Genomic DNA, 55,156 nt, shown 5'->3' with positions numbered 1-55,156 from the left:
GGGGCGTCCCCGCACCGGGCCGGGGCCGCCCCCCTGTGCCGGGTGGGCCTGGGTGGGCCTGGGTGGGTCGGACTGGTCGTCAGGACTCGTCCTGGCCGGTGCGCCGCCGGGTCCAGTAGTACGCCGTGCCGAGGACGCCCGCGATGAGGGCGCCGCCGAGGGCGAGCTGCTGGCCGTCGAAGCCGCCGGAGCTGCCGCCGACGCCCGCCTTCACCCCACGGGTGTGGTGCGGCGTGGGGTGATGCGTGGGGTTGCTGCTGGAGTGGCCGCCGACGATGGTCAGGTCGGTCGTGCCCGACTCCTGGCCGCAGGTGAACGTCACCTCGTACATGGCACCGGGCTTGGCGTCCCAGAAGACCATCGCGGTCGCCGACGACTGGCCCTTGGGGATGGTCACGTCGTCGAAGACGCCCGACGTCACCTTGGTGTTGTGCTCGCAGCCGTCGACGCTGAGCGTGACCTGGCCGCCCGCGGCGATCGTGGACGGCGTGACCCGGAAGCCGAACGACGTGATGTTCTCCTCGCCCGCGACGGCCGCGGACGCCGGGGGCGCGGTGAGGGCGAGGGCGGTGGCGGTGAGCAGAGCGGCCGAAGCGACGCGTATCGCGCGCATGAGCAATTCCTCCGGGTCCCCGAGGAGCAGCCGCGGACCTTCTTCCGCTTGCGCCTGATATGCACCTCGATGCCCCGAACGCTAGGCAGGGCCCGGTGCACCCGCGATCGGTGTCGTGCGAACGGGGCATTCCTGTGGGCCGGACAGGCGAACGGGGCGGCGCGGCGCGACGGCGCGGGCGCGGGGATGTGGCAGAGCGTCAGGCGCGGACCGGAACGGAACACGGACGTCCGGCGGTCGCGGGTCCGTGCGGGTCACACGCCGTGTGCGCGCCGCGCACACATTGGCCCGGCGCACACACTCCCCGCGGGGCGGGGTCGGGGGGTTTGATGACGCATATGCCGCACGGATGGAGCGCCACGGGGGAACACGGGGGCGTCCGGCGGCTGGGCCACCGGTACTTCCCCAGGGCCGGTGGCCCCCGCGGCCGCCGGGCGGGATCGGATCCGTGCCTCCCGAAGGATGATGCCCGCCCGGCCCGACGGGCCCTAGCCGCGCACGTCGGGGAACAGCGTCTCGAACGGCTCAGCCGTCGCCGCGATGCCGCGGCTGTAGGGCGCGTCGAAGTCCCAGATCAGGAAGAGCAGGAAGGCGATCAGGGCCGAGAAGAGCCCGGCGAGGATCAGTTCGCGGGCGGTGCGGCGGATCTGGAGGGCGAAGATGAGGCCCACCGTGACGAGGCCGCCCGTGATGAGGCCGAACCAGACGACACCCGGCATGGTGGCCTCCGCGCTGTCGGCGCGGGCGCCACGGGCGTCGTCGGCGAGCGCGACCTGGTCGATCAGGGGCTGGTAGGCCTGGGCCTGGAAGTCGGACTTCGGTTCGTAGTCGGTGACGTCGTTCCGCAGCCGGGCGAGCAGTTCGTCCCCGCGCTCGGTCACCTCGCCGCGCTCGGTCATGGTGTCCCACTCCGTGGTCACGACATGGCCGACATACGCCCGTACATCGTCACGGATCCGTTCCCGGGCCTCCTGCGGGTACACCCGGACCCGCTCGTGGACCTCGTGTAGGGCCTGGGCCTCGGCACGCACATGATCCTGGGCGGCGCTGCGGGCCTCCCACACCCCGGCGATGGCGAGGCCGAGGACGATGGCGTACACCACACCGATCATCATCGTCATGTACTCCATGACATCCGGAGTTTCCGAAGTGTCGTAGTCCGTGGAGGTTCGTCGGTGCCGGAGCACCACGATGACGAGGACGACGGCGCACGCGGCGGCCATCGCGAGGGTGAGAACAAGCCATTCCGACAAGAGTTCCTCCGGCGGTCAGCGCGGTCGCAGGGCGGCGACGGCGAACACTGCGGGCGCGGTGACGAGCAGGGTGAGCGAGACCAGGGACGGCCCGCCGCGGGGCGGTTGTTTGCGCGGTGGCGCGTGGTACACGGGGTAGGCGACGGGCGGGGGTGACGGGGCGGGGCGGCGGGTCTTGGGGGTGGCCGGGGGAGGGGGTTTGACCTGGGGTTCGACGGTCGGTGGGGGTGTGAGGGGCGGGCGGGGCGCGGGAGGTGCGGGGGCCGCGCGGGGCGGTGGCGGCGCGGGCGCCGGGGATGGTGGCGGCTCGGGTGGAGGCGTCGGCTCGGGGGTCGGGGCTGGAGTGGGCGCGGGGGTCGGCTTCGGGGGTGTCGGCCTGGGGGTCGGTGTGGGTTTGGGGGGAGGTGTCGTCTTGGGGGGCTTCGGGGAGGGTTTCGGCGGCGTGGGCTTCGGCTTCGGCGGGGGTGTGGGCGGCGGCGTGCACCCCGGGCCGCTCCCAGCGACGACGGCTCCGCCCTGACCGGTCGAGGCGTACGCGCACGCGTCGGCGGGGGCCGCCGCGGCACCCGCCGGTGCGCCGAGGAGCCAGGCCAGGGTGAGCAGCGCGAGGGCGCGCGTGACGGGGGCCGTACGGCCCCTGGAGGATCCGGGCACGATCGAGATCATGGACCGCGCCCTCCCTCGCGCGGGCGTGAGCGGGCGGCCAATCGTCCGAACGTGGGACCGGCCGCACGCGGGTTCGCGCGCCGGTCGCGGGGCGCGCCGCGGCGACCGTTCCCGCGGCGCCGGAAACTTTTTTAGGCCGCGTTGAACGCTTCGCCCGGTCCCGCCCGTACCTAGGGCCATGCGTGACGCAGCAGGCGTCGCCGGGACGCTACTGGCGTCACAACAGCCAAGCACAAAGCGGGAGTTGAAGATGCAGCATGTATCAGGGGGTTCCCCCAGGGCCTGGCGGAGCGCCTCTCTCGTAGCGGCAGCTGCGGCCATGCTGGCGCTGACGACGGCGTGCGGTCAGGAGAAGGGGGAGCAGACCCCCAAGGGCCAGAACGTGGGCAACGAGGCCCCGGTCAAGGACGGGGCGGGCGCGGGCGACGGCTACGGCTCGGGCAACGGCTACGGCTCGGACTCCGGGAGCGGCGCGAGCAAGGCGAAGGCCGCCGGGCAGCTCGCCGTGTGGGACAGCAAGAAGCTCGGCAAGGTCGTCACCGACAGCGCGGGCTTCACGCTCTACCGGTTCGACAAGGACACCGCCGAGCCCCCCAAGTCCAACTGCGACGGCGCCTGCGAGACCGCCTGGCCCGTGGTGGCGGCCAAGGGCGCCAAGGCCGCCCCCGGCGTCGACAAGTCGCTGCTCGGTGAGGTCACCCGGTCCGACGGCACCAAGCAGTTGACCATCGACGGCTGGCCGATGTACCGGTTCGCCAAGGACGCCAAGCCCGGCGACGCCAAGGGGCAGGGCGTGGGCGGCACCTGGTACGCCGCCGCGCCCGACGGGAAGAAGGCCGCGCCCGCCGCCGACTCGGGCGCGGACTCCGGCGGCGACGCCGCTCAGCCCGCCGACCTGGCCGGACTCTCCACCCGCAACGACCCCAAGCTCGGCGAGATCGTCGTCGACAAGAACGGCATGACCGTCTACCGCTTCACCAAGGACTCCGCCTGGCCCATGAAGTCCGCCTGCACCGGCGCCTGCCTGGAGAAGTGGCCCGTGGTCAAGCCGGTGGCCAAGAACGACACCAAGGGCATCCTGAAGAAGGGCTTCGTCACCTTCAACCGCCCGGACGGCCTCAAGCAGCAGACGATCGACTGCTGGCCGCTCTACACCTTCGCGGGCGACAAGAAGCCCGGCGACATCAACGGGCAGGGCGTCGGCGGCACCTGGTTCGCCGCCGCGCCCACCGGGAAGGCGGTGGGCGCCACGAAGTAGTCAGCGCGGTTCATCGGGTACGGCAGCCTCCCCCCACGCCGACCGGTCCGTTCCTTCCGCACCAAAGGGAAGGAATGGACCGGTTCTTTGGGCTGTGTGCGGCACTTGCCAAAGGCAGTGACCGAGAACGGACGGCCAATTTCCGTTTTGACTCGCTCCGTTGGCTGACGATCAGTAGCCTCACCTTCGAACACCGGCTCGCCTTGACTACGCCTAAGCCTTGGAGTGTTGATGGAGCGTCCCGACTGGGCCCCGCCGGGCATCGACATCACGATGCCGAGCGTGGCCCGGATGTACGACCACTATCTGGGCGGCTCGCACAACTTCGAGGCGGACCGGGAGGCCGCGCGCAAGGCGATGGAGTTCATGCCGGGGCTCCCCAAGATCACTCAGGCGAATCGTGCCTTCATGCGCCGAGCAGTGCGTTTCTGTGTCGACGAGGGCGTCACGCAGTTCCTCGACATCGGCTCCGGGATCCCCACGTTCGGCAATGTCCACGAGGTCGCGCAGCGGGCCGACAGCGCCGCGCGCATCGTGTACGTCGACCACGACCCGGTCGCCGTCGCGCACAGCCGTACGGTTCTCGAAGACAATGACCAAGCCGCGGCGGCCTACGCGGATCTGCGGAAACCCCGCGACATCCTGGGGAGTTCCGAGGTCGGAAGCCTCCTGGACCTCGATCGGCCAGTGGCGCTTTTACTGGTGGCCATACTCCACTTCGTCGAGGACGCGTACGATCCCTACGCGGCGGTCGCCGAACTGCGGGACGCGCTGCCGCCGGGCAGCCTGATCGCCGTGACGCACGCCTCGTACGAAGGGATACCGGTCCCGCAGGAACAGGCCGACGGGACCGTCGGTGTGTACAAGGACATCCGCAATCCATTGATCATGCGATCGCGTGCCGAGATCGCGCGGTTCTTCGAGGGATACGACATGGTGGAACCCGGCCTCGTGCCGATGCCGCACTGGCGGGCCGACACGGAGCTCGCGGAGGAGGACCCCTGGTCCTTCTCCGGGTTCGCCGGCGTGGGGCGCAAGCGTTGAGCGCGGACCAGGACGGGCCGGAGGACAGACTGCGCAGGTTCGCCACGATCTGGAGCCGCGCGCTGTTCCCGGTGACCGCCACCTCGCTCACCCGCCCCGAGTTCGAGAATCAATTGCTGCCGCTCGCCCGGCAGTTGCGGACGGCCCTGGGTGAGCGGGTGTTCCGCGCCGCCGGGAGCGAGGCCGTGGGCGCCGCGCTCGTCGAGGCGCACTGCACCGAGCCGGAGGCCCTGAGCCGCACGCTCGACGTCGTCGAGGCCTATCTGGTGCTGTACTGCGGCGCGGCCGCCGACGACGAGGGCGCGGCGGCCGAGACCGGTGACCGCGAGGAGCTGCGGGCCCGCTGCTCCCGGATCCAGCACGCCGTCGCCGCCGGGTTCGCCCGGGCGCTGCGCGAGCGCACCCGTGCCGAGCAGGAGGCCATATCCCGGGCGGCCCTCGACGCGCGCGGCACCGTCGCCGAGGCCCTGCACGCCAGCGAGGCGCGGTTCCGGGCGGTCTTCCACGGCGCCGCCATCGGCATCGGCATCGCCGACCTCAGGGGCACGGTCCTCGAGGTCAACGACGCCCTGATCCGCATGTTCGGCGGCCTGGAGCACCAGCTGCGCGGGCGCAACGTGGCCGAGTGGACGCACCCCGACGACTCCCCGCACGTCTGGCGCCTCTACGAGGAGCTGGTACGCGGCGACCGTGAGCACTACCGCGTCGAGAAGGCCTTCTACCGCCCCGACGGCACCGTCCTGTGGACCAACCTGACGGTGTCCCTGCTGCGCGACGCCGACGGCGTGCCGCAGTACCAGCTGGCCCTGATGGAGGACACCACCGAGCGCCGCCTGCTCAATCTGCGCCTGCGCTACGAGGCCACGCACGACGCGCTGACCGGCCTGCCCAACCGGACCCTGTTCTTCGAGCGTCTGGAGAAGGCGCTCTCGGCGGGCGGGGGCGCCCGCTTCGGCCTCTGCTACCTGGACCTCGACGGCTTCAAGACCGTCAACGACAGCCTCGGGCACGCGGCCGGCGACCGCCTCCTCGTCGAGGTCGCCGACCGCCTCCAGGCCTGCGCCACCGCCCCCGGTGAGATGGTCGCGCGGCTCGGCGGCGACGAGTTCGTGGCGCTGACCACGGGCCCCGACACCGAGCACGAGGTCGACGAGCTGGCCGGACGCATCATGAACGCGCTCGCCACCCCGATCCGCGTCGACGGCCGCGAACTGACGGTGCGTGGCTCCATCGGCATCGTCGAGGGACCCGCGGCCGAGCGCGGCGCCGCCGAGGTGCTGCGCAGCGCCGACATCACGATGTACCGCGCCAAGCACGCGGGCGGCAACCGCTACGAGCTGGCGGACCCGGAGGCCGACGCCCGCGCCATCACCCGGCACGGCCTGACCACGGCGCTGCCGGTGGCCCTGGAGCGCGGCGAGTTCTTCATCGAGTACCAGCCGCTCGTGCACCTCGGCGACGGCAGCGTGCGCGGTGCGGAGGCCCTGGTGCGGTGGCTGCACCCGCAGCACGGCGTCATCAGTCCGGACCGCTTCATTCCGCTCGCCGAGCACACCGGTCTCATCGTGCCGCTCGGCCGCTGGGTCCTGGAGCAGTCGGTGCGTCAGGCGCGCGCCTGGGAGGCGGCGACCGGGGCGGAGCAGGGCGCGGGCCCGGTGCGCGTCAACGTGAACCTGTCGCCGTGCCAGCTCACCCACCCCGGCCTGGTCTCCGACACCGTCGAGATCCTGGAGCGCGCGGGCCTCGCGCCCGGCTCCCTGTGCCTGGAGGTCACCGAGTCCGCGCTGATCGGCGCCGACGACGACCTGCTCAAGCCGCTGCGCAGGCTCGCCGAGATGGGCGTGGACATCGCGCTCGACGACTTCGGCACGGGCTACTCCAACCTCGCGAACCTGCGCCGCCTGCCGGTCAGCGTCCTCAAGCTCGACCGCGCCTTCACCCAGGGCATGCAGCACTTCCCCGCCGACCCGGTCGACCTGAAGATCATCGAGGGCATCGTGTCCCTCGCGCACAGCCTGGACCTGGCCGTCACGGTGGAGGGGGTCGAGACCGGTGCGCAGGCCGACCAGCTGCGCGAGCTGGGCTGCGATACGGCTCAGGGCTGGTACTACGCCCGGCCCGGGCCGCCGGACCGGCTGCATGAGCTGGCGCTCGCCGACGCCACGGGGTAGCTGGCGGGGGCGCCTTGGGCGGGGGTGGGTTTCCGTTTCCCCGGAGCCGCGAGGGGGCGTGGCTTTGGCGCTGCGGGGTGCCTGCTGAGCTTGTGGGCGCGGCTGCGGGTGGTTTGTGGTTGAGCGCGCCGTTCCCCGCGCCCCTTTGGGGCCGCCATGGGGTGCCTCCTGATCTCATCGACGCGGCTGCGGGTGCTCTGTGGCTGAGCGCGCCGTTCTTCGCGCCCCTTCGGGGGCGCTCCCCCCCGGTCATGGTTTTTCAGGTGCCGATGACGTCGCCGATGGGGACGGGCTGGGGTTCTCCACGGGGGACGTGACGTTGTTCGCCCAGGTCGTCGCCAGCACCGTGGCGACCGCTGCCATCGTCGCCACCAGGATCGCGCTCAGAGGCGTGGCCAGTGACGACAGGCGGCGGAAGTTGCGGATGTGGCCCCAGAGGAGGTCCGCTCGGCGTACCAGGCGAATCTCCCAGTACAGGGCGAGGCCGAGGGCGAGGACGGTGCTCTGGGCGAGGAGCAGGAAGACCGAGAGCGCGACTGGTCCCTGCGGCACCCTCAGTCGGGGCACGAGCAGCAGCACTTGTACCGCCGACATCACGGTCCACATCCAACCCGCCTTGGCCACGGGGGTGTTGCCCCGCAGCCATGGATAGAGGTACCCGTACACGAAGCCGTGCGCGAGCCACACGCAGGTCGGCGCGCCCGCGACGGTCACCGCCTCCGGCACCCCGCTGTAGCCCTGGGCCTGCCACGCCGTCCACGCCGTCCACGGCAGCGTGAGCAGCGCCGTCGCGGCCACCGCGGTCAGGCCGTTGGACCAGGCGGTGCGGCCCCCGGAGCCGCCGAGCGCCACGGCCTTGAGCCGCGCCGTCTCGCGCGCCGCGTCCGCCGGGGTGGGTCTGCGCAGGCTCTGCCACTTGTCCTCCCAGTCGTCGGCGGGCAGGGACGTGTCGGCGAGGGTGCCGCGCGACGACGTCAGGAAGCGGTGGCGGCCCTCGGCGAACAGCAGGGCGCGGGCCAGGGAGTTGAGCAGCCGGGCGTGCGCGGCGCCGGTCACGCGATGCAGCCTCTTCGCGTGTTCCGCGCGGGCGGGCGGAAGCAGCAGATGGGCGCCCGCCCAGGCCATGAAGAGCGCGGCGGCGGTGGTCCAGTAGGGCAGCCAGGTGTCCGGGCGGCCGATCACGGTCGCGGCCGCGGCGAACAGGAGCAGGGTGACGCAGTCGCGCCGGGCGCCGGGGCCCAGGCGGCGCGGTTCGGTGCCGGTGGCGTAGAGGTGCGCGACCAGCACGACCACGGCAGCGCACCACATGATCTGGGCGCCGGGCGCGATGGTGCGCACGCCGTAGATGAGGTCGTCTCCGGGCCACTGGCCCACGAGTTGGGCGAACAGGTCGCTGGTGGGAGGGCGCTGCGGCTTGCGCAGGGTCGTCCACCAGGGGAGCAGGGCGGTGACGAACACGGCGCCGAGGGCGAGGCGGCCCCGCCAGCCGGGCCGGATCACCGGCGGAAGGAGCGGGCAGGTCAGCAGCAGCAGGGCGATCACCCAGGGCACGGGCAGCAGAAAGGCCAGCGGCCAGGAGACGCCGACGGTGCGGTCGTCGATGGTCCAGGCGTTGTCGGTGGGGGACCACTGGAAGTCCCAGGGCAGGACCTGCAGGACGACGGAGGTGGCCACGGCCGTCCAGGCCGCCACGGCGAGCGGCGCCGCCCAGGGCCGCGCGCCGCTCCCGAGCAGGCCGAGCCGCAGCGCCCCGTACACGGTGGCGGCCGCGAGGGACGCGGTGACCAGACAGGTCACCACCGCCCGGGTCCAGCCCTCGGCGCCCATGAGCCAGGCCATCAGGACGAGCGCCACGGCGGGGGAGGCGAGCATGCACAGCTCCCAGCGGCGCGGGAAGCGTCCGCCGCGCAGATGCAGGGTGACGGTGACCGCGAGCACCGGCAGGACGAACAGGGTGGTGCCGAGGAGCGTGCCCTGGGTGCGGGACTCCATCGGCAGGGTGTTGGTGATCAGCGCGTTGAGCGGGTAGCTGACGGATCCCCAGAGCCAGAACAGGACCCGCCACTTGGTGGAGTAGGTGTGCAGGAGCAGGGCCGCGACGGAGAGGAGGAGCGCGGTGACGGTGACCGTGATGGCGGCACGGGTCCGCCGTGGGCTCGCCGCGGAGCCGCCCGGCGCGGTGAGGAAGGCCGTGAGCGCCCCACCGGCGACGGCGCCGAGGGCGAGCAGGGACAGCAGGGCCTCGGGGCTGCTGCCGGGGCGGACCTGCCAGACCGGTGGGCGTGCGTCCTTCTTCGGTGCCGCGGGGCGCACGAAGTCGGCGCTGACGAACGTCGTCTTCTTGGGCGGTCCGGGAAGGGCGTACTGGACGGTGCGAGCCGTCTGGAGGGAGGGCTGGCCGATGGCGCTGAAGCCCCAGCCGTGCGGTACGTCCAGGCTCCAGCGCCAGCGGCCCGGCGGGTCGGGCACCGGGCGCTTCTTGCCGTCGGGGGCCCGGGAGCTGAGGTGGAAGGAGAGCTGACGGCCGGGCCGGACATCGGCGAAGGTGACGGTGTACTCGGCCGTGACGGTCACGGTGCCGCGCCCGGACGCCTGGCTGACCGTGCAGCGCACGGGGTAGGCGGCGCCCTTGGCGGCGGGCTGCATCGCCAGGAGGGTGCCGTATCCGCCCGGGATGACGTTGGACACCTGGCTGAAGAGGCTCGGCGTGGCCCGGAGGCTCGTGACGAGCGGGTCCGACTCGCGCAGGCGGAGCCGGTAGCGCGAGGTGACCCGCCAGTCGTCCCCCTTCGCCCGGCTGACGCGTACGGCGATCTCGCCGCTGCCGCCCTTGCCAGGCCGGAAGCTCGCCGCCGCCACGGGCACGCCCGTGTTGGCCGGCGGTGGGACCACCCCCGGCCGCGGCTGCGCGCGTTCGCGCAACTGCGCGGCCACCTGCCGCCGCGTGGTGTCCCCCCACTCGTCCGACGCCCACGCGGCACACCCCACGACCACCGCGCACAGCAGCACCACCACCGCCCTCCGGGCCGCGGTGACCGCCCTGTCGCGCCTCGTCGCCGTGCCCCCGCCCGCAGCTGTGGCCATGGGCGCCCCCTCCCGCTCACGGACGGCCAGGTTAGAGCCGGGCGCACACCTGGGGGGACCCGTCGGATGGCGTGAAATACCCAGCGCACAGGGCACTTTGGGGGGCGCGCGTGCGCTCCTGCGCCCCTTTCGGGCGCCCCAACGAGGGGCGCCTCGGCCGGGCTACCTCGCCAGCAACATCCGTTGCAGCTCCCGCGCCGCCCGCGGCGGCGCGACGTCGCTGCGGTGGGCCAGCGCGATGGTGCGGCGCAGCCGGGGCCGGGACAGCGGGGTCATGCGGAGGCCGCTGCCCGCCCGCTCCGCGACCATGCGGGGGACGACGGCGACGCCGAGCCCCGCCCGGACGAAGCCGAGCACGGCGTCCATCTCGCCGCCCTCGACGGCGAATTCGGGCTCGAAGCCCTCCGCGCGGCACGCGGCGACCGTCAGCTCCCGCAGGTCGTAGCCGTGCCGGAACATCACGAGGCGCTCGCCCTGGAGGTCGGCGACGCGCGCCGACGCGCCGAGGCCGGGCGCGTCCGGCGAAGACACCACCACCAGGTCCTCGCGCAGCAGCTCCACCGTGGTCAGGGCGGGCGACGGCGTCGGCAGCGGAAGCACCACCAGGGCCAGGTCCAGGGCCCCGCGTGCGAGCTGGCGTACGAGGTCGTGGCTGCCGCCCTCCTCGATCAGGAGCTGGATGCCGGGGTGCCGGTCGTGGAAGTCGCGCAGGACCTGCGGAAGGAGACCCGTGCAGACGCTCGGCGTCGCCCCGAGCCGCACCCGGCCCCGGCGCAGCTGCGCCAGCTCCTGCACCTCGATGCGGGCGGTGTCGGCGTCGGCGAGGATGCGGCGGGCCAGCGGGAGCAGCGCCTCGCCCGCGTCGGTGAGCGCGATGTTCCCGCGCGCCCTGCTGAACAGTTCGGCGCCGAGCTCCTTCTCCAGCGCCCGCACCTGCTGCGAGAGCGACGGCTGGGAGACGTGCACCTGCTCGGCGGCCCGGGTGAAGTGCCGGGTTTCGGCGACCGCGACGAAGTAGAGGAGCTGCTGGAACTGCATGCGCACCACGATAGGCCATGCATAGGGCGTGCCTATGGAGATGAGCGAAACCATCTCTTGGACTGATCGGGACCTTCGGCCGTAGCGTCTCTGACATGGCTCTGGCAACGCGGACGGACCGACGGCCGTCACTACCGCGCACGGTGTGGGACTCCACCGTGGGCAAGAAGACCGTGATGGCGGTGAGCGGTCTGATCATGCTGCTCTACCTGGTCGCCCACATGATCGGGAACCTGAAGATCTTCTTCGGCCCGGGGGACTTCAACCACTACGCGCACTGGCTGCGCACGCTCGGCGAGCCCGTCATGCGCTGGGAGTGGACCCTGTGGGTCGTCCGCTTCGGCCTCGTCGCCGCCGTCGTCGCGCACGCCGTGTCCGCGTACCAGCTCAGCCGCCGCGACATCAGGGCCCGCCCGAGCAAGTACGTGCACAAGAAGCCGCGCTCCAGCTACGCGACCCGCACCATGCGCTGGGGCGGGATCATCCTCGGCCTGTTCATCGTCTGGCACATCCTCGACCTGACGACGGGCACCGTGCACCCGGGTGAGTACCAGCACCTGCACCCGTACCAGAACGTGATCGACACCTTCTCCACCTGGTACGGCAACGTCATCTACATCACGGCCGTGGTCGCCCTCGGCTTCCACGTCCGGCACGGGTTCTGGAGCGCCGCCCAGACCCTCGGCGTGGGCAACGCGGCCCGCGACCGCTTCCTGAAGATCTGCGCCAACGGCCTCGCGCTGCTGCTGACCGTGGGCTTCGTCTCCGTACCCGTCGGTGTCATGACCGGAGTGGTGAGCTGACCGATGAACAACTACGCCGAGTACACCACCGGGGAGCCCGTCGTCGACGCCAAGGCGCCGAAGGGCCCCGTCGCCGAGCGCTGGGACACCCGCCGCTTCGAGGCCAAGCTGGTCAACCCCGCCAACCGCCGCAAGCACACCGTGATCGTCGTCGGCACGGGCCTCGCGGGCGGCTCCGCCGGTGCGACCCTCGCCGAACAGGGCTACCACGTCGTGCAGTTCTGCTACCAGGACTCGCCGCGCCGCGCCCACTCGATCGCCGCGCAGGGCGGCATCAACGCCGCGAAGAACTACCGCAACGACGGCGACTCCGTGCACCGCCTCTTCTACGACACCGTCAAGGGCGGCGACTTCCGGGCCCGCGAGTCCAACGTGCACCGCCTCGCGCAGATCTCCGTCAACATCATCGACCAGTGCGTGGCGCAGGGCGTGCCGTTCGCCCGCGAGTACGGCGGCCTGCTCGACACCCGCTCCTTCGGCGGCGTCCAGGTGTCCCGCACGTTCTACGCCCGCGGCCAGACGGGCCAGCAGCTCCTCCTCGGCGCGTACCAGGCCCTCTCGAAGGAGATCGCCGCGGGGAACGTCGAGATGCACCCGCGCACCGAGATGCTCGACGTGATCGTCGTCGACGGGCGGGCGCGCGGCATCGTCGCCCGCGACCTGATCACCGGCAAGATCGACACGTACTTCGCGGACGCCGTCGTCCTCGCGTCGGGCGGCTACGGCAACGTCTTCTACCTGTCGACGAACGCCATGAACTCCAACGCGACGGCCGTGTGGCGGGCCCACCGCCGCGGCGCGTACTTCGCCAACCCCTGCTTCACGCAGATCCACCCCACCTGCATCCCGCGCACCGGCGACCACCAGTCCAAGCTCACCCTGATGAGTGAGTCGCTGCGCAACGACGGCCGCATCTGGGTGCCGAAGGCCAAGGGCGACACCCGCCCGGCCAACGAGATCCCCGAGGACGAGCGCGACTACTACCTGGAGCGCATCTACCCCTCCTTCGGCAACCTCGTGCCCCGTGACATCGCGTCGCGCGCCGCCAAGAACGTCTGCGACGAGGGCAGGGGGGTGGGCCCCGGCGGCCAGGGCGTGTACCTGGACTTCGCCGACGCGATCGCGCGCATGGGCCGCAAGGCGGTCGAGGAGAAGTACGGCAACCTCTTCGACATGTACGAGCGGATCACCGCGGAGAACCCCTACGAGGTGCCGATGCGGATCTACCCCGCCGTGCACTACACGATGGGCGGCCTCTGGGTCGACTACGACCTCCAGACCACCGTGCCGGGCCTCTTCGCGATCGGCGAGGCCAACTTCTCCGACCACGGCGCGAACCGCCTCGGCGCCTCCGCCCTGATGCAGGGCCTCGCGGACGGCTACTTCGTCCTGCCCTCCACCATCAACGACTATCTGGCGCGCAACCCGCACAAGGACGAGGTCGACGACGGGCACCCGGCCGTCCGCGAGGTCCTCGCGGAGACCGAGGACCGTCTGAACCTCCTCCTCGCCGTCGACGGCGACCGCACCCCGGACTCCTTCTACCGCGAACTCGGCGAACTGATGTGGGAGTTCTGCGGCATGGCGCGCACCGACAGCGGGCTGCGCAAGGCCCTGGAGCGGATCCCGCAGATCCGCGAGGAGTTCTGGCGCCGCATCAAGGTCCCCGGCACCGGCGAGGAGTTCAACCAGTCCCTGGAGAAGGCGAACCGCGTCGTCGACTATCTGGAGCTGGCCGAGCTGATGTGCCTCGACGCGCTGCACCGCGCCGAGTCCTGCGGCGGCCATTTCCGCGAGGAGTCCCAGACCCCGGACGGCGAGGCCGAACGCCGCGACGAGGAGTTCTCGTACGCGGCGGCCTGGGAGTTCTCCGACACCGGCACCGCACCCGTCCTGCACAAGGAAGACCTCGTCTTCGAGTACGTCCACCCCACTCAGCGGAGCTACGCATGAAGCTCACCCTGCGCGTCTGGCGCCAGAAGAACGCCGACGCCGACGGCGCGATGTCCACGTACGAGGTGGACAACATCTCCTCGGACATGTCCTTCCTGGAGATGCTCGACACCCTCAACGAAGAGCTCATCATCAAGGGCGAGGAGCCGGTCGCCTTCGACCACGACTGCCGTGAGGGCATCTGCGGCGCCTGCTCGCTCGTCATCAACGGCGACGCGCACGGACCCGAGCGCACCACGACCTGCCAGCTGCACATGCGGTCCTTCAACGACGGCGACACCATCGACGTCGAGCCGTGGCGGGCGGCCGCCTTCCCGGTCATCAAGGACCTGGTCGTCGACCGCTCCGCCTTCGACCGCATCATCCAGTCCGGCGGCTACATCAGCGCCCCTACCGGCGCCGCGCCCGAGGCCCACGCGACCCCGGTGCCGAAGCCGGACGCCGACTTCTCCTTCGAGCACGCCGAGTGCATCGGCTGCGGAGCCTGCGTCGCGGCCTGCCCGAACGGCTCGGCGATGCTCTTCACCTCGGCGAAGGTGAACCACCTCAACGTGCTGCCGCAGGGCGCCCCCGAGCGCGAGACCCGCGTCCTCGACATGGTCGCGCAGATGGACTCCGAGGGCTTCGGCGGCTGCACCCTCACCGGCGAGTGCGCGACGGCCTGCCCGAAGGGCATCCCGCTGCCGTCGATCGCGGCGATGAACAAGGAGTGGCTGCGGGCGACGCGCAAGGCGCGCGGCTGAGCGCCCCTGTGAGGTTCGCCGTTCCTCAGCGGCGGGGCCGTACGTCCGCCCCGTACTCCGTCGCGTAGTCCGGCACCACGAGCCGTGAGGCGGGGCTCGTGTCACGGACCTGGGTGAGGAAGTCGTCCAGGTCCGTGCCGACCTTCCGGGGCGGCTCCGTCAGCGGCCGCTCGAAATCGTCCCAGTGCACGGGCACGATCACGCCGGGCCGCTCCAGTGCGTCGAGCAGCCGTGGCACGTAGTGGTGCGTGGTCGCGGCCGACGCCACCGCGAGCATCGCGATGTCCGGCGCGAGGCCCCGGAAGGACCGCTCGTCGAAGTCGCTCGCCCCCATGAACAGCGCGGACGGCGCTCCGTCCGGCGTCACCTTGAAGGCCAGTGTGTCGCCCTCCGGCAGGTCCGAGATCGTCCGGGGCGCGGTCGCGGGCGGCGCGTTCAGGGTGCCGGGCGCGAAGTAGGAGTACGAGGCGTTGCGGCTGTGCCGCGAACTCGCGACCTCCACCACGTACCCGTCGAAGTCCAGCACCTCGCCGCCCTTGACGACGACGAGCTGCTTCGTGTCCACGCCGAAGGACCGCAGTACTTGGTACGTCGTCTCGGTACCGATGACCCGGGCGCCCGTCGCCTTCGCGAGGTAGGGCACGTCGTTGAGGTGGTCCCAGTGGGTGTGCGTGACGCAGATGATCTCCGGCGTGCCCGCGTGCCTGCGGACCAGCGGCTTGTCGGTGCGCAGGCGCGTGCCGGGGTCGAAGTCACCTGTGAACAGGCCGGTGTCGAAGCGCGTGACGTAGGGGTCGACGAGCACGGTCGCCGTGCTCGGCTGCCGCCGCGCCTCGTCGCGCTTCGCCCGCTGGATGTCGATCCGCCACCCCGAGGTGCCGAGCCAGCGGTACGTGACGGTGCCCGCGTCGCGCGTTCGACGGGCCGCCGACCCGGTGTCGGCGGCCGCGGTGCCCGCGAGCATCGGTGCGGCCGCCCCGAGTGCGGCGCCGCGAAGAAGGGTGCGGCGGCCGGGGCTTGTGGTTCTCCCGTTGGTGTTCATGACGGTAGCGAAGCAGGTGACGCGTTGTCATGTCCAAGAGTGAATGAGGCGCGGATTGATATGAGTTGAGATATCACCGCAGGTCAGGTGTCTCCTCCACGGCGTGCTCGGTCAGTTCGGCGGCCCAGGCGACGGACCAGTCCACGAGAGGGCTGAGTGCCGTGCGGGCCTGCCGCCCCAGCGGGGTGAGGGCGTAGTGGCCTTCGGGGGTCTGGTGCACCAGGCGTGCCTCGATCAGCTCGACGAGGCGTTGGCGCAGCACGCTGGACGACATGTCGCCGCAGCGTCGGCGCAGGGCGCGGAAACCCAGGGCGCCTTCGTGCAGTTCCCACACCACGCGCAGGCTCCACCGGCGGCCGAACAGGTCGAGCGCGGCCATGAGGGGGCTTCCGGTGGCCGAGCCGCGCACCGGCCGTCCTGGTGTCGGTGTGGTCACCGCGCCCCTCCCGTGGTCCTGGAGCCCTGCGCTCGTGGAGGTCCGTGCTCGTGGAGGCCTGCGCCCCTGGTGATTCGGATTTCGAAACACTAGCATCGCCGGGTGATTCGGAAACCGAACCACCCTGTGCGAGCTGTGCGAGGAGGACCGCATGACGACGTTGACCACGCCACTGTGCCGACGACTGGGCATCGAGGTGCCCGTGGTGCAGGCACCCATCGGGTCCGCGGTCACCGTGGACCTCGTGGCGGCGGTGGCCGGCGCGGGAGGGCTCGGCAGCCTCGCGCTGACCTGGGTCACCGCGGATGAGGCGGTGCGCAGGATCCGGCAGGTCCGGCGCCTGACGCCGAAGCCCTTCGCCGCGAACCTGGTCCTCGACTTCCCGGTCGACGAGCTGCTCGACGCGTGCCTGGCGGAAGGCGTCCCGGTCATCTCGACGTTCTGGGGCGATCCCTCCGCAGTCGCCGGACGCGTGCACGCGGCCGGTGCCCTGCACGTCCACACGGTCGGCTCCGTCGCCGAGGCCGAAGCCGCGGTCACCGCGGGCGTCGACGTGATCGTGGCCCAGGGCTGTGAGGCGGGCGGGCACGTGCGCGGCGAGGTCACCACGATGGCGCTCGTGCCCGCGGTCGTGGACGCGGTGCACCCGGTGCCGGTCGTCGCGGCGGGCGGCATCGCCGACGGGCGCGGGCTCGCCGCCGCGCTGATGCTCGGGGCCCAGGCCGGATGGCTGGGCACCCGCTTCCTCGCGGCAGCCGAGGCGGCCACCCACGAGGTGTACCGGCAAGCCGTGATCCGGGCGGCGCCACAGGACGCCGTGCGCACGCGGTGCTTCGACGGCGGCTGGCCCGACGCCCCGCACCGCGCGCTGCGCAACTCCACGCTCCACGCCTGGGACGCCGCGGGCCGTCCGGCCGTGCCGAACCGCCCGGGGGAGGGCGCGGTCGTCGCCCGGAGCGCCGACGGCCGGGCCTGGTCGCGCTACGACGACATGGTCCCCGTGCCCGGAATGACGGGCGACGTGGAGGCGCTCGCGCTCTACGCGGGCCAGAGCGCCGGACTCGTCCACGACATCGCCCCGGCGGCCCGCATCGTGGCGGACATCGCCGCCGACGCGGCGACCCTCCTGAGGCGTACGCGGACCCCTGACGCGGTGGCCTCTCCGCACACCAGGGCATAGGGCGGCTCACCCGCCGGGGCCCCGCTATGCTCCCCGCACGCCAGGGCTCAGGTCCGCTCCCCGTGCGCCAGGGCTCAGGTCGGCCCCCCGGACACCAGGCCCTGGACCTGCCCCATTGGTCGGGCCCGTCGCCCCCCGGCCCCGGGCCGACTCGCGCGCCGCTGGTCCAGAACTCCGGGCTACCGCCCCAACGCCCGCGCCAGATAAGGCCCCGTCCGGCTCCCGGCGACCCCGGCCACGTCGGCGGGCGTCCCCGCGGCGACCACCCGCCCCCCGGCGGCACCGCCCCCGGGCCCGAGGTCCACCACCCAGTCCGCCCCGGCCGCCACGGCCATGTCGTGCTCGACGACCACCACGGAACTGCCCCCGTCCACCAGCTCGTGCAGCCGCCCCACAAGCACCTCGACATCCGCCGGGTGCAGCCCGGTGGTGGGCTCGTCGAGGAGGTAGAGGGTGTGCCCGCGCCGCACCCGCTGCAACTCGCTGGCCAGCTTGATCCGTTGTGCCTCCCCGCCGGACAGCTCCGTGGCGGGCTGCCCGAGCCGCAGATAGCCGAGGCCGACGTCGAGGAGCGGGCGCAGGCTGCGCAGCACGGCGGGGGTGTCGGCGAAGAAGTCGGCGGCGGCCTCGACGGTCAGGTCGAGGACCTGGGAGACGGTGAGGCCGCCGTGGGTGACCTGGAGGGTCTCCGGGTTGTAGCGGGCGCCCGCGCAGTCCGGGCACGGGGCGTACGTGCTGGGCAGGAAGAGCAGCTCGACGCTCACGAACCCCTCGCCCTGGCACGTCTCACAGCGCCCGCCCGCCACGTTGAAGGAGAAGCGCCCCACGCCGTAGCCCCGCGCCCGGGCCTCGTCCGTCCCGGCGAAGACCTTGCGGACGACGTCGAAGAGCCCGGTGTACGTGGCGAGGTTGGAGCGCGGCGTGCGGCCGATCGGCTTCTGGTCGACGCACACCAGACGGTCCACCCCCGCGAGGTCCTCCGCGCTCTCTCCGAGCTCCCCGATCAGCGTGGACTTGCCGGAGCCCGAGACCCCCGTGACGGCGGTGAACGCGCCGAGCGGGAACTCCACGGTGACGCCCCGCAGGTTGTGCCGCGTGACCGGGCCCACCTTCAACCAGCCGTGCGGCTCCCGCACCTGACGTACCGTCATCGGCGTCCGGTCGAACAGGAAGCGTGCCGTCGCCGACTCCGCCACCTGCTCCAGCTCCGCCACCGGCCCGCTGTGCAGCACCTGCCCGCCGTGCTCGCCCGCCCGCGGCCCCACGTCGACCAGCCAGTCCGCGTGCCGCATCACGTCCAGGTGGTGCTCGACCACGAACACCGAGTTGCCCGCCGCCTTGAGCCGGTCCAGGACGGTGAGCAGCGACTCGGTGTCGGCGGGATGCAGTCCGGCCGACGGCTCGTCCAGGACGTACACGACACCGAAGAGCCCCGAGCGCAACTGTGTCGCGAGGCGCAGGCGTTGCAGCTCGCCCGCGGAGAGGGTGGGCGTCGCGCGGTCGGGGGAGAGGTAGCCGAGGCCCAGCTCGGTGATCGTGCCGATGCGGGCCAGGAGGTCACCGGTGAGCACTCCGGCCGTCTCCGCGCCTGCCGTGCCCGAGCCCGCACCGGCCGCTCGTTCGAGGCACGTGGCCAGCTCGGACAGCGGCAGCGCGGAGAGCTCCGCGATGGTGCGGCCCGCGAAGGTCACCGCCATCGCCTCCGGACGCAGTCGGCTGCCGCCGCAGGCCGGACACGGCTCACTGGCCAGGAAGCGCTCGGCCTTCGTGCGCAGCGTCTGGCTCTTGGAGTCGGCGAACGTCTTCATGACGTAGCGCCGGGCGCTCATGTACGTGCCCTGGTAAGGGCGTTGGATGCGGTCCGCGTCGCGCACGGGGTGCACGGTGACGACCGGCTGTTCGTCGGTGAACAGGATCCAGTCGCGGTCGGCCTGCGGCAGCTCGCGCCACGGCCGGTCCACGTCGTGCCCGAGGGTGTCGAGCACGTCGCGCAGGTTCTTGCCCTGCCAGGCCCCCGGCCAGGCGGCGATCGCGCCCTCGCGGACGGACAGCGAGGGGTCGGGGACGAGCAGCTCCTCGGTCGTGCGGTGCACCTTGCCGAGACCGTGGCACTCGGGGCAGGCCCCGGCCGCCGTGTTCGGCGAGAACGCGTCCGAGTCGAGCCGCTCGGCCCCCTCCGGATACGCGCCCGCGCGGGAGAACAGCATCCGCAGCGAGTTCGAGAGCGTCGTGACCGTGCCCACCGACGAGCGGGACGTGGGCGCCGCGCGCCGCTGCTGGAGCGAGACCGCGGGCGGCAGGCCCGTGATCTCCCCGACCTTCGGCGCGCCCACCTGGTGGATCAGACGGCGCGCGTACGGGGCGACCGACTCGAAGTAACGCCGCTGCGCCTCCGCGTAGATCGTCCCGAAGGCGAGCGAGGACTTCCCAGAGCCGGACACCCCGGTGAAGACGGCGATGACGTCACGCGGAACGTCCACGTCCACCCCGCGCAGATTGTGCTCGCGGGCACCCCGGACGCGTACGAAAGGATCGTGGTCGTGGGCGGCGCTGCTGTGCATGGGGCGGGCTCCGTACGCGGATCGGGGGCAAACCCCACGATTCTAGGTCCGGGCCCGTTCCGCACCCCGGGGCCGGGTCAGTCCCCGGGCGCGGGCGCCCCGGGAGCCCGCAGGCCCGCGACCCGCGCGAGGCGCCGGAAGGAGTCGCTCAGGCCCTCGCGGTCGTACGTGCTCGTCGTCACCAGGACCTCCTGCGCGCCGCTCTCCTTGAGCAGCGTCTGCAGCTCCGCGGCCACCTGGTCCTCGGTGCCGTGGATGTGCCCGCGCAGCCCCGATTCGTAGAAGCCGCGCTCCTTCTCGGTCATGGCACCCGTCGCCACGAGCTCCTCGACGCGCTCGGCGGGCGGCAGCGGCGGGAACGTGCCGTGGGTGCGGGAGTACGCCATCGACCAGGCCTCCGGTATGAGCAGCCGCCGGGCCGCCTCTTGCGAATCCGCGACGGCGATCGTGCCCGAGATGACCACGTACGGCTCGTCCGACCAGGCGGAGGGTCGGAACGCGGCGCGATAGCGCTCGACGGCGGCGAGCATCTTCTCGCGGCCCCGGATGTCGCCGACGACCATCGGAAGCCCCGCCTCCGCGGCGATGCGGGCCCCTTCGCCGATCGCGAGGACGTACGGCGGGACGGGCAGGCCCTCGGCCGGGCGTGCGTGCACGCCGGTGTCCGACGTGCCCCGGAACCAGCCGAGCAGTTCGGTGAGGTGCGCCGCGAAGTCGTCCGCGTCGTGCTTGTCGCGGCCGAGCGCCCTGCGCACCCCGTCCGTGAACCCGACCGAACGCCCGAGCCCCATGTCGATCCGCCCCGGGAACAGCGCCTCGAGGACCCCGAACTGCTCGGCCACCACCAGCGGCTGATGGTTCGGCAGCATCACGCCGCCCGTGCCCACCCGGATCGTCCGCGTGGCCGCGGCGACCGCCGCCGCGAGCACCGTCGGCGCGGAACCGGCGACTCCGGGCACGCCGTGGTGCTCGGAGACCCAGAAGCGGTGATAGCCGAGCGCCTCCAGTTCCCGGGCGAGGGCGACGGTGTCCCGCAGGGGCTCCGTGCCGTCGTGTCCCTCGCGGGTGCGGGAGCGGTCCAGCACGGAGAACCGCATACCTCCGGCGCCCAAGACCGCTCCCTGCGGCACGTCAGTCTGCTGCTGCTCTCGCACGGTTGCTCCGGGGAAGTGGGATCCGGCTTTCACCCGGCTGGTCTCCGCTGCAGCTTCCATGATCCGCCAGGTGCACGGGGTGGGCAAAGTGATGTGGATCTCCCCGGTGGCCGGGCTCTCGTGCACGTCCCCGCACCGCACGCGGTAGCCACTTTTTTGTGGGTACTTGGCGGTGTCCGGCAGCGGGGTGATCCTGATGAGGGGCGGCCGAGGGGTCGCCGGAACCGGGTGAGGAGCGGGGTGATCGTGCGATGCGTCAGGAAGCCGACCGGACGTCGGTGAGCTTCTGCAGGCGGCGGTGGCCCCAGTCGGAGACGGGACCCAGCGCCTCGGAGAGTTCCCGGCCGAACGTGGTCAGGGAGTAGTAGGTCTTCAGCGGCAGTGTGTCGTGCACCTCCCGGTGCACGAGCCCGTCGGTCTCCATCTCGCGCAGCGCCTGCGTCAGCACCTTCTCGCTGAGGCCCGGCAGCCGTCGGCGCAGCTCGCCGGGGCGGTGCGGACCGGATTCGAGCTGCCAGAGCAGCGTGGTCTTCCACTTGCCGTCGATCACGGCGATCGCGGCGGTCACCCCGCAGACCTCCGGGTCCTGAGCACGGCTGCGCGTCATTTTCGTCCCCACCATCCCTCGGTCAAACAGTCGTCAGTCAGACGCCAGTCGTCAGACAGGCGTCAGCCAGTCAGTAAATCTTGTCGATAAATCTACGGAGTTGAATCATGTCCGTACACACGGAACAGTCTGCCGTCACCGTCCTCGGCCTGGGGGCGATGGGTCGGGCCCTCGCGGGTGCCTTCCTCGACGCCGGGGTGCGCACCACGGTCTGGAACCGGACGCCGGGCCGGGACAAGGAGCTGGTCGCACGGGGCGCGGTCAGCGCCGGGTCGGTGGAGGAAGCGGCCGCCGCGAGCGACCTCGTGGTGGTCTGCGTCGTCAACTACGACGCGGTGGACTCCCTGCTGCGCCACGAGGAGGTCACCGACGCGCTCAAGGGGCGCACGGTGGTCAACCTCACCGCGGACACACCGGACCGGGCCCGGGACACCGCGGCGTGGGCGGCCGAGCACGGCGTGCGCTACCTGGACGGCGCGATCATGACGCCGACCGTGACCATCGGCACTCCGGCCGGGGTGTTCATCTACAGCGGCCCGGAGGACCTCCACCGCGAACACCAGCCCGTCCTGGACGCGTTGGGCGGCACCCACACCCACCTCGGCACGGACATCGGCCGGGCGGCCGCGTACGACGTCGCGCTGCTCGACATCTTCTGGACCGGCATGACCGGCTTCGCCCACGCCGTGGCGGTGGCACGGGCGGAAGGGATCACCGCGCGCGAGCTCGCCCCGTTCGCGAAGGGGATCGGCGAACTGTTCCCGCCCATCTTCGCGGGGCTCGCCGACGAGGCGGACGACGGCATGGCCTCCGACGAGGGCAGCCCGCTCACCTCGGTCGCCTCATCCATGGCCCACATCGTCCACACCTCCGAGGCCCACGGAATCGACGCGGGCGTGATGCGCGCGGCGGAAGGCCTGGCCCGCCGGGCCATCGGACAGGGCCACGGCGCCGAGGGGTTCATCCGGGTCGCCGAACTGCTGGGGCGTCGCTGAGGAAACGCCCCGCCCCCTTCCCGTCCCGGTCGCGGGCGGCCTCGGCGCAGCGCGTGGCCAGGCGGGCGAAGGCCGCCTTGAGTTCGGGTGGGCCGATGACTTCGATGTCGGTGTCGAAGCGGACGACGGCGGCGGCGAGGCCCGTCCACGACCAGGCGCCCAGGGTCAGTCGGCAGTGGCGCGGGCCGAGTTCCTCGACGATTCCGTCCCGGGCGAAGGGGGCCACGGCGCCGGCGGGGAGGCCCAGGAGGACATCGCCTCGGCAGGGCCAGTCGGTGGTGGTGCCGTCCAGGCCGCGGAACCGGCTCGTGACGAAGGCGGCCACGTCGCCGCCGGGGACCTCGCGTGCCGCGAAGCGGGGGCCGTTCGGGGTGCGGGGCCGGATGCGGTCTACGCGGAAGATCCGCCAGTCCTCGCGGTCGAGGTCCCAGGCCACGAGGTACCAGCGGCCTTGGCGGGTGACCAGGTGGTGGGGCTGCACCCGGCGGCGGTGGCCCTCGGGCCGGCCGTCGGGCGCGGAACCGTCGGCGGCGTGGTCGAAGCGGAGTTCCTCGTGCGTGTGGATGGCGGCGCTCAGGTCGGTGAGGACCTGGGCGTCGACCTGCGGGGCGTCGCCCGCGTCCAGCGGGTGGAGGGCCGTGACGCGCAGCGCGTCGATGCGGTGGCGGAGCCTCGGCGGCATGACCTGGCGGATGGTGGCGAGGGCGCGGGCCGCGTCCTCGGCGAGCGTGGTGCCGGTGGCGGCGGTCTGCAGGGCGACGGCCAGCGCGACGGCCTGGTCGTCGTCGAACAGCAGGGGAGGCAGCTCCGTGCCCGCGTCCATGCGGTATCCGCCGGCGGGTCCCTTGAGCGCCCTGACGGGGTAGCCGAGTTCGCGGAGCCGGTCCACGTCACGGCGCACCGTACGCGGGGTGATGCCGAGCCGCTCGGCGAGTTCGTCGCCGGACCAGCCGCGGCGGGTCTGGAGCAGGGAGAGCAGCGCGAGCAGTCGCGAGGACGTCTTGTGCATGCCGCCCAGTCTGCCCGTAGTACAGGACACAACCTGTCCGCTACCACTGCGAACGTGGAGCCACAGCCGCCAAGAGGCACGCGAACAGAGGAGCAGTCATGTCCGTCACGACCACCACCCATCTGAACTTCCGGGGCGAGGCGCGTCAGGCGCTGGACTTCTACCAGTCCGTGTTCGGCGGGCGCACCGTCACCGTGACCTACAAGGACGCCGGCAACGTGCACAGCGAGAACGAGGCGGACTGGGTGATGTGGGGCGAGGTGGCCGGTGACGACGGCTTCCACGTCATGGCCTACGACGTCCCGTCCCCGCTGCCGTGGAGCCGGGGCGAGAACCCGTTCTTCGTCTCCGTGCGCGGCGACGACGCCGACGAGATCAGCGCCCTGTGGCAGCGCCTCGCGGAGGGCTCCACGGTGGTGCGGCCCTTGGAAGCCGCCCAGTGGGCACCGTTGTACGGCATGCTCACCGACCGCTTCGGCGTCACCTGGGTCCTCGACGTCGCCGCTCCCTACAGCGGCTGATCGAGCACCGAGGGCCGCTCACCTCCGGGCCGCCGTCGCGGAGGGGAGTTCGCCGAAGCGGTCGCGGTACGCGGCGGCGAAGCGGCCCAGGTGGGCGACGCCCCACCGGTAGGCGATCTCGCCGACCGGGTCCGTGGAAGCGAGGATGTCCGCACGGATCCGGTCGAGCCGCAGGCCGCGTACGTACGAGAGGGCGGACAGGCCGAGCCGGTCGCGGAACGCCGAACTGATGCTCCGGGGGCTGCAGTTGGCGGCCCGGGCGATGTCGGTGAGGCTGATGTGCTCGCCGATGTTCTCCTCGACGAACGCGAGGGCCGCGCGCAGGGAACGGGGGTGGCCGGGCGGGGGGCCGTCCCGCAGCTCGCCGGTGTGCGAGTGCGGCTGGGCCAGGAGCAGGGCGGTGACGATGGCGCGAAGCTGGCTGCGCCGCAGCTCGGCCCGCTGGAACAACGGGTCCCCGGAGTCCAGTTGCTCCAGAAGGGAGCGGACGAGGAGCCGCACGGCACGGCCCTTGGGCCCGGCCAGGTCGAGGGCGAAGTCGAAGCGCACGCCGGACACCGGCGGCCGCCCGGTCAGCGCGGTGAACTCCTGGTCGACCAGGGAGGCCGCGATCCGCAGACCCAGGAACCGCGTCCTGCGGGCAGGCAGGGGCCGCAGTTCCTGGGTCTCGCCGGGGTTGACGACCCCCGCCGTCGTCTCGTCGAGGGTCGCCCGCAGACCGCCGCACCTGGCTGAGATCGCGCCGGAGACACCGATGTTGACGAAGTAGGACCCGCGTCCCCCGGTCGAGGCGACCCGCACGTCCAGCGGCGAGGCGAAGCAGCCCACGGCGAAGTCGTGAGCGGCGACGCCGCGCAGCTCGTGGTCCCCGCCGCGCAGCTCGTCCAGGGGAGACGTGGCGATGGCGCCGCCGAACAGACGGCTGGCGGCGTTGAGCAGGTCTGCGGGGTTGTGGGACTTGGTGATCAGGTGGTTCTGCAGGGGCGTCGGCACGTTCAGGGGCGTCGGCACGTTGGCGGGCTCACCTTCGCTCGCAGGCTTCCCTCACGAGTTTCCCTCATGGGTTTCCCTCACGGGGGAGGGGCCACGAAGGGGCCGGGGGCGCTCACGCGGGCTCGGCCATGAGCCGGTGGCATGCATCGATCAGTGGATAGGCCTCGTGGTGGCGCCCCGACCGCTCCAGGCCCACGACGGCCACCGAGGTGTCCACGAGCGTGCGGCACCGCCGCGCGCGCCGGTTCACGAACGCCCCGAGCCCCGCCGCGGTCGACTCGTGCCGCTCCAGCTCCTCGGCGAGCAGCAGACCGTCCTCGATGGCCAGGGCCGCGCCGCTGGCCAGCTGCGGCGCGGGCGCGTGCGCGGCGTCACCGATGACCACGGTGTTGCCCCGGCTCCAGGGGCCTTCCAGGTACGCGGTCAGGACCGGGCGGCGTACCACCGACTCCGCCCCGGACACCGAGGAACCGACCTCCCGCACCCGGTCGGGGAAGCCGTCCAGCAACTCCCGCAGGCGCGGCGCGAGTTCAGGCCCGGGCAGGACGCTCTGGGCCACGCCGTTCTCCGTCAGGAACACATACGCCCCGCTGTCCGAGACGGGCACGAGGCCCGCCGAGTCGGTCTTCCCGGCGAAGTGGTGGATTCCGGTGGCCCACGAGGGGCGGGGCACCAGGGCCCGCCAGACCATCTGCCCCTGATAGCCGACCGGGCTCTCGAAGCCGAGCAGACGCCGCACCGTCGAGCGGATCCCGTCCGCGCCCACCAACAGCGCGACCTGCCGGACCGTGCCGTCCGACAGCCGCACGCGGACGAGCCCCCCGTCCCGCTCCGACCCCTGCACCCCGTACTGCCCTTCGTCCTGCTCCGAGCCTGGCCGCCCGTCCTGCTCCGAGCCCTGCTCCCCGCCCCGCGCCCCGCCTTCTTGTTCCACGGCCGTGACAGTCAGCCCGTGGCGCACCACCACCCCGCACCGCTCGGCCTCCGCGTACAGGACGCCGTGCAGCAACGGGCGCGCGATCCCGGCCGTCGCCGGTCGCCGCGCACCGATCAGACGCGGCAACGCCACCTCGCCCGCGGGCTCGCCGTCCACGTCCACGTGCGTGATGACACCCATGCCGTAGCCCTCGGCCAGACACGCGTCCGCGAGGCCCAGCTCGTCCAGTGCGCGCAGTGCGGGACCGGTCAGGCACAACCCCCACCCCGACGTCGCCCTCGCCGGGCCGAGCTCGACGACCTCCACCTGCCAGTCCCTGCGTGCCAGGGCCGTGGCAGCCGTCAGACCCGCCATGCCCCCGCCCACGACCACGGCCGTCCGTGTGCCGCGATACCTGTCCATGTACGCCTCCAGAGCGCTGATTTCCTGGAGACCGTAGGAGGCGTCGGGGCCGTGCCCTGTCCACATCCGGCGACGAACGTCCGCCGTCGGCAACGGGCTCCCCGAGGGGCCGGGCCCTTGAGGCGGCGGTCCCGCAGGCCTCCGTGCGGCAGTCCCCGGCCTCCGTGAGGCGTCCCTAAGGTGCCTTCGCCCCGGGCCTAAGGCAGCCCGCGTGCGGCCGGATGCGCAAGCCTCCCGATGTGGCGCCCCCACCTGGGTGACGACGCTGGAGGCACAGCACGTGACCAGCCCGAAGTGACCGGCTCGTTCAAGGAGGCCGCCGTGATGCACCACGAGTTCCAGACCGCCCGCCAGGCCGAGATCCTCTCCCGGGCCGCGCGCCGCCGCCTGGTCCGCCGGGCCGAGGAGGCCGCGAAGGCGACCCGTACCGCAGCCGAGAGCGCACCCGGTCCCGAGAGCGCCCCCGGCCCGGACAGCGCCCCGGGCCCGGACAGCCGCGAGCGCTACGCCCGCACCGCGTGACGGAGCAAGGGAGCGGCGGGGCCGGGCACCCGGCCGAGGAGGCCCCCGCCGACGTCGACATGGTTGCCCCGCAGGTCACCCGGCATGCGATGCTCGGCACCATGCAGAGCAGGCACACCAGCCCCGTCTTCGTCGGCCGCAGCGCCGAGCTGACCGCCCTCGGCGAGGCCCTGTCCCGGGCGAACGCCGGTCAGCCCCGCGCCCTCTTCGTGGGCGGCGAGGCCGGCGTCGGCAAGACCCGGCTGATCCAGGAGTTCCTCGGCCGGGCCGCCGCGGACGGGGCCGTCGTCGCCCTCGGCGGCTGCGTCGAGATCGGCGCCGACGCCCTGCCGTACCACCCGGTCTCCACGGCGCTGCGCTCCCTGCGCCGCCAGCTCGGCGACGAGCTCGACGCCGCCGTCGCCGGTCAGGAGGGCGAGCTCGCCCGACTGCTGCCCGAGCTCGGCGAGATGGACCGGGGCCACCTGGAGACCGACGGCCGCGCCCGGCTCTTCGAACTCACCGTCCGCCTCCTGGAGCGCCTCGCCGCGGACCGCACCCTCGTCCTCGTCCTTGAGGACCTGCACTGGGCCGACCGCTCCACCCGCGAACTCCTGAGCTATCTGCTGCGCGCCCTCACCGGCAGCCGCATGCTCATCGTCGCCACCTACCGCGCCGACGACCTGCACCGCCGCCACCCGCTGCGGCCCGCCCTCGCCGAGTACGAACGCCTCGGCACCGTCACCCGCGTCGAACTGCTCCGCTTCGACCGCGCCGAAGTCCGCCGCCAGCTCGCCGCGATCCGCGGCGAGGCCCCGGCCGAGCAGGTCCTCGACCGGGTCTTCGACCGCTCCGAGGGCAACGCGTTCTTCGTCGAGGAGCTGGCCTGCAGCATCCTCGAAGGCTCCCCGGGCGGCATCAGCGACTCCCTGCGCGACCTCCTGCTCGTCCGGGTCGAGGCGCTGCCGGACGAGGCGCAGCGCGTGGTGCGGATCGCCGCCGAGGGCGGCTCCGAGGTGGAGTTCCGGCTCCTCGGAGCCGTCACGGGCCACACCGAGGACGAGCTGATCGAGATCCTGCGCACCGCTGTCGGCGCCGCCGTCCTGCAGCCCTGCGACGAGGGCGAGTCGTTCCGCTTCCGGCACGCCCTGATGCGCGAGGCGGTCGCCGGTGACCTGCTGCCCGGCGAGCGCTCCCGGCTCAACCGCCGCTACGCCGAGGCGCTGGAGGCCGACCCCACGCTCGTACGCTCCGAGGAGCGGGCCGGACGCCTGGCCGGGTACTGGTTCGGCGCCCGCGACCCGGCCCGGGCCCTGCCCGCAGTGATCGCCGCGGCGGCCGCCGCCCGCGGCCGGCACGCGTTCGCCGAGCAGCACCGGCTCCTCGAGCGCGCCCTTGAACTGTGGGACGACACCCCCGAGGAGTTGCGCCGCCGGACGATGCGGCAGGGCGTCGAGGACGGTCTGGGCCTGGCCATCTCCCCGGACATCCCCGGGGACTTCGTGGACCTGCTCGCCGCGGTCACCCTCGCCGCGCGCCTCGCGGGGGAGGGGGAGCGGGCCCTCGCACTCTGCAAGCGGGCGCTGCGCACGCTGGAGGGTGCCCCTTCCCTCGGCTCCCGGCCTCACCCGGACGGGGAGGATCCCGTTCGGGCGGCCTGGTTCTGGGCCGAGCGCCACCGGCTGATGCGCGCCCTCTCGCGCTCCGACGGCTGGGACGAGATCGCGCACGCCCAGGAGCTGGTGAAGGGCCTGCCGCCGTCCGTCGTCCACGCCGAAGTGCTCATGCACGCGGCGTACTGGTACGCGGTGCACCAGCCGGGGCCGACCGCGCTCAAGACCGCCCGACAGGCGGTGGAGCTCTGCCGGTTGACGGGCGCCGAGACCACAGGACTGGCCGCCCAGCAGACCCTCGCCTGGCTCATCATGGACACGGGCGACCTGGAGGCGGGGCTCGACCTGGCCCGCGACGTGTGCGCCCGGGAGCTGACGCCCGGCAACACGGACGTCGTGCTGCGCGGCTACGGCAACGTGGCCACGGCCCTGCACGGCATCGGCCGCTTCGGCGAGGCCGTCGGGGTCGCCGAGGAGGGCACCGTCCTCGCCGACCGGCACGGGCTGCCGGACATCGCCTCGTTCATCGACGGCAACCTCGCCGAGTCCCTCACCCAGCTCGGCCGGTGGGCCGAGGCCGACACGGTGCTCCGGCGGGCCGTCGGCCGCCGCGGGGTGAGCGCCCGCACCTGGGGGCAGGTCGCGGAACAGCGCGCCGAGCTGGCCCTGGCCCAGGGCGCGTACGAAGACACCCAGCGGTTCCTCGACGAGTCCGACGGCTGGACCAGCGGGCCCTACCCGGAGCCGCAGCACACCCTGACCGTGGCCCGGATCGCCATCGCCCTCGCTGCCGCCGACGGCCGGATCCTCGACGTCCGTTCCCTGCTCGGGGCGGAGGTCGGCGAGGGCATCCCGTCCGGCCACCAGCGTTACGGCTGGCCGCTGTTGTACGAGGCAGCCGCGGCGGAGGCGCGGGCCCTCGGGCAGGCCGTGGCCGAGCAGGGGCGCGAGGAGGCGCTGGAGCGGATCCGCGGGGCGATGCGGGGCCAGCCCGATTTCGTACCGCTGTGGGCCGCGCAGGCCCTGATGATCAAGGCCGAACTGGTCACGGCCGAGGGCGGGGACGCCACCGCCCCCTGGACGGAGGCCGTGGCCGCCACGGAGCAGTTGGAGGCCCCGCTGCTCCTCGCCACCGCCCGGCTGCGACTCGCGGAGGCCCTGACCGCCCACGGTGGCACCGGGTCCCGCGAGGCGGCCGGTGAACTGCTGCGGCTGGCCGATGCGGTGGCGCGCGAGCTGGGCGCGGCGCCGCTGGAGGCGGAGATCGCGACGCTGGCGGGCCGCGCCCGGATTCCGCTGCGGCAGGCCGACGGGGAGGCGACCCCGCCCCCGGCACCGGCGGCGGCGCTCGGGCTGACCGCCCGGGAGCGGGACGTGCTGCGTCTTGTCGCCGCCGGGCGGAGCAACCGGCTGATCGCGCAGGAGCTGTTCATCTCGCCGAAGACGGCGAGCGTGCACGTCTCCAACATCCTGGCCAAGCTGGGCGCTTCAGGGCGGGGGGAGGCCGCGGCCATCGCGCACCGGCTGGGGGTCTTCGACGAGTAGCCCTCCGGTCGCGGCCCTCCGTGGACGGCCGGGCGTAGGGAAACCCACCCCATACGGACGGTCCTGTCCAGATAACGGCCTGTCGGGCGTGGGGGAAGGCGAGTACGCTCAGTAGCAGTCCGTGGTGGGTTGTCGTTGTTAGCGCGACTGTGGCTCATCGGCGATCTCTCGGGCCGGAGTGGCCCCTTCCGCCAGCGGCTGCCTTCAGCGGGAGCCTGGGCCCGCCCTTCATCGCACCGCGCCAAGGATGGCCTCAGCGGGCTCCCCTACACCGCCAAGCCCATTCCGCCGTGCACCATCGTTCCTGGACTCGACATGCGTGGCTACTTCGTCGACGATCTCCTACTCATCATGCCCAGCACCGACAGGCCCGGCGTGCGACTGTCCGGCGAGGTCGTCAGTTCGCACCGTGCGCCGCTGGCCCTCGCCCTGACCGATCAGGCCCAGGAGGACGAGATCCTTCTCGACCTCACCGGGGTGCACTACCTGGCCAACAGCGCCCTGGAAGTCCTGGTCGCCTTCGCACGACACCTGAATCCTCCCGAGTGCCTGCTGGTGCGCGCAACGGACGAACTGGGCCTGCGGCAACGGCTCGCGGCTCGGGGCTGGGACCAGCTGGACACGTTGCGGCTCGTGGTGCCCTGACGCCCGGGGACGACGGGGCACTCCGCGGCCTTTATGAGCGCTCCTTGCCCGGAGTATGAGCAAACGATGACGGCGGGCGTTCGGGCGCTCGGGGGCTGTTGTGCTGGGACGCATGAACAGCAAGCGCACGTCCCGTTCCCGTTCCTCCCGCCGTCCGGCCCGCCGCGCCCTGGGCGCGGTCGCCGCCGTCGCCGCGCTCGGCGTCGCCCTCGTCGCATGCGGCGAGAAGGACTCCGGCACCAGGGACGAGGGAAAGAGCACGACGACCAGCAGCGGCACGAAGGTGCTGTGGGTGGGCGACTCCATCGCGGGCGCCGAGGCCCCTGCCCTGGGCGCGGCCCTCAAGGCCGGCGGTGTGGAGTTCAAGGACGCCTCCTCCGACGGCGGCGGCACGGTCGTCGACAGCGGCGAGAAGATCACGCGGATGATCTCCGGCGACACCTGGAAGCAACTGGCCAAGCACATCGAGTCGTTCCGCCCGACCGTGGTCGCCTACCAGATCACGACGTACGACTGGGGCAGTAAGGGCCGGCAGCGGGCCGCCTACGAGAAGCTCGTCGACACGGCGAAGGACGCGGGCGCCGATGTGGTGCTCGTGTCATCCCCGCCCATCAAGATCGACGCGTTCTACAAGCAGCACGCGGCACAGATGCGGACCGCCCCCGCGGTGGCCGCGGACGTGGCGGGGAAGAGCGGGGGCGCGGCGGCGTTCTTCGACGCCTCGCAGGTCTGGGGCACGGACCACACGGCGAAGAAGGCGCTGCGGGCCCCGGACGGGATCCACAACTGCCAGCAGGGTGCGGCCGCCTTCGCCAAGTGGTTCACCGAGAAGCTGGGGAAGCAGGCGGACTTCACCCCGGCGCCGGTGGACTCCTGGGCCCAGAAGACCTGGACCGGCGACGAGCGGTACGGCAAGCTCCGCTGTGCGGCGTGACGGAACGGCAGCCGACTTCATGCCCGCGCATCGTGCGTCGCCCGCCTCCGGTTCGTCGCCCGGCCCCGGTTCTGCTCCTGCCTCCGGCTCCGCTTCAGCCTCCGGCGCTGAGCCTTCGCCCGCCTCCGCGCTCCCGCCCCCACCCAGCCGCACGGCTCCACCCCGGCATCGTGCCGCGCGCCCCAGCGAGCGCACCAGCGAGGCAGGCCGTGCCCACATCGGAGCCCTCGACGGGCTGCGCGGCTTCGCGGTCGCGGCCGTGCTGCTCTTCCACGCCGGGCACCTGAGCGGCGGGTTCCTCGGCGTCGACCTGTTCTTCGTGCTCTCCGGGTTCCTGATCACCGGGCTGTTGCTCGGCGAGGCGACGGGGCGCGGCCGGGTCGCCCTGGCCGCGTTCTGGGGCCGCCGCGTCCGTCGGCTGCTGCCCGCCCTCTGCTGCGTGGTGGTCGTGACCGTGTCGGCCACCTGGGCGTGGGGGAGCCCGGAGCAGCTGCGCTTCGCGCTCGACGACCTGCCCTGGGTCGGGGCCCAGGCGGTGAACTGGCACTACATCGCCGAGCAGATCGGCTACTGGAACGCCGCCGACACCCGCGTCTTCGCGCATCTGTGGAGCATCGGCGTGGAGTGGCAGTTCTATCTGGCCTGGCCGCTGGTGGTGGCCGTGGCCGCCCGGGGGCGGTGGGGCGAGCACGTCGTGGCCGCGCTCGCCGGGGCGGGCGCCCTGGTCTCCCTCGGGCTGACCGTCTCGCTCGGCGCCGCGGTGGACACCACCCGCGCCTACGAGGGCACCGACACCCGTGGCGCCGCCCTGCTGCTCGGGGCGCTCGTGGCCACCGCGCCGGTACGGAACCTCGCGCGCCGGGTGCCGCGCCGCGCGGCCGACTCCGTGTGCCTGGTCCTGGCGTGCGGCCTCGCGGTGGCGTGGGTGGTCACCGAGGGCGAGAAGGCGCCCCTGCTCTTCGAGGGCGGGCTCTTCCTCCACTCGCTGGCCGCGGCCGTGCTGATCGTCCTGATGGCCCAGGTGCCGGGCACCAGATCGGCGCGGGTCGCTGGCAGCCGCCTGCCGCGGGGCCTCGGCAAGGTGTCGTACAGCCTGTATCTGTGGCACTGGCCGGTGTACCTGCTGCTGTTGCCGAGGCTGTCGGCGCTGGGCGACCCGGGCGGGACGGCCGTCGCGATCGGGGTGTCGCTGGTGGCCGCCGCGGTGACGACACGGTTCGTCGAGGATCCGGTGCGGTCGCGGGCGGGGTGGGCGCGGGGGAGGCGCGGACCGGTCGCGGTGGTCGCCCTCGCCCTGGCGGGAGCGGTGCTGTGGGCGGTGGTGCCCGAGCCGGTGATGGGGGCGGGCACGGTCGACGTCGATCAGTTGAGGTGACCCCGGCCGGGAGAGGGCGCCGCGTCCGACTGCGCCAGGTCCACGCCCGGCTCGGCGCGCCCCGCGCCCGGCCCGCCGCGCCCCGCGCCCGGGTGCACCGAGCCGCGCACCCCGCGCCCCGCGCCCCGCCGCTCACCCCCACCCACCCGTACATTGAGCGATCCACCGGATGGCTCACGCGATGCCGGAAAACCCGCCCGCTGTGGAAGGACCCCTGCATGACCCGTGTCCTGCTGATCGAGGACGATCCGGCCGTGCGCCGCGGCGTCGTCCTCGGCCTGTCCCGCAACGGGCACGAGACCGAGGCGGTCGGCACCGGCGAGGACGGCCTGGAGGCCCTGGCCGCCTTCAAGCCCGACCTCGTGCTCCTCGACCTGATGCTCCCCGGCATGAGCGGCCTGGAGGTGTGCCAGCGCATCCGCGAGACCAGTCAGGTTCCCCTGGTGATCCTCTCCGCGCGCGGCGACGACATCGACGTCGTGATCGGCCTGGAGGCGGGCGCCGACGACTACGTCGTCAAACCCGCCGGTGCCGCGGTCATCGAGGCCCGGATCCGCGCGGTGCTGCGCCGCGTCGCCCCCGCCCAGGCCGTCACCGCCGCGGGTGCCGGGCCGACCCGCGCGGGCGACCTGGAGATCGACCGCGACGCGCTGATCGTCCGCAAGCAGGGCGAGGAACTCCCGCTCGCCCCCTCGGAGTTGAAGCTCCTGCTGTTCCTCAGTGCCGCGCCGGAGCGGACCTTCAGCCGCCAGCAGTTGCTGGAGGACATCTGGGAGCACAGCTACTACGGAGACGCCCGCCTGGTCGACGCCTGCGTGATGCGGCTGCGCGCCAAGATCGAGGAGGACCCGCGCAGGCCGGTGTACGTCCAGACGGTCCGCGGCTTCGGCTACCGCTTCGGCCCACTGCCCGCATGAGGCTCGCCCCGCCCCGCGGCCTGCGCCCGCGTCTGGTCGTCGCCTTCGTCCTCGTCGCCGCGCTCAGCGCGCTGATCACCGCCGCGCTCACCTTCCGGCAGGCCCGCAGCGCGATCCTGGACCGCACCCAGAACAGCGCCGTCCACGATCTGCGCCTCCAGATCGACTCGCTCGCCCCCAACCTTCCGGACGACCCCACCGACACGGACCTGCGCACCTTCGCCCGCCAACTCGACCGCGCCTCGGGCTCGCGCGCCTGGCACACGGCCCTCTCCCGCGACGGCGGGCCGCTCATCGGCACCGCGGCCGACGTCAGCGGCGCCTTGCGCGACGCGACCAAGAGCGGCGACGCCACCTTCTACGAGCGCGTGGAGCACGCCGACGGGCCGCGCCTGCTGATCGGCATGCCGGTCGGCTACACGGACGGACGCAACGGAACGAGCCGGAGCGAAGGAGGCGAAAAGACCAGCCGGCGCGCGGCGACGGAGAAGCCGTCGGGCCTCGTCGTCTACGCCGTGATGTCCCTCAAGGGCGAACGGGCCGACATCTCCGCCCTGATCACCGCGGCCTGGGCGGGCGCCATCCCTGCGCTCGCCTTCGCCGTCGTGCCCGCGCTGTTCGCGGCCCGCCGGGTGCTGCGTCCCGTACGCCAGTTGCGTACCGCCGCCGAGAAGATCACCTCGGGCGCCCTCGGCACCCGCCTGGACGTCGTGGGCAAGGACGAACTCGCCTCCCTGACCGGCACGTTCAACACCATGGCGGCCACGCTGGAGCGGGACGACGCCGAGCTGCGGCGCATGGAGGCCAACGCCCGCCGGTTCGCCGCCGACGTGTCGCACGAACTGCGGACCCCGCTCGCCGCGATGGCCGCCGTCACGGACGCCCTCGACGAGGACGCCCGCTCGGACGCGCTGCCTCCGGACACGGCCGACGCGGTCCTCCTCATCAGCGACGAGACCCGCAAGCTGACCGCCATGGTCGAGGACCTGATGGAGATCTCCCGCTTCGACGCGGGCGCTGCGGTGCTGCACCTGGACGACGTGAGCCTCGCCACCGTCGTCCGCAAGACGCTTCAACTGCGCGGCTGGCGCGAGCCGGACGAGGTGATCACCGATCTTCCCGAGGAGGACCCGCGCATCCGGGTGGACGCGCGGCGCGTCGACGTCGTCCTCGCCAACCTGATCGGCAACGCGCTGCGGCACGGCGCCGCTCCCGTCACCGTCCGGGCGCGGGCCACGCGGGAGTCCCTGGTGATCGACGTCGCCGACCACGGTCCCGGCATCCCCGACGAGGTGCTGCCGCACGTCTTCGACCGCTTCTACAAGGCGGACGCCGCCCGCACCCGCTCCGCGGGCAGCGGCCTCGGCCTCGCCATCGCGAGGGAGAACGCACGACTGCACCACGGCACCCTGGTCGCCGCCAACCTCCCGGACGGCGGCGCGGTGTTCACCCTCACCATCCCGCGCGCACCTCGGCAGGAGGAGCAGTCATGAGGCGCCAACTCGCCTGCGTCGCAGCCGTGTTGGGTGTGCTCGCGGCAGGGTGCGGCGTCGGTTCGACCGGTCCGGTCCGGGCCGGCGCCCCGGCGTCGGGGCTGCGGGATCCGCAGTCCACGAGCCATTACGCCCACCTCTACTTCGTCAGTCCGTACGGCCTCCAGTCCGTCACCCGTGAGGTCGACTCCGCCGCGACCCCGCAACAGGCACTCGACCTGCTCCTCAAGGGCCCCGACGCCGCCGAGCGCGCCCGCGGCCTGATCACCGAGGTGCCCCCGATCCACGGACGGCTGATCGCACGGGTCGACGACGGCGGCGTGGACCTGCGCCTGCCGGTGCCGGTGGCACGGACGACCGGTGGCGGCGGCCTCGGGCTCAGCCAGATCATCTGCACCGCCGCCAACGCCCGGGTCGCCGACGGCAGACAACCCCCCGACGTGGACGTTCGGGTCTACGAGGAGGGCTACGGAACACCCTGGACCGTCCGCTGCAACGCCGCGGGCAACGTCGTTCCCGTGTCCGCGCCCTCCCCGAGCCGGGAGGCCCCGCGGTAGGTCGGCTACCGAGGCCTCGCGGTAGGTCGGCTACTTGGCGAACCCGGCCAGATAGGCGGCCGCGCCGTCCGGGTCGAGGAGCCACTCGCGGTACGTCGACGGATCGGCGTAGCCGTTGGCGAACCGGTGGGCGACCTCCGGGTGGGCGAAGGCGGCCTCGATGACGAGCCGCACCTGCTCCGGCTGCGGTTCGCGCACCATGAACTCGGTGAAGGCGTGCGTGTGCCGGGCGTTCTCCCAGTATGCGCCGAAGGTCTCCCGCATCCACCGCTCGTCGAAGGGGAGGTCGCCGCGTTCGAGGACGGCGCCGAGGTAACTGGCGGCCGCCCGCGCGGCGTTGTTCGCGCCCTGGCCGGTGATCGGGTCGTGGACGGCGAGGGCGTCCGCCATGCCGAGGACGGGACGGTCGCCGTCCACGTGCGCCACGGGGAGGCGGACCGTCGGGGTGATCGCGCCGTACAGGGCGGCGCCGGGGTCGGTGGGTTCGGCGTGGCGGAAGCGTTCGTACTCCCAAGGTGCGTGCGTACGCAGCAGTTCGAGGGCGCGCCGCCAGCCCTCGGCGACGTCGGGGCGGTCGCCCCAGCAGTCGTAGACCCCGTCCCACCGGCCCTCGAAGAGCACGATGTCGCAGGGCCCGCCGACCGTGAGCGCCCGCATGACGATCACGTCACCGGCGGGCGGTACGCCGGTGGTCCTGACGTACCCGGCGGCCGGGTCGGAGTCGTCGTGGGCGACGCCGTGCACGTAGAAGCAGGCGAGGGTGCGCGGCGGCCGGTCGTGGGCCGGCCAGGACATGTCGTGCTCGAAGAGCCCGGAGAGCTGCCCGCGCCCGGTGGCGAGCACGGTCAGGTCGTGCGCGGCGGCGAGGTCGGCCACGTCGGCGGGGTCGACGGAGCGGTACTCCGCGCGCCCGCCCCGCTCCTCGAACAGCTCCAGCCACGCGGCCAGCTTGACCCGCTGGTCGACGGAGCGCACCTCGTCGTCCAGGGGTGCGGCGAACCGGTGCACCGGTGCGTCCGGCTGCCCCTGTGGCTCCCAGTGGCTGAGCTCGAACCCGGGCATCACGGGCGCGGTGTCGTCCCAGAGCGCGAGCCCGGCCGCCCGTTCGACGCGCAGGGCCGGGCCGAACATGAGCTGGGTCGAGGTGACCCGGCCGCCCCGTACCTCCTCCGGCCTCCGCTCGGCGACGAGAGTGACCTCGTACCCGGCCTCCAGGAGCCCGAGGCCCAACTGCAGCCCCGCCTGCCCCGCCCCCACGATCGCGATCCCGCGCACCTCGTCCTCCGTCCCGCTCCGGCCGCGTCGGCCGGGCACGGTTCAGTCGTACCCAGGCGCCGGGGCCGCCAGCTGCGTACGTTCCGTACGCTGACGCCGTGACGCACGACAAGAGCAAGAAGCGCGACGGCACCGCGGCGCGGCGCCCCCTGGCCGTGTTCGACCTCGACGGCACCCTCGCGGACACCGCGCACCGCCAGCGCTTCCTGGAGCGCAGGCCGCGCGACTGGGCGGCGTTCTTCGCCGCCGCCCCGCAGGACCCGCCGCTGCCGACCGGGGTGCGGCTCGCCCTGGACAGCGCCGTGGAGTGCGACATCGTCTACCTCACCGGGCGGCCCGAGCGCTGCCGCGCCGACACCGAGGCGTGGCTGGCCGCGCAGGGGCTGCCCGAGGGGCCGATCCGGATGCGGCCCGACCACGACCGGCGGCCCGCGCGCCGCACCAAGCTGGAGGCCCTGCGGGACCTCGCCCGCGACCGCGAGGTGCGGATGCTCGTGGACGACGACGAGTTGGTGTGCGTCGACGCCGAGCGGGCCGGGTTCACCGTGGTGCGGGCGCGCTGGGGCAGCGCCTCCGCGGAGCTGCGGGACGCGCAGGAGCGCCAGGGCCGTACGTGAGGGCGGGCCGCGCCGGGGCCCGGTGGCTCAGGCCGAGTCCTCCAGGCGGAAACCGACCTTCAGGCCGACCTGGTAGTGCTGGATCCGTCCGTCCTCGATGTGGCCGCGCACCTGTGTGACCTCGAACCAGTCCAGGCCGCGCAGGGTCTGGGCGGCGCGTTCGATGCCGTTGCGGATGGCCTGGTCGACGCCTTCGTGCGAGGTGCCGACGATCTCGGTGACCCGGTAGGTGTGGTCGGACATGAGCGGGCTTCTCCTCTCCGCGGCGTTGCGGTGCCCTCCACGGTAGTGCCGGGGGTCCGGTGGGGCCTGTTGGCGGGAGCGAGGAGCTCGCGGGCACGCAACCTTCACAGAAGTGCCACGGATCCCCGCACACCCCTTGACCGATGACTTGGTACATACCAAAATCCTGCACACCCGTTCGAGCTTCAAGCTCTTCCCCACGTCGGGCCTCCTCCGCCCTGTCCGCAGGCAGAAAGTGACCGACGTGAACCGCCGCCGCCTCCGCATCGCCCTCTCCCTCACCCTGACCCTCGCCTCCACCGCCCTGCTGCCCGGCTGCGGCCTGCTGCCCGGCGCTGGGGACGACCGCAGCACCGTGCAGGTGTGGCTGATGCGGGGCAGCGCGTCGGACGCCTTCGTGAAGCGGTTCACGGAGGACTTCGAGAAGCGGCACGGCAACATCGACCTGGACATCCGCGTCCAGGAGTGGACCGGCATCGGCGAGAAGGTCAAGGCCGCACTCAAGGACGACGACGGCCCCGACGTCATCGAGGTCGGCAACACCCAGGTCGCCCAGTACGTCGACCAGGGCGGCCTGGAGGACCTCACCCTGGAGTCCGCGCGCGACCTCGGCATGGAGGACTGGCTGCCGGGCCTCGCCGAACCCGGACGCTACGACGGTGGTCAGTACGGCATCCCCTGGTACGCCGCCAACCGCGTCGTCATCTACAACAAGGACCTGTTCGCGCAGGCCGGGATCGAGCAGCCGCCGAAGACGCGCGAGCAGTGGCTCGCGGACACCAGGCGGCTCAACTCCGGTGGCAACCAGGGGCTCTATCTGGCCGGTCAGGACTGGTACACGCTCGCCGGATTCATCTGGGACGAGGGCGGCGACCTGGCCAAGGAGGAGAAGACCGGATCCTGGCAGGGCACCCTCGACACGCCCGCCGCGCTGCGCGGCATGGAGTTCTACAAGCAGCTCCAGGCGCTCGGCGACGGCCCGCCCGACGCCGACGAGGAACACCCGCCGCAGTCCGGCGTGTTCGCCAAGGGCGACGTCGCGCAGATCATCGCCGTGCCCGGCACCGCGCGCGCCATCGAGGCGAAGAACCCGAAGCTCAAGGGCAAGCTCGGGTACTTCCCCATCCCCGGCAAGACCGCCCGCAAGCCCGGCACCGTCTTCACCGGCGGCTCCGACCTGGTCGTGCGCGACGGCACCGACGAGCGCAAGGGCGCCGTCGAGGTGGTGAAGGCCCTCGCCGGGGACAAGTGGCAGAAGGACCTGGCCCGCACGATGGACTACGTCCCGAACAAGACGACGCTGGCGTCCGCCGTGTCCGGGGAGGCCGGGGTCGCCGCGATGGCGGCGGGCGCCGCGCGGGGCCGCGCCACGCCGAAGTCGCCCGCGTGGGCGGCCGTGGAGGCGGACAACCCCATCAAGGCGTACATGTCCAAGGTCCTCGCCGGTGGTGATCCGGCGGCCGAGGCCAAGGCCGCGTCCGGCCGGATCACCAAGGCGTTGGACGCCACGGGGCCGTGAGGCCGTCTAGCCGGGCGTGACCTCGGTCGCGCTCGGCCCCGTCGGGACCACGGCCGGCATCAGGCCCGCGCCCCGGCCACCGTGCTCAGCGACAGCGCGAAGCGGGCCCGCTCGTCCGTCCACCAGTGGGTCAGTGACAGGTCCGCCGCCGCCAGTTCCGACTTCACCACCTCCTCGCGGAACTTCGCGGAGATCTCCGTGCGCAGCTCCTCGCCCTCCTCGAAGTGCACGGCGAGGTCGAGCGCGGGGATCTTCACGGTCTGCGCGGCGCGGGACCGCAGCCGCATCTCGATCCACTCGTGGTCGCGGTCCCAGACGGCGACGTGGGCGAACGCGTCGGGGTCGAAGTCCGCGCGCAGCTCGCGGTTGATGACGTGCAGGACGTTCTTGTTGAACGCGGCGGTCACGCCCGTCGAGTCGTCGTACGCCGCCACGAGCACCCCCTCGTCCTTGACCAGGTCCGTGCCGAGGAGCAGCGCGTCACCGGGGGACAGCAGGCCGCGCACCGACGTCAGGAACGCGGCGCGCTCGGCGGGCAGCAGATTGCCGATGGTGCCGCCGAGGAACGCGACCAGACGCGGCCCGGGCGTGCCGGGCAGCGCGAGGCCGCGGGTGAAGTCGGCGATGAGGGCGTGCACGTCGAGGGCGGGCCGCTCGGCGATCAGCGTGTTGGCCGCGCCGGTGAGCGCGGACTCGCTGACGTCGACCGGGACGTAGGTGTGCAGGGCGGGCATCGCGTCGATCAGGTGCCGGGTCTTCTCGGAGGAGCCCGAGCCCAGCTCGACGAGCGTGCGCGCGCCCGTCGCCGCGGCGATCTCGGCGGCCCGGGCGATCAGGATCTCCCGCTCGGCACGGGTCGGGTAGTACTCGGGCAGCGTGGTGATCTCGTCGAACAGGGCGCTGCCGCGCGCGTCGTAGAACCACTTGGGCGGCAGCGACTTGGGGGACTTGGTGAGGCCGTGCAGGACGTCGGCGCGCAGCGCGGCGCCCGCGGCGTCCTCGGGCAGGGTGCGGGTCAGCAGGAACGGGCTCACGCGGTGGGCTCCTTGAGCGGGGTCAGCAGGATGTCGGTGCTCGTGGCGGCGAGCAGGGTGCGGTCGGGGACCTCGCGCCAGGACGGGTCGTCGTCGTAGGGCTCGGAGGCGACGACGGTGCGGCCGGTGCGGCGGCCCGGCACCGTCAGGTACCAGAGGGTGTCGCCCCAGGCCGTCGCGGCGATCGTCTCGCCGTCGGTCAGGAGCAGGTTCAGACGGGAGGCGGGCGCCGCCCGTGCCACCTCCACGGTGACGTCGCCGAGCGCCTGCGCCGCCTCGTCGCCGCGCCGCAGCCGCTCGAGGACCAGCGCCCACACGAGCGCCGAGTCGCAGCGCGCCTCCAGGGACAGCAGATCGGCGGGCGGCAGCGTGGTGGCGACCGCGGCGAGCGAGTCCGGCCAGCCGGAGACCGCGCCGTTGTGGCTGAACAGCCAGGGCCCCGCGGCGAACGGCGCCGCCGCGGCCTCCCCGTCCGCGCCCGCCTCGGTGGCGTCCCGCACCGCGGCGAGCACCGCGCCGGAGCGCACCACCCGGGCCAGGTCGGCGAAGGACTGGTCGCCCCAGATCGGCCCGTCCCTGCGGTAGCGCGCCGGCACCGGATCGCCGTCCGCGTACCAGCCGACGCCGAAACCGTCCGCGTTGACCGTCCCGTGCCGCTGCCTGCGCGGCGCCCACGACTGCCGGAACAGGCTGTGCGCGGGCTCCACGAGCAGGGCGCCGAGCGCCTCGGGCTCGCCCAGGAAGGCGAGGTGACGGCACATCAGAGAACCCCCTCGGAGGTCTCGGCGGCCGTGACGTCGCGCGCCGTGCGGAAGCCGGAGAAGATCTGCCGCCGCACCGGATGGTCCCAGTTGCGGAACGTGCCCCGGCACGCCACCGCGTCGACGGAGAAGGCGCCGCCGCGCAGCACCTTGTAGTCGCCGCCGAAGAACACTTCCGAGTACTCGCGGTAGGGGAAGGCGACGAAGCCCGGGTAGGGCAGGAAGTCGCTGGCCGTCCACTCCCAGACGTCGCCGATCAACTGCCGTACGCCGAGCGGCGACTCGCCCAGCGGATAGCTGCCCGCGGGCGCCGGGCGCAGATGCCGCTGCCCCAGGTTCGCCCGCTCCGGCGTCGGATCGGCGTCGCCCCAGGGGTAGCGCAGCGACCGGTCCTCGCCCGGGTGGTGGCGCGCGGCCTTCTCCCACTCGGCCTCGGTCGGAAGCCGCCGCCCGGCCCAGCGCGCGTATGCGTCCGCCTCGTACCAACTGACGTGCAGCACCGGCTCGTCGCCCGGTACCGGCTCCAGGGCGCCGAAGCGGCGCCGCAGCCACTGGCCCGCCTCGCGCCGCCAGAACAGGGGCGCCGTCAGCTTGTTGCGGCGCACCGCCTCCCAGCCGCGCTCGTGCCACCAGCGCGGCTCGTCATAGCCGCCGTCCTCGATGAAACGCTGGTACGCGGCGTTGGTGACCGGCGTGGTGTCGATGAAGTACGGCCGTACGAACCGCCGGTGCGCGGGGCGTTCGTTGTCGAGCGCCCACGGCTCCGCCGACGTGCCCATCATGAACGGGCCGCCGGGCACGAGGACTTCGGGCGGGCCCGTGAACAGGGGCGCCGGGTCCGGGTCCGGCGCGGTGAGCGCGGGGGCGCCCGCACGGAGCTGATGGGTGATCAGCATCGTCTCGTCGTGCTGCTGTTCGTGCTGCGCGATCATCCCGAAGGCGAAGCCCGCGTCGGTGAGCAGCGAACCGTGGAACGGCGTGCTCTCCAGCACGTCGAGCGCGCGACCCCGCACGTCGGAGGCGTAACGGCGGGCCTCGTCCGGGGCGAGCAGCGGCAGCGAGGGCCGGGAGGCCCGGGGGTGCTCGAAGGCGTCGTACAGCGAGTCGATCTCGGGCCGCAGCGCCTCACGGCCGCCGACCGCGCGCAGCAGCCACTGCTCCTCCTGATTGCCGATGTGCGCGAGATCCCACACCAGCGGGGACATCAACGGCGAGTGCTGCGCGGTCAGTTCGCTGTCCTCGACGCAGGAGGTGAGCAGCGCGGTGCGCTCGCGCGCGGCGAGCAGCGCGCTCTGCGCGCGGGTCCGCAGAACCTCCGGGTCGGCCGGGGAGTCGTTCTCGGGTCCCGTCGTGGAACCGGTCATCGGTGTGCGTCCTTCCCGAAGAGAGGGGGCCCGTCCGTGCGGGTCCCGGCCGCGTGGGCCTCGGCCCCGTGCGCCCCGTCCGGGTGCGCCGCGTCGAGCAGGTCGTCGGCCGGGCAGCGGCCGTGGGCCACATAGCGGTCGGCGTGCGCCGCGACGACCGACAGGACACGGCTGTCGGCGCCGAGCCTCGGCAGCGCGTCGAGCGCGGCGGCGAAACAGGCCGCTGCGGCCTCGTGCAGCTCCGGATCGGCGAGTCCGTGGCGCGCCGCGTCCAGCCACAGCGGGCTGTGCGGCGGCGGGGTGGCTCCCGCGCGCTCGGCCAGGGGCTTGACGGTGCGGTAGGCCGTCTCGGCGGCGCCCGCGTCGTCGAACAGCGCGCTCGTCACCGCGAGGGGCACGATCCAGCCGTCCTCGCCGGGCTGCGCGTCGACCATCCGCAACTCCAGGTGGCCGCGCGGTCTGACCGGCGGGAACAGCGTGGTGAGGTGGTAGTCGAGGTCCTCGCGGGTGGGCGGGCGCGGTGCCCCGGAGCGGGCCCAGGCGCGAAAGCTCAGGCCGTCCGGAACCAGCCAGGGCGCCTCGTCGGCGGGTTCGGTGCGCACGCACATCACGGGCGCGTCCAGGGCGTGCCGGGTCCAGGCGGCCCGCGGCTCCTCGTCGAGGGCGGGCGCCCCCGACCGGCCCGGGTCGATGCCCGCCCACACCGCCTGCCGCGTCGAGCGCCAGCCGGTGCGGCGGCCCTCCTGCAGCGGGGAGTTGGCGAACGCGGCGACCAGGACGGGGCCGAGCAGATGGGCCAGGCGCCAGCGGCGCGCGTAGCCCAGCGGCCCGGGCTCCTCGTACCCGGCGTCCAGGCAGATCTGCACGGACGCCGTGGAGCACATCATGCGCCGTCCTGCCTCACCGGTGCGGTCGAACCAGCTCTCCATCGCCTCGTAGCGCGGCTCGTGCAGGATCCGCGCGGGCGCGCGCCAGGGATCGGCGCCGAGGCCGGTGAGGGTCAGGTCCAGGGAGCGGAGCGTGTCGCGGACGACGGCCAGATCGGCCGATACGGCTGACACGCACTCCATGAGGGACGCGGCGGGAAGCGAGCTGAGCTCAAGCTGGCCGCCGGGTTCGACGGTGACCGTCGAGTGCAGGGGCTTGGTCCGCAGTGCCGCGCGAGCTGCTTCGACACGGGCGGACGACACGGGCGTACGGGGGGCGTCCGGTGTGTGCAGGAGCCATTCCAGCTCCACACCGGTGACGGCGGGTGGGCCCGTCTTGAAGCAGATGCCGCGCACCAAGGCCTCTATCTCGGCCTCCGTGACGGCTTCGCCGAGGCGGGCTCGGCGTTTCGTACAGTCTCCCTCTGGCATGTCGTGGGTCCTCCTGTTCGGCCGGCGCGGGCGGACTGCCCGCGCAGCGCTCGTAACACCCAAGACCTTCAACCTATTTCGCACAAGACTGCCCTCATGGCCGGGAAATACCGTTGCGACGGCCGACAGGCACGGCACACCATCTGTTCATGTTCGACACGGGGTATGTACGTGGACAGGGCACCGGGAACACCGGGAACACCGCAAACAATGGGGGCGGGGCCATGTCCAGCATGGGGGACGGCGCGGCGCACGGCACGCGGAGCACGGTGGTACCAGGCGAGGCGTGCCGGTGAGCGCGCGGCTGCGCGGGATCGCGCAGGACACGGTGGACATCGTCGCGGTGGGGGCGTACACGGCGCCGGACGGACGGCGAGTGGAGCTCGCGGACGCGGTGGCCGCCGCGCGGGCCGGGACCCGGCTGTACGGCCCGGACCCCGTCGAGGTGCCCCCGCGCGCGCCGGGGCCGACGACCGTCGAGGTCACGGGGGAGTCCAGCCTGGAGGCCGCCCACCGGCTGCACGGCGCGGACGGCGGCCCGGTCGCCGTCCTGAACTTCGCCTCCGCCCGCAATCCGGGCGGCGGCTTCCTGAACGGCGCACAGGCGCAGGAGGAGGCGCTCTGCCGGTCCTCCGCGCTGTACACCTGCCTCCTGGAGCAGCGCGGCTTCTACGACCACCACCGCGCGCACCGCGACCCGTTCTACAGCGACCGCGTCATCCACGCGCCCGCCGTGCCCGTCTTCCGCGACGACCGCGGCAACCTCCTCGGCGACATGTACGCGACCGGGTTCCTCACCTCGCCGGCGCCCAACGCCGGAGTGGTGCGGCGCACGACGCCCGAGCGGGCCGACGCGCTCCCCGGCGCGCTCGCCGTCCGTGCCGAGCGCGTCCTGGAGACCGCCGCGGCCTGCGGCTACCGGCGGCTCGTGCTCGGCGCGTGGGGCTGCGGGGTGTTCCAGAACGATCCGGCGCAGGTGGCCGAGGCGTTCCGGGCGCCGCTGGGGGCGCAAGGGCGGTTCGCCGGGTACTTCGACCAGGTCGTCTTCGGGGTGCTCGACCGGACCCGGGGCGAGACGACCCGCCGGGCCTTCGAGCGGGCCTTCGGGACGGCGGGGGTGCCGGGGCGGACCTCGGCCTGAGACGGCGCGAACCGTGCGGCCGGGCGGGCGCCCGCCTCAGCCCTCGCCGTGCTCGATCCGGTACTGCTCCGCCAGCTCGTCGAACGTGTCCGTGACGGCTTCCCGCAGGACCGTCGGGTGCGCCTCGCCCACGAACGCCCGCACCCAGTCCCTGACCTCCGCGGCCTTCTCCGCGCTCGCGAAGATGCCGAGGACGAGCACGCACCCCGGGTCGTCCGCGCCCGTGTCACGCAGGGTGAAGCCCCATGGCACCTCACAGGGCCCGTCGTGGTCCTCGACGGGACACAGGAGCCGGGCGAGCGGCTCCTGGAGGGCGAGCGCGGCGTCGGTCCCGGCGAAGGCGTGGATTTGGATCTCGTAGATCTGCACGGTGTGGACGGTAGGCGGGCGGGGCGGTGGCCGCACCGGGTTTTCGGCGGATGTGCTGTGCCGCCCCGTGCTGTTGTGCCGCCTCGTGCTGCCGTGTCGCCTCGTGCTGCGTGTCGCGTCGTGCCGCCGTGCCACCTCGTGTCGCCGGGCCGCTGCTGGGCGTGCCGGTGTGCCGCCTCGGTCGCCGGGCCGCTGCCGCGCGTGCTGCCGGGCTGCCTCGCGCTGCCGTGCCGCAGCCGCGTGTGCCGTGTGTGCCACGTGCGCCGGGCGCCTACGCCCTCACGGCGCCGCCTGCGCGTCGGCCAGCGGCGTCGGCCAGTCCTCGTGCCAGCGCAGGTCGTCCTCCAGCTGCGCCGCCAGCGAGATCAGCAGGGGCTCGCTGCCCGCGGGGCCCAGCAACTGGGCGCCGACCGGCAGGCCGCCCGCCACCCGGCCCGCGGGCACGTTCACGCCGGGCCAGCCGAGCACGTTCCACGGCCACGCGTACGGGCAGGCGGCGATCATCGCCTGGTCGGTGCGCCAGCCGCTGAGCGCGGCCATGGTGCCGACGGGCGGGGGCGGGGTCGCCGTCGTCGGCGCGAGCACCACGTCGTACGTGTCGAAGACCGCCCCGACCCTGCGGTGCAGCGTCGCCTCCGCGCGCCGCGAGAGCCGCAGCGGCGCGCCGCCGAGCAGCCGTCCCAGACGCGCCGCCTCCCGGGTGCGCGGGTCGAGCAGCGACGGGTCGGGCACCCGGCGCACCCAGTCCGCCACGCCCGCCGTGGCCCGGGGCACGAAGGCGAGCCCGATCTGGCCGTAGCGCGGGTCGGCCTCGGACACGTCGTGGCCCAGCGCGGCGAGCCGTTCCGCCAGCGCCACGACCTTGCCGCGCACCAGAGGGTGCAGCCGCTTCGGCGTCGCCGTGAACGGCATGCCGAGGGAGAGGGCGACCCGTAGCCGCCCCGGCTCGCGGGTGGCCGCCTCGGCGGCGCGGATCGCGGGCGGCTGGTGCAGGTCGTCCGCGTGGTTGCCGCTGGCCACGTCCAGGAGCAGGGCGGCGTCGGCGACGGTGCGGGCCAGCGGACCGTTGACCGTGATGCCGTTGAAGGCCTCGGGCCACGGCCACGTCGAGATCCGCCCGCGCTGCGGCTTGATCCCGACGAGGTGCGTCCACGCCGCCGGGATCCGCACCGAGCCCGCGCCGTCCGAGCCGAGGGCCGCCGGGACCAGGCCCGCGGCGACCGCGGCCGCCGAACCGCCCGACGAGCCGCCCGGCGTGTGCCCGGTGTGCCACGGATTGCGGGTGTCGCCGAAGGCCGGGCCCTCCGTGAACGGCCACTGCCCCAGCTCGCAGGTGTTGGTCTTGCCGACGATGACGGCCCCCGCGGCCCGCAGCCTGCGCACGGCCTCGGCGTCCTCGGCCTTCGGCGGGAAGTCCCCGGGGCAGCCGAACGCGGTGGGCTCGCCCGCCACGTCGGTGTCGTCCTTCACCGCCACCGGCACCCCGAGCAGCGGCAGCCGCCCGCCCGCCGCCAACTCCCGGTCGGCCGCCTCCGCTTCGGCCGTCGCGGCCTCGGCACGCACCACCCGGAACGCGTTGAGCCGGGGCTGTGTCGCCTCGATCCGGGTGAGCGTCCGCTCGGTCAACTCCCGTGCGGTCACCGTGCCCTCGGCGAGGACACGGGCGGTCTCCGCGAGTCCCGCGGAACGGTCGGCGGTCATGTGGGGGCACCTTCCATCGGGCGGCACGGCCGTGGGGTGAGGGGCGGGGGAAGTGGGGCAAGCGAAGTGTGCGAGGTGAGCGGGGTGGCGGGGCACGAGAGGGGGTGGGGGAGGGGCCGGTGGTCGGCGGCCCGGTCGGGCATGTGACCGAACGGTAGCCTCCGGCGGCCCAACGCGGTATCCGGGCGGGGGAGTTCACGCCGCTCACCGGGTGTGCTCCGTTCCCGTGGCGGCGCGCGGGGGAGGCGTGCGACGCCCCCGCAGAGCCGTGCGTGCGCCGTCGCGGGCGTGCGTGACATGCCGCGCGACCAGGCACGACGGCGTGCGCGGCCATGCCCCGCCGCCTGCCCGGCAGCGCCCCCGCGCCCGCCTGGGTGCGCCCCGGGGCCGTCTGGAAGGATTGCGAGGGTCATGGTGCAGATACCGAAGCAGCAGCCCGCGCCGGTTCCGGCGCCGGACGCGCCGAATTCCCCGCCCGACTCCGTGCCGCAGGGCACCCCGCACTCCGTCCCGACGAGCGCCGACGTCGCCCGCCTCGCGGGCGTCTCCCGCGCCACCGTCAGCTACGTCCTCAACAACACCAGCGCCGTCCGGATCAGCGAACCCACCCGCCGCCGCGTCCACGCGGCCGCCAAGGAACTGGGGTACGTCCCGCACGCCGCCGCCCGCAGCCTGCGCGCCGGGCACAGCCGCATGGTCCTGATGCCCACCCCGCAGATCGCCGTCGGTCCGCTCTTCAGCGAGTTCATCAACGAACTCCAGTGGGCGCTCAGCCGGTTCGACTACACCGTGGTGCAGTACGGCAGCCTCGGTCTGACCGGCGAGGAGGCCGCCCGCGCCTGGGCGGAACTGCGCCCCGTGGCCGTCCTCGCGCCCGACGCGATCGCGCTCGGTGCCCGCGGCGTCGCCGTCCTCAAACGCTCCGGCGCCAAGGCCGTCTTCACGCTCGGCCCGCAGCGGGCGGACGGGGCGCACGCCCTGCTCATGGACCAGCGCCTGGTCGGCCGCGCGGCCGCCGCGCACCTGCTGGCCCAGGGCCGCCGCCGCATCGGCGTCGTGGTCCCCGAGGAGCCCGGTCTCGAAGCCTTCTCCCGGCCGCGTCTGGACGGCGTGCGCACGGCCGCGCGCACCGTCGAGGGCAGTTCGGTGACCGCGCTGCCGCTGGCCTACACCGAGGACTCCGCGGCCCGCCTCGTCGACGGCTGGCGGTCGCTCGGCCTCGACGGGGTCTTCGCGTACAACGACGAGTACGCGATGCTCCTGATGCGCGCCCTCCAGGACGAGGGGATCACCGTGCCCGAGGACGTCGCCGTCGTCGGTGCGGACGACCTGATGCTGGCCCGGCTCCTGCGCCCGCGCCTGAGCAGCGTCCGCATCGAGCTGCCGTCGGGCCGGAGCCTCGCGGAACTCGTCGACCGGGTGGTGCGGGAGCCCGGCGGGCGGCCGGAGGTGCACGACGTGCTCGGCGCGAGCATGGTGCACCGCGAGTCGAGCTGAGCCGTGGCCCGCGCACGCGGGCCACGGCCACGCCGGTCAGCCCACGTGCGCGCTCCCGACCGCTGTTACTGCTCCTGCTCCTTGGCCTGCTGCTCCGCCACGGACTTGCGCACCTCGTCCATGTCCAGCTTGCGGGCCTGGCCGATGACGTCCTCCAAGGCCTCCTGCGGCAGCGCGCCGGGCTGCGCGAACACCGCGACCTGATCGCGGACGATCATCAGCGTCGGGATCGACTGGATGCCGAAGGCCGCCGCCAGCTCCGGCTGCGCCTCCGTGTCGACCTTGCCGAAGACCAGATCGGGATTGGCCTCCGCGGCCTTCTCGTAGACCGGGGCGAACTGGCGGCAGGGCCCGCACCAGGACGCCCAGAAGTCGATCAGGACGAACTGGTTGTCCGTCATCGTCTGGTCGAAGTTTTCCTTCGTGAGCTCCACTGTCGTGCTGCTCATGGTGTGTTCTCTCTTCCTGATGAGGGCGAAGCCGTCGTGCACAACGGCCGGGGCGACGGCCGTATTCCGCGCGCGTACCCGTGTGGCCACGCCGCACACCTGGGACCAGACTGTCCTCATGACGGATGCCACGGAAGCCAGCGAAACCATCACCTACGACGTCGTGGTCGTCGGCGCCGGACCGGTGGGCGAGAACGTCGCCGACCGGGCCCGCGCGAACGGCCTGAGCGCGGCGATCGTGGAGAGCGAACTCGTCGGCGGCGAGTGCTCCTACTGGGCCTGCATGCCGAGCAAGGCCCTGCTGCGCCCGGCCGTGGCCCGCGCCGACGCCCGCCGCGTACCGGGCCTTCGCCAGCTCGTCGAAGGGCCCCTCGACGCGGCCGCGGTGCTCGCCCACCGCGACTACTACACCTCGCACTGGAAGGACGACGGCCAGGTGGGCTGGCTGGACTCCATCGGCGTGGACCTCTACCGCGGTCACGGCCGCCTCGCGGGCCCCCGCCAGGTCACGGTCACCGCCGGTGACGGCACGCTCCGACGGCTCACCGCCCGCCACGCCGTCGCCGTGTGCACCGGCAGCCGCGCCGTCGTCCCCGACCTGCCGGGCGTCGCCGACGCCAAGCCGTGGACCAGCCGTGAGGCGACCAGCTCCGACCGGGTGCCCGGGCGTCTCGTCGTGGTGGGCGGCGGCGTGGTCGGTGTGGAGATGGCCACGGCCTGGCAGGCCCTCGGGTCGCGGGTGACGCTGCTCGTCCGCGGGGAGGGGCTGCTGCCCAAGATGGAGCCGTTCGCCGGGGAGCTCGTCGCGGAGGCGCTGCGCGAGGCGGGCGCCGACGTCCGCACGGACACCTCGGTGCGCGAGGTCCGCCGCGAGGGCACCACGCTCACCGTCACCCTCGACGACGGCGCCACCGTCGAGGCCGACGAGATCCTCTTCGCCACCGGCCGCGCCCCGCGCACGGACGACCTGGGCCTGGAGACGGTCGGCCTGGAACCCGGCGCGTGGCTGACCGTCGACGACAGCTGCAAGGTGACGGGCAGCGACTGGCTGTACGCCGTCGGCGATGTGAACCACCGGGCGCTCCTGACCCACCAGGGCAAGTACCAGGCGCGGATCGCGGGCGCCGCCATCGCGGCCCGCGCCCAGCGGGTGCCCCTCCTGGAGACCGACCGCTGGGGCACCCACAGCGCCACCGCCGACCACGACGCGGTCCCCCAGGTCGTCTTCACCGACCCCGAGGCCGCCTCCGCGGGCCTCACCCTGGCCGCCGCCGAGGCCGCGGGCCGCCGCGTCCGCGCCGTCGACCACGACCTCGCGTCGGTGGCGGGCTCGGGCCTGTACGCCGACGGCTACCGCGGCCGGGCCCGCATGATCGTCGACCTCGACCGCGAGATCCTCCTCGGCGTGACCTTCGTCGGCCCCGGCGTCAGCGAACTCCTGCACTCCGCCACGGTCGCCATCGCCGCCGAGGTCCCCATCGAGCGCTTGTGGCACGCGGTCCCGGCGTACCCGACGATCAGCGAGGTGTGGCTGCGGCTGCTCGAGACGTACCGGGGCTGACGGCCGCCCCTCCACGGCCGGGAGGTGCCGAGCGCGCCCTCACCCGGCGCGGCGCACGCCGCGCCGGGCCTCCCACCGCTCGGCCGCCCGCCGCTTCCGCCGCAGCGCCGCAAGCTCCGCCTCGTCCTTGCCGCCCCAGACGCCGGACGTCTGCCCGGACCCCAGCGCGTACGCGAGACACTGGGCGGTCACGGGACAGCGCGCGCACACCTGCTTGGCCTCCTCCTGGTCCCGTTCGGCCGGTCCTGTCGTCCCCACCGGGAAGAACAGCTCGGGATCGGCGTCCGCGCACGCGGCCCAGTCGATCCACTCCTGTCGCAGCGGTACCTCATCCATGCGGCGGCGGGTGCCCGGGGCGGCTCTGGACAAACAACCCCGGTTTGACGGTTCCGCCGAGCGGTTACACGTGGATTTCCTGCCCCTGGCCCGGATCGCACCGGAGCCGGGGCCCGCAGAGGAAGGGGAACCGGCTGTGCCACGAGGGTCGAACGCCAAACGTGAGCGCCAGTACGAACACATCAAGGAGAGCGCCGAGCGGCGCGGCGAGAAGCCGGAGCGGGCCCGGGAGATCGCGGCCCGCACCGTGAACAAGGAGCGGGCGCGCAGCGGCGAGTCCAAGACCGCCTCCCGTACGTCGACGAAGGACATCTCGTCCGGCCGCAGGGGAGGCCTGCGCTCGCACAGCGGCGCCCAGGGTCCGACCCGCGACCAGCTGTACGAGGAGGCCAGGCGGCGCGGGGTGAAGGGACGTTCGTCGATGACGAAGGCGCAGCTGGCGCGTGCTGTGGGGCGCTGACGGGCGGGGCGGCCGCCGTCGCCCCGCGCATCACGTGCGCCCGCGACTCACTCCTCGGCCGCAACTCACCCTCCGCCCGCGAGGATCCCCTCCAGATGCCGCAGCGCCGTCGTCACCCGGGCCGGGTCCTGCTGGAAGAACGGGTCGTCCGGCACCGGCAGCGACCCGGCCAGGGCGATCCCGCGGCCCCGCGCCCACATCGCCTCGTCGGCGCCGACGGCCTCGCGGAACGTGGCGCGGGCCTCCGGCGGCAGGAACATCCACGCGGGTATCAGGTCGCACGCGGGGTCGCCCACGGCCAGCGTGCCGAAGTCGATCACCCCGGTGAGGTGGCCGTCGACGGACAGGAGGTTGCCGGTCGCGAGGTCGCCGTGCAGCCACACCGGCGGCCGGTCCCACGCGGGGGCGGCAAGGGCCTCCTCCCACACGGCGGTCACCGCGTCCGTGTCGACCATCCCCCGCAGCTTCGCGATCTTGCCGCGTACGAGGGAGTCGGCGGTCAGCGCGTCGCACTCGGCGCCGACCCGCGCACCGCGGAAGGCATTGCTCCACTGCGGTTCAGGACCGTCCGTGGCGTCGACGGCCCGCAGCGCCGTGATGAACTCGCCGAGTTCCACCGCCGTCCGCCGCGGATCTGCCAGGCCGTCCGTCGTCGCGGGCTCGCCGTCGAGCCACCGGCAGACCGACCACGGGAACGGATAGCCCTCGCCCGGCTTCCCCCGCGCCACCGGCTGGGAGACGGCGAGCGGCAACTGCGGGGCCAGCCACGGAAGCCAGCGCTGCTCGCGCTCGACCTGCCCGACCCAGCGTTCGTAGCGCGGCAGCCGCACCGTCAGTTCGTCGCCCAGGCGGTACGTGACGTTGTCCATGCCCGAGCGCGGCACCGGTCTGATCGGCAAGGCCGACCACTGCGGGAACTGCGCGGTCAGCAGCCGCCGCACCAGCGCCTCGTCGATGCGGACGTCCCCGTCCTCACCCGCGTCCTCCCCGGCGCCCCCGCCGTCTTCCTCATGATCCTCGTGGTCTTCGAAGTCGTCGTGATCCTCGTACTCCTCGTACGCGAACGGCTTGCCGGTACCACCTGTTGACACGGACTCTCCTCGACGCGACTCGACCGAACGCGGCCCGGCGACCGTGGCCACCGGATCCGCGAAGACCTCATCCCACCCACCGGGCGATCCGTTGTCCACCGAGTTTCCGCACGCCACAGCCGTCCCGGCGCCCTCACGTGCATCGACGCGCGCCACAATGTGGGTGCGGTCGAGGACAGGGGCGGCACACGGATGACGTGCGGGGACAGGGAAACGGGAGACGGATGAGTGGGACGGTGGCGGCGCCGCGCGACGGGTGGCCGGTCCTCGCCGCGGTGGCCGCGGGCGGCGCGGCCGGGGCGTCCGCCCGCTACGGCGCGGGCCTGCTGTGGCCGGTCGCGCCGGGCGGCTTCCCGTGGACGACGTTCGCCGTCAACGCCGTGGGGTGCGCGCTCATCGGCGTCCTGATGGCGCTGATCGCCGCGGCCCGGACGCCCGTCCACCGCCTGGTCCGGCCGTTCCTCGGCACCGGGGTGCTCGGCGGCTTCACCACGTTCTCCACGTACGCGGTGGACACCGAGCGGCTCCTGGACGGCGGCCACCTGGGGACCGGCCTGGTCCACCTGGCGCTGACGCCGCTGACCGCGCTCGCGGCGGTGGGGGCGGCGACGGTGGCGACGCGGCGGGTCCTGGCGGGGCGGCAGGGCCTGGTGGCGAGGCGGAAGGCGGGCGGACGGTGAACTGGCTGTGCGTGGTGGCGGGAGCGGCGATCGGCGCACCGCTGCGGTACCTGACCGACCGGGCAATGCGCGCCCGCTGCGGACCGGCCTTCCCCTGGGGGACGTTCACCGTCAATGTGGTGGGCTGCCTCGTCCTCGGCGTCGTCACCGGCGCCGCGAGCGCGGGCGCGGCGTCCGCGCACACCCAGCTGTTCCTCGGCACCGGCCTGTGCGGCGCGCTGACGACGTACTCGACCTTCGGGTACGAGACCTGGCAGCTGGCCGAGGGCCGGCTGCCGCTCGCCGCCGCGGCGAACGTCGTCGGCAGCGTCGCCGTGGGCCTCGGCGCGGCCTTCCTGGGCGTGGCGGGCGGCGAGGCGCTGTGGGGCTGAGCGGTGCCGCACCTCACGGGAGGCACGGCACCCTCGCCCGCCCCGGCCGCGCCCTCAGCGACCCCGGCCCAGCGCCGACGACACCTCCACGGCCCACCGCCACGGCTGCGCCGTCCCGCCCGGCTGCGAGTTGAAGTACTCCCAGCCCATGACGCCGCCCATGTCCGGGTACTTCGCGACCAGGCTGCGGATCGTCGCCTTCAGGCGGGTCGGGGCGACGTAGCCGCTGCCACCGTTGGAGGGGTCGGTCAGGGTGCCCGCGACCACCTTGGACGCCGGTATCAGCCCGCGCCGGATCACCGCGTCGTAGCTCGACGTGGACGTCATGCTGCCCCAGCCGTTGTAGAACTGCGCGTTGAACCAGGCGATGTCGCCGCCCCGGTCGCGGTACAGCCGCTCGTAGTCGAACCCCGACAGGTTCCCGCCGCCGCTGAGGGCGGACCCCACCGGGGCGAGCGTGATCAGGAACCCGGGCCCGAAGTCGGCCCGCAGCGCGTCGATGACCCGCTCGATGCCCGCGAGGGACATCCGCTCCTCCACATCCAGATCGACCCCGTCCAGCCCGTACCGCCGAATGAAGTCGCGCAACAGCGGGTAATACGTGTCGAATTCAGTGTCGAGCCGCGTGAAACTGCCCGGCGCCGCACCACCGACCATCGCCAGGACATGCACACCCCGACCCTGCATCTCCTTGAGATCACGCCACATCTGGTCGTACTTCGCGGCGCCCGGCGGATCGTCGTTCAAGTGCACCGGCGCGTACGGACCATTGAGGTCGTTCAGATGCACCGCGGCCACCAGGACATCGGTCACACCGGTCTTGTTCCTGGTCAGGTCAAGGGGCGAGACGTACCTGCCGTTCGTGTACTGCGTCTGGTAATAGACGACGACACGCTTGCCCGCCGCGGCCCGAGGCGCGGCCGCGGCCGCCGCACCCGACGCCACGGTCAGGGCGAGGGCACCGAGAAGGACACTCCGTCTCTTCATCCTGAACTCTCCTCCAGATTCACAGAATTGCCGGGACATGGCCGTTCCAAGTCCCGGCAATTCTGACGAGGGAGGGAGGATCAGGCTAGAGCGTGGCAGCAACTAATGCGCTTTAGTTGCCGCCCGTCGGCGGTGCGGTCCCCGGCGCGGTGGAGAGGTGTCGTAGAAGAGTTGTTGGGGGGGGCCACGTACGCGCGAACACAAACGCACCCAAACACGTGTTATTTATAGAACCACCCCCCCGCCCCCGCGCCCCCCCACCAGCCAACAACGCCCGCGCCGGAGGGGCGGGGGGAGGT

At 73.3% G+C, this 55,156-nt stretch carries 50 protein-coding genes; 25 read left to right on the top strand and 25 right to left on the bottom strand.

Annotated features, from left to right (window positions below; genetic code table 11):
- Positions 1 to 79: 79 nt before the first annotated feature.
- The 3 genes from ACFVHO_RS08525 to ACFVHO_RS08515 all read right to left on the bottom strand — a co-directional run bounded on the left by ACFVHO_RS08525 (position 80) and on the right by ACFVHO_RS08515 (position 2,532).
- Positions 80 to 613 carry a hypothetical protein gene (locus ACFVHO_RS08525; protein ID WP_385711531.1) on the bottom strand — a complete coding sequence of 178 codons (534 nt, stop codon included), beginning with the start codon at positions 611 to 613 and terminating at the stop codon, positions 80 to 82.
- 488 nt (positions 614 to 1,101) lie between these two features.
- The gene (locus ACFVHO_RS08520) at positions 1,102 to 1,866 is read right to left on the bottom strand and encodes a hypothetical protein (RefSeq protein WP_385711529.1); all 765 of its coding nucleotides are present in this window, start codon (positions 1,864 to 1,866) and stop codon (positions 1,102 to 1,104) included.
- 15 nt (positions 1,867 to 1,881) lie between these two features.
- Positions 1,882 to 2,532 carry a hypothetical protein gene (locus ACFVHO_RS08515; protein ID WP_385711527.1) on the bottom strand — a complete coding sequence of 217 codons (651 nt, stop codon included), beginning with the start codon at positions 2,530 to 2,532 and terminating at the stop codon, positions 1,882 to 1,884.
- Between the two features lie 250 nt (positions 2,533 to 2,782).
- Here ACFVHO_RS08515 and ACFVHO_RS08510 point away from each other — a divergent pair, with 250 nt between their 5' ends.
- The 3 genes from ACFVHO_RS08510 (at position 2,783) to ACFVHO_RS08500 (ending at position 7,005) form a co-directional block, all read left to right on the top strand.
- Positions 2,783 to 3,790 carry an SCO0930 family lipoprotein gene (locus ACFVHO_RS08510; protein ID WP_385711526.1) on the top strand — a complete coding sequence of 336 codons (1,008 nt, stop codon included), beginning with the start codon at positions 2,783 to 2,785 and terminating at the stop codon, positions 3,788 to 3,790.
- 231 nt (positions 3,791 to 4,021) lie between these two features.
- Complete coding sequence (locus ACFVHO_RS08505; RefSeq protein WP_385711524.1) at positions 4,022 to 4,834, top strand: SAM-dependent methyltransferase; 813 nt, start codon at positions 4,022 to 4,024, stop codon at positions 4,832 to 4,834.
- Positions 4,831 to 7,005, top strand: a complete 2,175-nt coding sequence (locus ACFVHO_RS08500) for a putative bifunctional diguanylate cyclase/phosphodiesterase (protein ID WP_385711522.1) — start codon at positions 4,831 to 4,833, stop codon at positions 7,003 to 7,005. Before ACFVHO_RS08505 ends, ACFVHO_RS08500 begins: the two co-directional genes overlap by 4 nt.
- Before the next feature lie 249 nt (positions 7,006 to 7,254).
- Here the strand turns inward: ACFVHO_RS08500 and ACFVHO_RS08495 are convergent, their stop codons facing one another.
- Complete coding sequence (locus tag ACFVHO_RS08495) at positions 7,255 to 10,089, bottom strand: hypothetical protein (protein WP_385711520.1); 2,835 nt, start codon at positions 10,087 to 10,089, stop codon at positions 7,255 to 7,257.
- 162 nt (positions 10,090 to 10,251) lie between these two features.
- On the bottom strand, positions 10,252 to 11,127 hold the full coding sequence (locus ACFVHO_RS08490) for a LysR family transcriptional regulator (RefSeq protein ID WP_190120202.1): 876 nt from the start codon (positions 11,125 to 11,127) through the stop codon (positions 10,252 to 10,254).
- A gap of 95 nt (positions 11,128 to 11,222) precedes the next feature.
- Between ACFVHO_RS08490 and ACFVHO_RS08485 the strand changes: the two genes are divergently transcribed.
- Genes ACFVHO_RS08485 through ACFVHO_RS08475 form a run of 3 tightly spaced genes read left to right on the top strand, consistent with a single transcriptional unit; the run spans position 11,223 to position 14,626 of the window.
- Positions 11,223 to 11,930 (top strand): succinate dehydrogenase, encoded by a 708-nt coding sequence (locus tag ACFVHO_RS08485; RefSeq protein ID WP_385711518.1) that lies wholly within the window; start codon positions 11,223 to 11,225, stop codon positions 11,928 to 11,930.
- Between the two features lie 3 nt (positions 11,931 to 11,933).
- A complete protein-coding gene (locus ACFVHO_RS08480; protein ID WP_385711517.1) occupies positions 11,934 to 13,883 on the top strand; it encodes a fumarate reductase/succinate dehydrogenase flavoprotein subunit in 1,950 nt (649 codons plus the stop codon).
- On the top strand, positions 13,880 to 14,626 hold the full coding sequence (locus tag ACFVHO_RS08475) for a succinate dehydrogenase/fumarate reductase iron-sulfur subunit (RefSeq protein ID WP_385711516.1): 747 nt from the start codon (positions 13,880 to 13,882) through the stop codon (positions 14,624 to 14,626). Before ACFVHO_RS08480 ends, ACFVHO_RS08475 begins: the two co-directional genes overlap by 4 nt.
- A 25-nt stretch (positions 14,627 to 14,651) precedes the next feature.
- On the opposite strand, the gene ACFVHO_RS08470 is transcribed toward ACFVHO_RS08475, so the two are convergent.
- Positions 14,652 to 15,668: an MBL fold metallo-hydrolase gene (locus ACFVHO_RS08470; protein ID WP_385711515.1), complete on the bottom strand. Its 1,017-nt coding sequence runs from the start codon at positions 15,666 to 15,668 to the stop codon at positions 14,652 to 14,654.
- A 73-nt stretch (positions 15,669 to 15,741) separates the two neighbouring features.
- Complete coding sequence (locus tag ACFVHO_RS08465) at positions 15,742 to 16,104, bottom strand: winged helix-turn-helix transcriptional regulator (protein ID WP_385711514.1); 363 nt, start codon at positions 16,102 to 16,104, stop codon at positions 15,742 to 15,744.
- Between the two features lie 151 nt (positions 16,105 to 16,255).
- On the opposite strand from ACFVHO_RS08465, the gene ACFVHO_RS08460 reads away from it, so the two are divergent.
- The gene (locus ACFVHO_RS08460) at positions 16,256 to 17,284 is read left to right on the top strand and encodes an NAD(P)H-dependent flavin oxidoreductase (protein ID WP_385711512.1); all 1,029 of its coding nucleotides are present in this window, start codon (positions 16,256 to 16,258) and stop codon (positions 17,282 to 17,284) included.
- 179 nt (positions 17,285 to 17,463) lie between these two features.
- On the opposite strand, the gene ACFVHO_RS08455 is transcribed toward ACFVHO_RS08460, so the two are convergent.
- The 3 genes from ACFVHO_RS08455 to ACFVHO_RS08445 form a co-directional block, all read right to left on the bottom strand.
- Entirely contained in the window at positions 17,464 to 19,845 is a 2,382-nt protein-coding gene (locus ACFVHO_RS08455; RefSeq protein WP_385711510.1) for an ABC transporter, read from the bottom strand.
- Positions 19,846 to 19,922: 77 nt separating this feature from the next.
- Positions 19,923 to 20,942 (bottom strand): LLM class flavin-dependent oxidoreductase, encoded by a 1,020-nt coding sequence (locus ACFVHO_RS08450; protein ID WP_385711552.1) that lies wholly within the window; start codon positions 20,940 to 20,942, stop codon positions 19,923 to 19,925.
- A gap of 313 nt (positions 20,943 to 21,255) precedes the next feature.
- Positions 21,256 to 21,606: a winged helix-turn-helix transcriptional regulator gene (locus tag ACFVHO_RS08445; RefSeq protein ID WP_385711508.1), complete on the bottom strand. Its 351-nt coding sequence runs from the start codon at positions 21,604 to 21,606 to the stop codon at positions 21,256 to 21,258.
- A gap of 107 nt (positions 21,607 to 21,713) precedes the next feature.
- Between ACFVHO_RS08445 and ACFVHO_RS08440 the strand changes: the two genes are divergently transcribed.
- On the top strand, positions 21,714 to 22,601 hold the full coding sequence (locus ACFVHO_RS08440; RefSeq protein WP_385711506.1) for an NAD(P)-dependent oxidoreductase: 888 nt from the start codon (positions 21,714 to 21,716) through the stop codon (positions 22,599 to 22,601).
- Here ACFVHO_RS08440 and ACFVHO_RS08435 read toward each other — a convergent pair.
- Positions 22,567 to 23,610, bottom strand: a complete 1,044-nt coding sequence (locus tag ACFVHO_RS08435; protein WP_385711504.1) for a helix-turn-helix transcriptional regulator — start codon at positions 23,608 to 23,610, stop codon at positions 22,567 to 22,569. The two genes, ACFVHO_RS08440 and ACFVHO_RS08435, sit on opposite strands and share 35 nt — an antisense overlap.
- 98 nt (positions 23,611 to 23,708) lie before the next feature.
- Here ACFVHO_RS08435 and ACFVHO_RS08430 point away from each other — a divergent pair, with 98 nt between their 5' ends.
- The gene (locus tag ACFVHO_RS08430; protein WP_385711503.1) at positions 23,709 to 24,131 is read left to right on the top strand and encodes a VOC family protein; all 423 of its coding nucleotides are present in this window, start codon (positions 23,709 to 23,711) and stop codon (positions 24,129 to 24,131) included.
- 18 nt (positions 24,132 to 24,149) lie between these two features.
- Here ACFVHO_RS08430 and ACFVHO_RS08425 read toward each other — a convergent pair whose 3' ends face one another.
- On the bottom strand, positions 24,150 to 25,142 hold the full coding sequence (locus ACFVHO_RS08425) for an AraC family transcriptional regulator (RefSeq protein ID WP_385711501.1): 993 nt from the start codon (positions 25,140 to 25,142) through the stop codon (positions 24,150 to 24,152).
- Positions 25,143 to 25,236: 94 nt separating this feature from the next.
- The gene (locus tag ACFVHO_RS08420; protein ID WP_385711499.1) at positions 25,237 to 26,463 is read right to left on the bottom strand and encodes an FAD-dependent monooxygenase; all 1,227 of its coding nucleotides are present in this window, start codon (positions 26,461 to 26,463) and stop codon (positions 25,237 to 25,239) included.
- A gap of 294 nt (positions 26,464 to 26,757) precedes the next feature.
- Between ACFVHO_RS08420 and ACFVHO_RS08415 the strand changes: the two genes are divergently transcribed.
- The 8 genes from ACFVHO_RS08415 (at position 26,758) to ACFVHO_RS08380 (ending at position 36,043) form a co-directional block, all read left to right on the top strand.
- The gene (locus tag ACFVHO_RS08415; protein ID WP_385711497.1) at positions 26,758 to 26,985 is read left to right on the top strand and encodes a hypothetical protein; all 228 of its coding nucleotides are present in this window, start codon (positions 26,758 to 26,760) and stop codon (positions 26,983 to 26,985) included.
- A complete protein-coding gene (locus ACFVHO_RS08410) occupies positions 26,982 to 30,122 on the top strand; it encodes an AAA family ATPase (protein ID WP_385711496.1) in 3,141 nt (1,046 codons plus the stop codon). The genes ACFVHO_RS08415 and ACFVHO_RS08410 overlap by 4 nt, the downstream gene beginning before the upstream one ends.
- A 351-nt stretch (positions 30,123 to 30,473) precedes the next feature.
- The gene (locus ACFVHO_RS08405) at positions 30,474 to 30,767 is read left to right on the top strand and encodes a hypothetical protein (protein ID WP_385711495.1); all 294 of its coding nucleotides are present in this window, start codon (positions 30,474 to 30,476) and stop codon (positions 30,765 to 30,767) included.
- Between the two features lie 112 nt (positions 30,768 to 30,879).
- A complete protein-coding gene (locus tag ACFVHO_RS08400; RefSeq protein WP_385711494.1) occupies positions 30,880 to 31,701 on the top strand; it encodes an SGNH/GDSL hydrolase family protein in 822 nt (273 codons plus the stop codon).
- 19 nt (positions 31,702 to 31,720) lie between these two features.
- Positions 31,721 to 33,076 (top strand): acyltransferase family protein, encoded by a 1,356-nt coding sequence (locus tag ACFVHO_RS08395; protein ID WP_385711493.1) that lies wholly within the window; start codon positions 31,721 to 31,723, stop codon positions 33,074 to 33,076.
- Between the two features lie 218 nt (positions 33,077 to 33,294).
- Positions 33,295 to 33,993 (top strand): response regulator transcription factor, encoded by a 699-nt coding sequence (locus ACFVHO_RS08390; protein WP_385711491.1) that lies wholly within the window; start codon positions 33,295 to 33,297, stop codon positions 33,991 to 33,993.
- The gene (locus ACFVHO_RS08385) at positions 33,990 to 35,486 is read left to right on the top strand and encodes an ATP-binding protein (protein ID WP_385711489.1); all 1,497 of its coding nucleotides are present in this window, start codon (positions 33,990 to 33,992) and stop codon (positions 35,484 to 35,486) included. The genes ACFVHO_RS08390 and ACFVHO_RS08385 overlap by 4 nt, the downstream gene beginning before the upstream one ends.
- Positions 35,483 to 36,043, top strand: coding sequence for a hypothetical protein (locus tag ACFVHO_RS08380; protein ID WP_385711487.1), 561 nt, complete (start codon positions 35,483 to 35,485; stop codon positions 36,041 to 36,043). Before ACFVHO_RS08385 ends, ACFVHO_RS08380 begins: the two co-directional genes overlap by 4 nt.
- 30 nt (positions 36,044 to 36,073) lie before the next feature.
- Here ACFVHO_RS08380 and ACFVHO_RS08375 read toward each other — a convergent pair whose 3' ends face one another.
- A complete protein-coding gene (locus ACFVHO_RS08375; RefSeq protein WP_385711485.1) occupies positions 36,074 to 37,357 on the bottom strand; it encodes a styrene monooxygenase/indole monooxygenase family protein in 1,284 nt (427 codons plus the stop codon).
- Between the two features lie 59 nt (positions 37,358 to 37,416).
- Here ACFVHO_RS08375 and ACFVHO_RS08370 point away from each other — a divergent pair, with 59 nt between their 5' ends.
- Positions 37,417 to 37,935 (top strand): hypothetical protein, encoded by a 519-nt coding sequence (locus ACFVHO_RS08370; protein WP_385711483.1) that lies wholly within the window; start codon positions 37,417 to 37,419, stop codon positions 37,933 to 37,935.
- A gap of 27 nt (positions 37,936 to 37,962) precedes the next feature.
- Here ACFVHO_RS08370 and ACFVHO_RS08365 read toward each other — a convergent pair whose 3' ends face one another.
- Entirely contained in the window at positions 37,963 to 38,178 is a 216-nt protein-coding gene (locus ACFVHO_RS08365; protein WP_385711481.1) for a dodecin, read from the bottom strand.
- Between the two features lie 235 nt (positions 38,179 to 38,413).
- Between ACFVHO_RS08365 and ACFVHO_RS08360 the strand changes: the two genes are divergently transcribed.
- Positions 38,414 to 39,697, top strand: coding sequence for an extracellular solute-binding protein (locus ACFVHO_RS08360; RefSeq protein WP_385711480.1), 1,284 nt, complete (start codon positions 38,414 to 38,416; stop codon positions 39,695 to 39,697).
- A 59-nt stretch (positions 39,698 to 39,756) separates the two neighbouring features.
- Here ACFVHO_RS08360 and egtD read toward each other — a convergent pair whose 3' ends face one another.
- From egtD to egtA, 4 genes are read right to left on the bottom strand one after another with little or no spacing between them, the layout of a single operon-like run.
- A complete protein-coding gene (gene egtD, locus ACFVHO_RS08355) occupies positions 39,757 to 40,731 on the bottom strand; it encodes an L-histidine N(alpha)-methyltransferase (protein WP_385711478.1) in 975 nt (324 codons plus the stop codon).
- The gene (gene egtC, locus ACFVHO_RS08350; protein WP_385711477.1) at positions 40,728 to 41,492 is read right to left on the bottom strand and encodes an ergothioneine biosynthesis protein EgtC; all 765 of its coding nucleotides are present in this window, start codon (positions 41,490 to 41,492) and stop codon (positions 40,728 to 40,730) included. The genes egtD and egtC overlap by 4 nt, the downstream gene beginning before the upstream one ends.
- A complete protein-coding gene (gene egtB, locus ACFVHO_RS08345; protein ID WP_385711475.1) occupies positions 41,492 to 42,856 on the bottom strand; it encodes an ergothioneine biosynthesis protein EgtB in 1,365 nt (454 codons plus the stop codon). Before egtB ends, egtC begins: the two co-directional genes overlap by 1 nt.
- Positions 42,853 to 44,214: an ergothioneine biosynthesis glutamate--cysteine ligase EgtA gene (gene egtA / locus ACFVHO_RS08340; protein ID WP_385711473.1), complete on the bottom strand. Its 1,362-nt coding sequence runs from the start codon at positions 44,212 to 44,214 to the stop codon at positions 42,853 to 42,855. Before egtA ends, egtB begins: the two co-directional genes overlap by 4 nt.
- Positions 44,215 to 44,506: 292 nt before the next feature.
- Between egtA and ACFVHO_RS08335 the strand changes: the two genes are divergently transcribed.
- Positions 44,507 to 45,355 carry a TIGR02452 family protein gene (locus tag ACFVHO_RS08335; protein ID WP_385711550.1) on the top strand — a complete coding sequence of 283 codons (849 nt, stop codon included), beginning with the start codon at positions 44,507 to 44,509 and terminating at the stop codon, positions 45,353 to 45,355.
- Positions 45,356 to 45,391: 36 nt separating this feature from the next.
- Here the strand turns inward: ACFVHO_RS08335 and ACFVHO_RS08330 are convergent, their stop codons facing one another.
- Positions 45,392 to 45,724, bottom strand: a complete 333-nt coding sequence (locus ACFVHO_RS08330; RefSeq protein ID WP_385711471.1) for a hypothetical protein — start codon at positions 45,722 to 45,724, stop codon at positions 45,392 to 45,394.
- A 279-nt stretch (positions 45,725 to 46,003) separates the two neighbouring features.
- Positions 46,004 to 47,425 (bottom strand): amidase, encoded by a 1,422-nt coding sequence (locus ACFVHO_RS08325; RefSeq protein ID WP_385711469.1) that lies wholly within the window; start codon positions 47,423 to 47,425, stop codon positions 46,004 to 46,006.
- A 411-nt stretch (positions 47,426 to 47,836) separates the two neighbouring features.
- On the opposite strand from ACFVHO_RS08325, the gene ACFVHO_RS08320 reads away from it, so the two are divergent.
- The gene (locus ACFVHO_RS08320) at positions 47,837 to 48,922 is read left to right on the top strand and encodes a LacI family DNA-binding transcriptional regulator (protein WP_385711468.1); all 1,086 of its coding nucleotides are present in this window, start codon (positions 47,837 to 47,839) and stop codon (positions 48,920 to 48,922) included.
- 65 nt (positions 48,923 to 48,987) lie between these two features.
- Here ACFVHO_RS08320 and trxA read toward each other — a convergent pair whose 3' ends face one another.
- Positions 48,988 to 49,371: a thioredoxin gene (trxA, locus tag ACFVHO_RS08315; RefSeq protein WP_385711466.1), complete on the bottom strand. Its 384-nt coding sequence runs from the start codon at positions 49,369 to 49,371 to the stop codon at positions 48,988 to 48,990.
- 118 nt (positions 49,372 to 49,489) lie between these two features.
- On the opposite strand from trxA, the gene ACFVHO_RS08310 reads away from it, so the two are divergent.
- Positions 49,490 to 50,932 (top strand): dihydrolipoyl dehydrogenase family protein, encoded by a 1,443-nt coding sequence (locus ACFVHO_RS08310; RefSeq protein WP_385711464.1) that lies wholly within the window; start codon positions 49,490 to 49,492, stop codon positions 50,930 to 50,932.
- A gap of 39 nt (positions 50,933 to 50,971) precedes the next feature.
- On the opposite strand, the gene ACFVHO_RS08305 is transcribed toward ACFVHO_RS08310, so the two are convergent.
- Complete coding sequence (locus tag ACFVHO_RS08305; RefSeq protein ID WP_385711462.1) at positions 50,972 to 51,268, bottom strand: WhiB family transcriptional regulator; 297 nt, start codon at positions 51,266 to 51,268, stop codon at positions 50,972 to 50,974.
- 136 nt (positions 51,269 to 51,404) lie between these two features.
- On the opposite strand from ACFVHO_RS08305, the gene ACFVHO_RS08300 reads away from it, so the two are divergent.
- Positions 51,405 to 51,728, top strand: coding sequence for a plasmid stabilization protein (locus ACFVHO_RS08300; protein ID WP_385711461.1), 324 nt, complete (start codon positions 51,405 to 51,407; stop codon positions 51,726 to 51,728).
- Between the two features lie 65 nt (positions 51,729 to 51,793).
- Here the strand turns inward: ACFVHO_RS08300 and ACFVHO_RS08295 are convergent, their stop codons facing one another.
- A complete protein-coding gene (locus ACFVHO_RS08295; protein WP_385711459.1) occupies positions 51,794 to 52,819 on the bottom strand; it encodes an aminoglycoside phosphotransferase family protein in 1,026 nt (341 codons plus the stop codon).
- Positions 52,820 to 53,043: 224 nt separating this feature from the next.
- Here ACFVHO_RS08295 and ACFVHO_RS08290 point away from each other — a divergent pair, with 224 nt between their 5' ends.
- Both ACFVHO_RS08290 and crcB read left to right on the top strand, forming a co-directional pair.
- Positions 53,044 to 53,499, top strand: a complete 456-nt coding sequence (locus tag ACFVHO_RS08290; RefSeq protein ID WP_385711457.1) for a CrcB family protein — start codon at positions 53,044 to 53,046, stop codon at positions 53,497 to 53,499.
- A complete protein-coding gene (gene crcB, locus ACFVHO_RS08285) occupies positions 53,496 to 53,870 on the top strand; it encodes a fluoride efflux transporter CrcB (protein WP_385711456.1) in 375 nt (124 codons plus the stop codon). The genes ACFVHO_RS08290 and crcB overlap by 4 nt, the downstream gene beginning before the upstream one ends.
- Before the next feature lie 54 nt (positions 53,871 to 53,924).
- Here the strand turns inward: crcB and ACFVHO_RS08280 are convergent, their stop codons facing one another.
- The gene (locus tag ACFVHO_RS08280; protein ID WP_385711454.1) at positions 53,925 to 54,857 is read right to left on the bottom strand and encodes a glycosyl hydrolase family 18 protein; all 933 of its coding nucleotides are present in this window, start codon (positions 54,855 to 54,857) and stop codon (positions 53,925 to 53,927) included.
- Positions 54,858 to 55,156: the final 299 nt, after the last annotated feature.

Source organism: Streptomyces sp. NPDC127108 (assembly GCF_042677545.1).
GTDB lineage: Bacteria > Actinomycetota > Actinomycetes > Streptomycetales > Streptomycetaceae > Streptomyces.
Note: the sequence above shows the minus strand (reverse complement) of the source record. Positions and strands in the feature narration are given on the sequence as shown.

Coding starts and splice junctions, on each gene's coding strand:
- ACFVHO_RS08525 (WP_385711531.1), bottom strand. CDS start 613: ATGCGCGCGATACGCGTCGCTTCGGCCGCTCTGCTCACCGCCACCGCC.
- ACFVHO_RS08515 (WP_385711527.1), bottom strand. CDS start 2,532: ATGATCTCGATCGTGCCCGGATCCTCCAGGGGCCGTACGGCCCCCGTC.
- ACFVHO_RS08510 (WP_385711526.1), top strand. CDS start 2,783: ATGCAGCATGTATCAGGGGGTTCCCCCAGGGCCTGGCGGAGCGCCTCT.
- ACFVHO_RS08505 (WP_385711524.1), top strand. CDS start 4,022: ATGGAGCGTCCCGACTGGGCCCCGCCGGGCATCGACATCACGATGCCG.
- ACFVHO_RS08495 (WP_385711520.1), bottom strand. CDS start 10,089: ATGGCCACAGCTGCGGGCGGGGGCACGGCGACGAGGCGCGACAGGGCG.
- ACFVHO_RS08490 (WP_190120202.1), bottom strand. CDS start 11,127: ATGCAGTTCCAGCAGCTCCTCTACTTCGTCGCGGTCGCCGAAACCCGG.
- ACFVHO_RS08485 (WP_385711518.1), top strand. CDS start 11,223: ATGGCTCTGGCAACGCGGACGGACCGACGGCCGTCACTACCGCGCACG.
- ACFVHO_RS08480 (WP_385711517.1), top strand. CDS start 11,934: ATGAACAACTACGCCGAGTACACCACCGGGGAGCCCGTCGTCGACGCC.
- ACFVHO_RS08475 (WP_385711516.1), top strand. CDS start 13,880: ATGAAGCTCACCCTGCGCGTCTGGCGCCAGAAGAACGCCGACGCCGAC.
- ACFVHO_RS08470 (WP_385711515.1), bottom strand. CDS start 15,668: ATGAACACCAACGGGAGAACCACAAGCCCCGGCCGCCGCACCCTTCTT.
- ACFVHO_RS08460 (WP_385711512.1), top strand. CDS start 16,256: ATGACGACGTTGACCACGCCACTGTGCCGACGACTGGGCATCGAGGTG.
- ACFVHO_RS08455 (WP_385711510.1), bottom strand. CDS start 19,845: ATGCACAGCAGCGCCGCCCACGACCACGATCCTTTCGTACGCGTCCGG.
- ACFVHO_RS08450 (WP_385711552.1), bottom strand. CDS start 20,942: ATGCGGTTCTCCGTGCTGGACCGCTCCCGCACCCGCGAGGGACACGAC.
- ACFVHO_RS08445 (WP_385711508.1), bottom strand. CDS start 21,606: ATGACGCGCAGCCGTGCTCAGGACCCGGAGGTCTGCGGGGTGACCGCC.
- ACFVHO_RS08440 (WP_385711506.1), top strand. CDS start 21,714: ATGTCCGTACACACGGAACAGTCTGCCGTCACCGTCCTCGGCCTGGGG.
- ACFVHO_RS08435 (WP_385711504.1), bottom strand. CDS start 23,610: ATGCACAAGACGTCCTCGCGACTGCTCGCGCTGCTCTCCCTGCTCCAG.
- ACFVHO_RS08430 (WP_385711503.1), top strand. CDS start 23,709: ATGTCCGTCACGACCACCACCCATCTGAACTTCCGGGGCGAGGCGCGT.
- ACFVHO_RS08420 (WP_385711499.1), bottom strand. CDS start 26,463: ATGGACAGGTATCGCGGCACACGGACGGCCGTGGTCGTGGGCGGGGGC.
- ACFVHO_RS08405 (WP_385711495.1), top strand. CDS start 30,474: ATGCCCAGCACCGACAGGCCCGGCGTGCGACTGTCCGGCGAGGTCGTC.
- ACFVHO_RS08400 (WP_385711494.1), top strand. CDS start 30,880: ATGAACAGCAAGCGCACGTCCCGTTCCCGTTCCTCCCGCCGTCCGGCC.
- ACFVHO_RS08395 (WP_385711493.1), top strand. CDS start 31,721: ATGCCCGCGCATCGTGCGTCGCCCGCCTCCGGTTCGTCGCCCGGCCCC.
- ACFVHO_RS08390 (WP_385711491.1), top strand. CDS start 33,295: ATGACCCGTGTCCTGCTGATCGAGGACGATCCGGCCGTGCGCCGCGGC.
- ACFVHO_RS08385 (WP_385711489.1), top strand. CDS start 33,990: ATGAGGCTCGCCCCGCCCCGCGGCCTGCGCCCGCGTCTGGTCGTCGCC.
- ACFVHO_RS08380 (WP_385711487.1), top strand. CDS start 35,483: ATGAGGCGCCAACTCGCCTGCGTCGCAGCCGTGTTGGGTGTGCTCGCG.
- ACFVHO_RS08365 (WP_385711481.1), bottom strand. CDS start 38,178: ATGTCCGACCACACCTACCGGGTCACCGAGATCGTCGGCACCTCGCAC.
- egtC (WP_385711477.1), bottom strand. CDS start 41,492: ATGTGCCGTCACCTCGCCTTCCTGGGCGAGCCCGAGGCGCTCGGCGCC.
- egtB (WP_385711475.1), bottom strand. CDS start 42,856: ATGACCGGTTCCACGACGGGACCCGAGAACGACTCCCCGGCCGACCCG.
- egtA (WP_385711473.1), bottom strand. CDS start 44,214: ATGCCAGAGGGAGACTGTACGAAACGCCGAGCCCGCCTCGGCGAAGCC.
- ACFVHO_RS08325 (WP_385711469.1), bottom strand. CDS start 47,425: ATGACCGCCGACCGTTCCGCGGGACTCGCGGAGACCGCCCGTGTCCTC.
- ACFVHO_RS08320 (WP_385711468.1), top strand. CDS start 47,837: ATGGTGCAGATACCGAAGCAGCAGCCCGCGCCGGTTCCGGCGCCGGAC.
- trxA (WP_385711466.1), bottom strand. CDS start 49,371: ATGAGCAGCACGACAGTGGAGCTCACGAAGGAAAACTTCGACCAGACG.
- ACFVHO_RS08310 (WP_385711464.1), top strand. CDS start 49,490: ATGACGGATGCCACGGAAGCCAGCGAAACCATCACCTACGACGTCGTG.
- ACFVHO_RS08305 (WP_385711462.1), bottom strand. CDS start 51,268: ATGGATGAGGTACCGCTGCGACAGGAGTGGATCGACTGGGCCGCGTGC.
- ACFVHO_RS08290 (WP_385711457.1), top strand. CDS start 53,044: ATGAGTGGGACGGTGGCGGCGCCGCGCGACGGGTGGCCGGTCCTCGCC.
- ACFVHO_RS08280 (WP_385711454.1), bottom strand. CDS start 54,857: ATGAAGAGACGGAGTGTCCTTCTCGGTGCCCTCGCCCTGACCGTGGCG.